This window comes from Nocardioides sp. (assembly GCF_041393715.1).
GTDB lineage: Bacteria > Actinomycetota > Actinomycetes > Propionibacteriales > Nocardioidaceae > Nocardioides.
Genome location: NZ_JAWKJQ010000004.1, coordinates 114881 through 170389, shown reverse-complemented (window position 1 = coordinate 170389; position 55509 = coordinate 114881). Strand labels below are relative to the sequence as shown.

At 72.2% G+C, this 55509-nt stretch carries 58 protein-coding genes and 3 pseudogenes (2 of these 61 only partly in view); 41 read left to right on the top strand and 20 right to left on the bottom strand.

Features of this window, described 5'->3' with window-relative positions; genetic code table 11:
* The 16 genes and pseudogenes from dop to R2740_RS07860 form a co-directional block, all read left to right on the top strand.
* Positions 1-88: the 3' end of a depupylase/deamidase Dop gene (gene dop / locus R2740_RS07935; RefSeq protein WP_371302148.1), read on the top strand. Its footprint begins 1430 nt before the window's first position; only the last 88 of its 1518 coding nucleotides appear in the window; its start codon lies beyond the left edge, outside the window; its stop codon occupies positions 86-88.
* A 10-nt stretch (positions 89-98) separates the two neighbouring features.
* The gene (locus tag R2740_RS07930) at positions 99-296 is read left to right on the top strand and encodes a ubiquitin-like protein Pup (protein WP_371302147.1); all 198 of its coding nucleotides are present in this window, start codon (positions 99-101) and stop codon (positions 294-296) included.
* Between the two features lie 3 nt (positions 297-299).
* Positions 300-1133 carry a proteasome subunit beta gene (prcB, locus tag R2740_RS07925; protein ID WP_371302146.1) on the top strand — a complete coding sequence of 278 codons (834 nt, stop codon included), beginning with the start codon at positions 300-302 and terminating at the stop codon, positions 1131-1133.
* A gap of 16 nt (positions 1134-1149) precedes the next feature.
* Positions 1150-2016, top strand: a complete 867-nt coding sequence (gene prcA, locus R2740_RS07920; protein WP_371302145.1) for a proteasome subunit alpha — start codon at positions 1150-1152, stop codon at positions 2014-2016.
* A 14-nt stretch (positions 2017-2030) separates the two neighbouring features.
* A complete protein-coding gene (locus R2740_RS07915) occupies positions 2031-2558 on the top strand; it encodes an NUDIX hydrolase (RefSeq protein WP_371302144.1) in 528 nt (175 codons plus the stop codon).
* Between the two features lie 302 nt (positions 2559-2860).
* Complete coding sequence (locus R2740_RS07910; protein ID WP_371302143.1) at positions 2861-3679, top strand: hypothetical protein; 819 nt, start codon at positions 2861-2863, stop codon at positions 3677-3679.
* A gap of 95 nt (positions 3680-3774) precedes the next feature.
* Complete coding sequence (gene pafA / locus R2740_RS07905) at positions 3775-5136, top strand: Pup--protein ligase (protein WP_371302142.1); 1362 nt, start codon at positions 3775-3777, stop codon at positions 5134-5136.
* A gap of 99 nt (positions 5137-5235) precedes the next feature.
* Positions 5236-6246 (top strand): FKBP-type peptidyl-prolyl cis-trans isomerase, encoded by a 1011-nt coding sequence (locus R2740_RS07900; RefSeq protein WP_371302141.1) that lies wholly within the window; start codon positions 5236-5238, stop codon positions 6244-6246.
* Between the two features lie 71 nt (positions 6247-6317).
* Positions 6318-7280 carry a helix-turn-helix transcriptional regulator gene (locus tag R2740_RS07895; RefSeq protein ID WP_371302140.1) on the top strand — a complete coding sequence of 321 codons (963 nt, stop codon included), beginning with the start codon at positions 6318-6320 and terminating at the stop codon, positions 7278-7280.
* Positions 7277-8254, top strand: coding sequence for a helix-turn-helix transcriptional regulator (locus R2740_RS07890; RefSeq protein WP_371302139.1), 978 nt, complete (start codon positions 7277-7279; stop codon positions 8252-8254). Before R2740_RS07895 ends, R2740_RS07890 begins: the two co-directional genes overlap by 4 nt.
* 55 nt (positions 8255-8309) lie before the next feature.
* Positions 8310-8573, top strand: a complete 264-nt coding sequence (gene tatA, locus R2740_RS07885; RefSeq protein WP_371302138.1) for a twin-arginine translocase TatA/TatE family subunit — start codon at positions 8310-8312, stop codon at positions 8571-8573.
* 86 nt (positions 8574-8659) lie between these two features.
* Positions 8660-9421, top strand: coding sequence for a twin-arginine translocase subunit TatC (tatC, locus tag R2740_RS07880; RefSeq protein ID WP_371302137.1), 762 nt, complete (start codon positions 8660-8662; stop codon positions 9419-9421).
* Positions 9418-9816, top strand: a complete 399-nt coding sequence (locus R2740_RS07875) for a hypothetical protein (RefSeq protein WP_371302136.1) — start codon at positions 9418-9420, stop codon at positions 9814-9816. Before tatC ends, R2740_RS07875 begins: the two co-directional genes overlap by 4 nt.
* A 9-nt stretch (positions 9817-9825) precedes the next feature.
* A pseudogene (locus R2740_RS07870) lies at positions 9826-10148 on the top strand (diacylglycerol kinase family protein); the annotation flags it as partial.
* 21 nt (positions 10149-10169) lie between these two features.
* On the top strand, positions 10170-10703 hold the full coding sequence (locus R2740_RS07865; RefSeq protein WP_371302316.1) for a hypothetical protein: 534 nt from the start codon (positions 10170-10172) through the stop codon (positions 10701-10703).
* The gene (locus R2740_RS07860) at positions 10700-13507 is read left to right on the top strand and encodes a DEAD/DEAH box helicase (protein WP_371302135.1); all 2808 of its coding nucleotides are present in this window, start codon (positions 10700-10702) and stop codon (positions 13505-13507) included. The genes R2740_RS07865 and R2740_RS07860 overlap by 4 nt, the downstream gene beginning before the upstream one ends.
* Here the strand turns inward: R2740_RS07860 and R2740_RS07855 are convergent.
* Positions 13489-14442: a 5'-3' exonuclease H3TH domain-containing protein gene (locus R2740_RS07855; RefSeq protein ID WP_371302134.1), complete on the bottom strand. Its 954-nt coding sequence runs from the start codon at positions 14440-14442 to the stop codon at positions 13489-13491. The genes R2740_RS07860 and R2740_RS07855 overlap by 19 nt on opposite strands.
* 55 nt (positions 14443-14497) lie before the next feature.
* On the opposite strand from R2740_RS07855, the gene R2740_RS07850 reads away from it, so the two are divergent.
* Entirely contained in the window at positions 14498-14938 is a 441-nt protein-coding gene (locus R2740_RS07850; RefSeq protein WP_371302133.1) for an Lrp/AsnC family transcriptional regulator, read from the top strand.
* On the opposite strand, the gene R2740_RS07845 is transcribed toward R2740_RS07850, so the two are convergent.
* A complete protein-coding gene (locus R2740_RS07845; RefSeq protein ID WP_371302132.1) occupies positions 14928-16109 on the bottom strand; it encodes an MFS transporter in 1182 nt (393 codons plus the stop codon). The genes R2740_RS07850 and R2740_RS07845 overlap by 11 nt on opposite strands.
* 25 nt (positions 16110-16134) lie before the next feature.
* Positions 16135-17649: a KamA family radical SAM protein gene (locus R2740_RS07840; RefSeq protein WP_371302131.1), complete on the bottom strand. Its 1515-nt coding sequence runs from the start codon at positions 17647-17649 to the stop codon at positions 16135-16137.
* A gap of 151 nt (positions 17650-17800) precedes the next feature.
* Here R2740_RS07840 and R2740_RS07835 point away from each other — a divergent pair, with 151 nt between their 5' ends.
* The 7 genes from R2740_RS07835 (at position 17801) to R2740_RS07805 (ending at position 25035) form a co-directional block, all read left to right on the top strand.
* Entirely contained in the window at positions 17801-18895 is a 1095-nt protein-coding gene (locus R2740_RS07835; protein ID WP_371302130.1) for an L-erythro-3,5-diaminohexanoate dehydrogenase, read from the top strand.
* Positions 18892-20478 (top strand): lysine 5,6-aminomutase subunit alpha, encoded by a 1587-nt coding sequence (locus R2740_RS07830; protein WP_371302129.1) that lies wholly within the window; start codon positions 18892-18894, stop codon positions 20476-20478. Before R2740_RS07835 ends, R2740_RS07830 begins: the two co-directional genes overlap by 4 nt.
* Entirely contained in the window at positions 20478-21272 is a 795-nt protein-coding gene (locus R2740_RS07825) for an OAM dimerization domain-containing protein (RefSeq protein ID WP_371302128.1), read from the top strand. The genes R2740_RS07830 and R2740_RS07825 overlap by 1 nt, the downstream gene beginning before the upstream one ends.
* Positions 21272-21661: a hotdog domain-containing protein gene (locus R2740_RS07820; protein WP_371302127.1), complete on the top strand. Its 390-nt coding sequence runs from the start codon at positions 21272-21274 to the stop codon at positions 21659-21661. Before R2740_RS07825 ends, R2740_RS07820 begins: the two co-directional genes overlap by 1 nt.
* A gap of 463 nt (positions 21662-22124) precedes the next feature.
* Positions 22125-23807: an apolipoprotein N-acyltransferase gene (gene lnt, locus R2740_RS07815; RefSeq protein WP_371302126.1), complete on the top strand. Its 1683-nt coding sequence runs from the start codon at positions 22125-22127 to the stop codon at positions 23805-23807.
* On the top strand, positions 23804-24565 hold the full coding sequence (locus R2740_RS07810; RefSeq protein ID WP_371302125.1) for a polyprenol monophosphomannose synthase: 762 nt from the start codon (positions 23804-23806) through the stop codon (positions 24563-24565). The genes lnt and R2740_RS07810 overlap by 4 nt, the downstream gene beginning before the upstream one ends.
* Complete coding sequence (locus R2740_RS07805) at positions 24562-25035, top strand: FxsA family protein (RefSeq protein WP_371302124.1); 474 nt, start codon at positions 24562-24564, stop codon at positions 25033-25035. The genes R2740_RS07810 and R2740_RS07805 overlap by 4 nt, the downstream gene beginning before the upstream one ends.
* Before the next feature lie 45 nt (positions 25036-25080).
* Here R2740_RS07805 and R2740_RS07800 read toward each other — a convergent pair whose 3' ends face one another.
* On the bottom strand, positions 25081-25464 hold the full coding sequence (locus tag R2740_RS07800; protein WP_371302123.1) for an RNA polymerase-binding protein RbpA: 384 nt from the start codon (positions 25462-25464) through the stop codon (positions 25081-25083).
* Between the two features lie 145 nt (positions 25465-25609).
* The gene (locus tag R2740_RS07795; RefSeq protein WP_371302122.1) at positions 25610-27004 is read right to left on the bottom strand and encodes an MFS transporter; all 1395 of its coding nucleotides are present in this window, start codon (positions 27002-27004) and stop codon (positions 25610-25612) included.
* Between the two features lie 211 nt (positions 27005-27215).
* Here R2740_RS07795 and R2740_RS07790 point away from each other — a divergent pair, with 211 nt between their 5' ends.
* A complete protein-coding gene (locus R2740_RS07790; protein WP_371302121.1) occupies positions 27216-27473 on the top strand; it encodes a zf-TFIIB domain-containing protein in 258 nt (85 codons plus the stop codon).
* Positions 27474-27485: 12 nt separating this feature from the next.
* Here the strand turns inward: R2740_RS07790 and R2740_RS07785 are convergent, their stop codons facing one another.
* The 3 genes and pseudogenes from R2740_RS07785 to R2740_RS07775 form a co-directional block, all read right to left on the bottom strand.
* Complete coding sequence (locus tag R2740_RS07785; protein WP_371302120.1) at positions 27486-27941, bottom strand: GNAT family N-acetyltransferase; 456 nt, start codon at positions 27939-27941, stop codon at positions 27486-27488.
* 10 nt (positions 27942-27951) lie between these two features.
* Positions 27952-29477, bottom strand: a pseudogene (locus R2740_RS07780) (helix-turn-helix domain-containing protein).
* 54 nt (positions 29478-29531) lie between these two features.
* Positions 29532-30041, bottom strand: coding sequence for a CAP domain-containing protein (locus tag R2740_RS07775; protein ID WP_371302119.1), 510 nt, complete (start codon positions 30039-30041; stop codon positions 29532-29534).
* A gap of 115 nt (positions 30042-30156) precedes the next feature.
* Between R2740_RS07775 and R2740_RS07770 the strand changes: the two genes are divergently transcribed.
* The 3 genes from R2740_RS07770 to R2740_RS07760 are packed head-to-tail and all read left to right on the top strand — an operon-like array spanning position 30157 to position 31786.
* Positions 30157-30807 (top strand): PadR family transcriptional regulator, encoded by a 651-nt coding sequence (locus tag R2740_RS07770; RefSeq protein ID WP_371302118.1) that lies wholly within the window; start codon positions 30157-30159, stop codon positions 30805-30807.
* Entirely contained in the window at positions 30804-31292 is a 489-nt protein-coding gene (locus R2740_RS07765) for a DUF1707 domain-containing protein (protein WP_371302117.1), read from the top strand. The genes R2740_RS07770 and R2740_RS07765 overlap by 4 nt, the downstream gene beginning before the upstream one ends.
* A 50-nt stretch (positions 31293-31342) precedes the next feature.
* Positions 31343-31786, top strand: a complete 444-nt coding sequence (locus R2740_RS07760) for a hypothetical protein (RefSeq protein ID WP_371302116.1) — start codon at positions 31343-31345, stop codon at positions 31784-31786.
* 31 nt (positions 31787-31817) lie between these two features.
* On the opposite strand, the gene R2740_RS07755 is transcribed toward R2740_RS07760, so the two are convergent.
* On the bottom strand, positions 31818-33437 hold the full coding sequence (locus R2740_RS07755; protein ID WP_371302115.1) for a hypothetical protein: 1620 nt from the start codon (positions 33435-33437) through the stop codon (positions 31818-31820).
* Between the two features lie 233 nt (positions 33438-33670).
* Here R2740_RS07755 and R2740_RS07750 point away from each other — a divergent pair, with 233 nt between their 5' ends.
* The 7 genes and pseudogenes from R2740_RS07750 to R2740_RS07720 all read left to right on the top strand — a co-directional run bounded on the left by R2740_RS07750 (position 33671) and on the right by R2740_RS07720 (position 41933).
* The gene (locus tag R2740_RS07750) at positions 33671-33793 is read left to right on the top strand and encodes a hypothetical protein (protein ID WP_371302114.1); all 123 of its coding nucleotides are present in this window, start codon (positions 33671-33673) and stop codon (positions 33791-33793) included.
* Between the two features lie 119 nt (positions 33794-33912).
* Positions 33913-34713, top strand: a complete 801-nt coding sequence (locus tag R2740_RS07745) for an alpha/beta fold hydrolase (protein WP_371302113.1) — start codon at positions 33913-33915, stop codon at positions 34711-34713.
* Between the two features lie 23 nt (positions 34714-34736).
* A complete protein-coding gene (locus R2740_RS07740; RefSeq protein WP_371302112.1) occupies positions 34737-37514 on the top strand; it encodes a hypothetical protein in 2778 nt (925 codons plus the stop codon).
* Entirely contained in the window at positions 37501-38325 is an 825-nt protein-coding gene (locus R2740_RS07735) for an ABC transporter ATP-binding protein (RefSeq protein WP_371302111.1), read from the top strand. The genes R2740_RS07740 and R2740_RS07735 overlap by 14 nt, the downstream gene beginning before the upstream one ends.
* Positions 38322-38966 carry an ABC transporter ATP-binding protein gene (locus R2740_RS07730; RefSeq protein ID WP_371302110.1) on the top strand — a complete coding sequence of 215 codons (645 nt, stop codon included), beginning with the start codon at positions 38322-38324 and terminating at the stop codon, positions 38964-38966. The genes R2740_RS07735 and R2740_RS07730 overlap by 4 nt, the downstream gene beginning before the upstream one ends.
* A 118-nt stretch (positions 38967-39084) precedes the next feature.
* Positions 39085-41455, top strand: a pseudogene (locus R2740_RS07725) (ATP-binding cassette domain-containing protein).
* Between the two features lie 13 nt (positions 41456-41468).
* Positions 41469-41933, top strand: coding sequence for an adenylyltransferase/cytidyltransferase family protein (locus R2740_RS07720; RefSeq protein ID WP_371302109.1), 465 nt, complete (start codon positions 41469-41471; stop codon positions 41931-41933).
* A 51-nt stretch (positions 41934-41984) separates the two neighbouring features.
* Here R2740_RS07720 and R2740_RS07715 read toward each other — a convergent pair whose 3' ends face one another.
* From R2740_RS07715 to R2740_RS07705, 3 genes are read right to left on the bottom strand one after another with little or no spacing between them, the layout of a single operon-like run.
* Positions 41985-42794, bottom strand: coding sequence for a class I SAM-dependent methyltransferase (locus tag R2740_RS07715; protein ID WP_371302108.1), 810 nt, complete (start codon positions 42792-42794; stop codon positions 41985-41987).
* A gap of 39 nt (positions 42795-42833) precedes the next feature.
* Positions 42834-43775 (bottom strand): SRPBCC domain-containing protein, encoded by a 942-nt coding sequence (locus R2740_RS07710; RefSeq protein ID WP_371302107.1) that lies wholly within the window; start codon positions 43773-43775, stop codon positions 42834-42836.
* The gene (locus R2740_RS07705) at positions 43772-44098 is read right to left on the bottom strand and encodes an ArsR/SmtB family transcription factor (protein WP_371302106.1); all 327 of its coding nucleotides are present in this window, start codon (positions 44096-44098) and stop codon (positions 43772-43774) included. The genes R2740_RS07710 and R2740_RS07705 overlap by 4 nt, the downstream gene beginning before the upstream one ends.
* 116 nt (positions 44099-44214) lie before the next feature.
* On the opposite strand from R2740_RS07705, the gene R2740_RS07700 reads away from it, so the two are divergent.
* Both R2740_RS07700 and R2740_RS07695 read left to right on the top strand, forming a co-directional pair.
* Positions 44215-45348, top strand: a complete 1134-nt coding sequence (locus R2740_RS07700) for a methyltransferase domain-containing protein (RefSeq protein ID WP_371302105.1) — start codon at positions 44215-44217, stop codon at positions 45346-45348.
* Positions 45349-45428: 80 nt separating this feature from the next.
* Positions 45429-46088, top strand: coding sequence for a calcium-binding protein (locus R2740_RS07695; RefSeq protein WP_371302104.1), 660 nt, complete (start codon positions 45429-45431; stop codon positions 46086-46088).
* On the opposite strand, the gene tpx is transcribed toward R2740_RS07695, so the two are convergent.
* Positions 46058-46555, bottom strand: a complete 498-nt coding sequence (gene tpx / locus R2740_RS07690; protein ID WP_371302103.1) for a thiol peroxidase — start codon at positions 46553-46555, stop codon at positions 46058-46060. The two genes, R2740_RS07695 and tpx, sit on opposite strands and share 31 nt — an antisense overlap.
* A 56-nt stretch (positions 46556-46611) precedes the next feature.
* Positions 46612-47445, bottom strand: coding sequence for an alpha/beta fold hydrolase (locus tag R2740_RS07685; protein WP_371302102.1), 834 nt, complete (start codon positions 47443-47445; stop codon positions 46612-46614).
* A 25-nt stretch (positions 47446-47470) separates the two neighbouring features.
* On the opposite strand from R2740_RS07685, the gene R2740_RS07680 reads away from it, so the two are divergent.
* Both R2740_RS07680 and R2740_RS07675 read left to right on the top strand, forming a co-directional pair.
* The gene (locus R2740_RS07680) at positions 47471-48550 is read left to right on the top strand and encodes an alanine racemase (RefSeq protein ID WP_371302101.1); all 1080 of its coding nucleotides are present in this window, start codon (positions 47471-47473) and stop codon (positions 48548-48550) included.
* Positions 48551-48573: 23 nt separating this feature from the next.
* Positions 48574-49233 carry a peptidylprolyl isomerase gene (locus tag R2740_RS07675; protein WP_371302100.1) on the top strand — a complete coding sequence of 220 codons (660 nt, stop codon included), beginning with the start codon at positions 48574-48576 and terminating at the stop codon, positions 49231-49233.
* 31 nt (positions 49234-49264) lie between these two features.
* Here the strand turns inward: R2740_RS07675 and R2740_RS07670 are convergent, their stop codons facing one another.
* The 3 genes from R2740_RS07670 to R2740_RS07660 form a co-directional block, all read right to left on the bottom strand.
* A complete protein-coding gene (locus R2740_RS07670) occupies positions 49265-49711 on the bottom strand; it encodes an OsmC family protein (protein ID WP_371302099.1) in 447 nt (148 codons plus the stop codon).
* Entirely contained in the window at positions 49708-50358 is a 651-nt protein-coding gene (locus R2740_RS07665; protein ID WP_371302098.1) for a pyridoxamine 5'-phosphate oxidase family protein, read from the bottom strand. Before R2740_RS07665 ends, R2740_RS07670 begins: the two co-directional genes overlap by 4 nt.
* Positions 50359-50461: 103 nt before the next feature.
* A complete protein-coding gene (locus R2740_RS07660) occupies positions 50462-52183 on the bottom strand; it encodes a hypothetical protein (RefSeq protein ID WP_371302097.1) in 1722 nt (573 codons plus the stop codon).
* 147 nt (positions 52184-52330) lie between these two features.
* Between R2740_RS07660 and R2740_RS07655 the strand changes: the two genes are divergently transcribed.
* Positions 52331-53860, top strand: a complete 1530-nt coding sequence (locus R2740_RS07655; RefSeq protein WP_371302096.1) for a gamma-glutamyltransferase — start codon at positions 52331-52333, stop codon at positions 53858-53860.
* Here the strand turns inward: R2740_RS07655 and R2740_RS07650 are convergent.
* The 3 genes from R2740_RS07650 to R2740_RS07640 form a co-directional block, all read right to left on the bottom strand.
* On the bottom strand, positions 53857-54402 hold the full coding sequence (locus tag R2740_RS07650) for a hypothetical protein (RefSeq protein ID WP_371302095.1): 546 nt from the start codon (positions 54400-54402) through the stop codon (positions 53857-53859). The two genes, R2740_RS07655 and R2740_RS07650, sit on opposite strands and share 4 nt — an antisense overlap.
* Before the next feature lie 132 nt (positions 54403-54534).
* Positions 54535-54729 (bottom strand): CsbD family protein, encoded by a 195-nt coding sequence (locus tag R2740_RS07645; protein ID WP_371302094.1) that lies wholly within the window; start codon positions 54727-54729, stop codon positions 54535-54537.
* An 11-nt stretch (positions 54730-54740) separates the two neighbouring features.
* Positions 54741-55046: a hypothetical protein gene (locus R2740_RS07640; RefSeq protein WP_371302093.1), complete on the bottom strand. Its 306-nt coding sequence runs from the start codon at positions 55044-55046 to the stop codon at positions 54741-54743.
* Positions 55047-55171: 125 nt separating this feature from the next.
* Between R2740_RS07640 and R2740_RS07635 the strand changes: the two genes are divergently transcribed.
* Positions 55172-55509: the 5' portion of an NAD(P)H-dependent oxidoreductase subunit E gene (locus tag R2740_RS07635; RefSeq protein ID WP_371302092.1), read on the top strand. The gene runs 127 nt beyond the window's last position; only the first 338 of its 465 coding nucleotides appear in the window; it begins with the start codon at positions 55172-55174; its stop codon lies beyond the right edge, outside the window.

Genomic DNA, 55509 nt, shown 5'->3' with positions numbered 1-55509 from the left:
CGGCACCCGGGCCCACGTCGGGTCGCTGCTGGATCGCTGTGACGACGCGGAGGCCCTTTTCACCGCGCTGACCAGGGCGGCCGGATAGGGTCGGAGACATGGCACAGGAGCAGAAGCAGCCCCGCAAGTCGACGGGTGCCGAGGAGAGCGTCGAGGAGGTCGCCGAGACCGACGTCGCCGAGCGCAAGGAGGCGCTGGACGACGACGTGGACGCGATCCTCGACGAGATCGACGAGGTGCTGGAGTCCAACGCGGAGGACTTCGTGAAGTCGTTCATCCAGAAGGGCGGGGAGTAGCCCGTGGCCGAGGGACCCCGGCTCGCGCCGGCGTACCTGCGACCCGGCACGGTCTCGTTCTCCGACTTCCTGTCCGCCGAGGCGCCCGAGCTGCTGCCCTCACGACGGGCGGTGCCCCAGGGCAACGCGGCCGACCTGGCGCCGCACGGCACCACGATCGTGGCGGCGACGTTCCCCGGCGGCGTGGTGATGGCCGGCGACCGGCGCGCCACGATGGGCAACATCATCGCCCAGCGCGACATCCAGAAGGTCTTCCCCGCCGATGAGTTCTCGGCCGTCGGCATCGCGGGCTCCGCGGGGCTGGCCGTCGAGCTGGTCCGGCTGTTCCAGACCGAGCTCGAGCACTACGAGAAGATCGAGGGCACGACGCTCTCGATGGACGGCAAGGCCAACCGTCTCGCCGCGCTGATCCGCGCCAACCTCGGCATGGCCATGCAGGGCCTGGCCGTGGTGCCGCTCTTCGCCGGCTTCGACCTCAGCGCAGACCAGGGCCGGATCTTCTCCTACGACGTGACCGGCGGTCGCTACGAGGAGACCGCCTTCCACTCCGTGGGCTCCGGCTCGCTGTTCGCACGCGGGTCGCTGAAGAAGCTCTACCGCGAGGACCTCAGCGAGGACGAGTGCGTCACCGCCACCGTGCAGGCGCTCTACGACGCCGCCGACGACGACTCCGCCACCGGCGGGCCCGACCTCACGCGGCGGATCTTCCCGGTCGTCCACGTGATCACCGCCCGCGGCGGCCACCGGATGACCGACGACGACGTCGCCGCCATCGCCGACCGGGTGATCGCCGGCCGGATGAACCGTCCCGACGGCCCGGCCGCGGCCCTGACGTGAGCGGGAGGTTCGACCGATGAGCATGCCGTTCTACGTGTCGCCGGAACAGCTGATGAAGGACCGGGCGGACTTCGCCCGCAAGGGCATCGCCCGCGGCCGCTCGGTGGTGGTCGTCCAGTACGCCGACGGCGTGCTGTTCGTGTCCGAGAACCCGTCCCAGGCACTGCACAAGGTGTCGGAGATCTACGACCGCATCGCGTTCGCCGCGGTCGGTCGCTACAACGAGTTCGAGAACCTGCGGATCGCCGGTGTCCGGCTGGCCGACATGCGCGGCTACGCCTACGACCGGCGCGACGTCACCGGTCGCGGCCTGGCCAACGCCTACGCCCAGACCCTCGGCACGATCTTCTCCTCCGGGGGCGAGAAGCCCTACGAGGTGGAGCTGTTCGTGGCCGAGATCGGTGACGCGGCCGCCGACGACCAGGTCTACCGGCTCACCTACGACGGCCAGGTGGCCGACGAGCACGGCTTCGCCGTGATGGGCGGCGCCGCCGACGAGGTGGCCGGCTATCTCCAGGACCGGTTCGAGGACGCGATGACGCTGGAGGCCGCGCTGGCGCTCGCGGTCGCCGCGCTGGGTCACACCGACGGTGCCGACCGGGTGATCCCGGCGGCTCACCTGGAGGTGGCGGTGCTCGACCGCACCCGCACGCAGCCGCGCAAGTTCGCACGCATCGTCGGTGACCGGCTCCGGGTGCTGCTGGGCGACCGGGGCCCGGAGGAGCCGGCCGAGGAGGCCCACGAGGAGTCGGTCCCCGAGGAGTCGGGCGGCGACGGGTCGGGCGGCGACGGGTCGGGGAGCGACGGGTCGGGCGGCGAGGCCGGCGGGCGGACCGGGGGAGACGGCGACGACGAGCCGCCCATCGCCCCACCGCTGGCCTGAGGGCGGCGCGGCCCGTGGACGGCGCCTGGGAGCAGGTCGGCCCGGACCGGACGGCGTACCAGGGCTTCGTGCGGGTCATCCACCGCACCCTGCGGCTGCCCGACGGGCGCGAGGCGGTCTGGGACATGCTCGACGCGCCGGCGACGGCCACCGTGCTGCCGTTGACCGTCGACGGCGACGTGGTGCTGGTCCGGCAGTTCCGCGCCGGCCCGATGGCGCAGGTGCTCAGCCTGCCCGGCGGCCTGGTGGAGGAGGGCGAGCCGCCGGAGGCCGCGGCCGCGCGCGAGCTGCGGGAGGAGACCGGCTACGCCGCCGAGCTGATCGAGCCCGTGGTCGCGATCCACGCGAACTTCCGCACCCGGCCGTCGTACACCCTGGTCGCCCGTGGCTGCCGTGTCGTCGGCGAGCCCGACCTGGACGACTTCGAGGACTGTGAGCCGGTCGTCGTGTCGGTCGCCGAGCTGCGCCGGTTGCTACGCCGAGGCGAGGTCGTCACCGCCGAGCAGGCGTACCTGGCCCTGGACTTCCTGGGGTTGCTGTGAGGGTGCGGTTTGGGCACAAACGTCACCCATCGGCGGCACCGGGCTGCACTTTCCGCACAATCGCGGCCCCGTAGGTCGCAGCTACCCGCCGGACTGAGCCGCTATCCACAACACGCGCCTGAGGTGATTGCAGACTCCAACAACGGGGCACGCTCCCGGCCATGGAACCACGCTCAGAGGCGATCCGTGGAGCAGTGCGATCGCCGGCCTACGAACGAGTGAGTCATGGGCTGTATCTCCCACGCAAGGCCGCTCTTCCGACCCGCGTCGCACTTCTCCGCGGTTTGCAGGCTTACACGCTGGTGCTGCCACCGGACGCCGGTTTCACCCACATCTCTGCGGCGCAGGTTCGTGGTTGGAGCCTGCCGCGCCTGCCGGTCCTGCCGCCCGTCTTCGCGGCTGGCAAGTCACACCATCAGCCGCGCCGCGCCGGGTTGGTCTACTCGCGCCTTCGGGGCCTTGCAGAGCCGGAGCGGGTGGCCGGGGTTCCCCTGGTCAGCAGCGCCGAGGCACTCCTGCGCTCGGCCCGGGACCTGGGCACGCTCGACCTAGTGGTGATGCTCGACTCGGCGCTTCGTTCCGGCGGCTGCGACACTGCGGACCTCGAGTTCATCGCCTCGTCGTCTCGGCCAGGCGCGCGGCGGCTGAGGGTTGCCCTGTCGTGGTCAGACGCGCGCGCCGAGTCACCCTTCGAGACGCTGCTCCGGCTGTTCCACGAGTTTGCGGGCATCGAGGTGGAGCCTCAGTTCCCAGTGCTCGACACGGACGGGAGGCTGCTGGCCCGGGCCGACCTCCGGGTCAAGGGCACCCCGCTGTTGCATGAGTACGACGGGGCAGGACACGCGCAACAGGCACAGCGCGCCTGGGATCTTCGCAGGCAGCGCCGCCTGACCGGCTCCAGCTACGTTCGACAAGGCTTCGTGGCCGAGGATCTCTTGCTCTACCCGCTGGCGACGCTGCAGGAGATCGACCGCGCTGTGGGCAGGACCCACCACCCAGGCCGCATCGCTCGCTGGAAGCGTGAAGTCGAGCTGTCGTCGTACTCGGTCCAGGGCCGGCAGCGACTCCTGAATCGCTGGCTGGCGTACCCGGGCTTCAACGATTGTGCAAAAGCTGCATGACCTGGTCGCGATTTCATGACGTTTGTGCCAAAACGACGGAACCCAACGCCCCACCGCACACCCCCCACCCCACCCCGCCACGTAGGCTCTACCCCGTGGACCGGCGCATCTTCGGGATCGAGAACGAGTACGGCGTGACGTGCACGTTCCGAGGACAGCGCCGGCTGAGCCCCGACGAGGTGGCCCGCTACCTGTTCCGCAAGGTCGTCAGCTGGGGGCGCAGCTCCAACGTGTTCCTGCGCAACGGTGCCCGGCTCTATCTCGACGTCGGGTCCCACCCCGAGTACGCCACGCCCGAGTGCGACGACGTGGCCGAGCTGGTCACCCACGACAAGGCGGGAGAGCGGATCCTCGAGGGGCTGCTCAAGGATGCCGAGCAGCGGCTCCATGACGAGGGCATCGCGGGCGACATCTACCTGTTCAAGAACAACACCGACTCGGCCGGCAACTCCTACGGCTGCCACGAGAACTATCTCGTCGGGCGGCAGGGCGAGTTCGCGCGGCTCGCCGACATCCTGATCCCGTTCCTGGTCACCCGGCAGATCGTGGTGGGCGCCGGCAAGATCACCCAGACCCCCCGCGGTGCGTCGTACGCCGTCTCGCAGCGCGCCGAGCACATCTGGGAAGGGGTCTCCAGCGCCACCACCCGCAGCCGGCCGATCATCAACACCCGCGACGAGCCGCACGCCGACGCCGAGAAGTACCGCCGCCTCCATGTCATCGTCGGCGACTCCAACATGAGTGAGACCACCACGATGCTCAAGGTGGCCTCCTGCGACCTGGTGCTGCGGATGATCGAGGAGGGGGTGGTGATGCGCGATCTCACCCTCGAGAACCCGATCCGCGCCATCCGTGAGATCGCCCACGACGTCAGCGGCCGGCGCAAGGTGCGGCTCGCCAACGGCCGCGAGGCCAGCGCCCTCGACATCCAGCACGAGTACCTCACCCGCGCCCGAGACTTCGTCGACCGTCGTGAGCTGTCCACGCCGGTGATCGCGCGCTCCCTCGACCTCTGGGAGCGGGGTCTCAAGGCGGTGGAGTCGGAGGACCTCGGGCTCGTCGACCGTGAGATCGACTGGGTCATCAAGTGGAAGCTGATCGACCGCTACCGAGCCAAGCACGGCCTGCCGCTGGGGCACCCCCGGATCGCCCAGCTCGACCTGGCCTACCACGACATCCACCGCCAGCGCGGCCTCTACTACCTGCTGGAGAAGAAGGGCGCGGTCGCCCGGGTGACCACCGACCTGAAGATCTTCGAGGCCAAGTCGGTGCCGCCGCAGACCACCCGCGCCCGGCTGCGGGGTGACTTCATCAAGAAGGCCCAGGAGCGGCGGCGCGACTTCACCGTCGACTGGGTGCACCTCAAGCTCAACGACCAGGCCCAGCGCACCGTGCTGTGCAAGGACCCGTTCCGTGCCACCGACGAGCGGGTGCAGCGGCTCATCGACGGCATGTGAGGACTGGTCCGGTCCGGGTCCCGGCCGTGCCGAGAACCTTCAGGTACGCCGGATAGGGTGGCCCAGCCCGCACTGCTCGACTCCTTCGAAGGTTGCCCCATGCCCCGACCCCTCCGCCGTCTTCTCCTGCCTGTCGCCGCGCTGCTCCTGCTCGCGGGACTGGCGGCGTGCGGCGACAGCTCCGACGACCCGAAGGAAGCCTCGGCCGACTCCGCGCCGGCCTCGAGCGGCACGGCGTCCGACGCACCGTCGGCCTCCGCCGAGGACAAGGCCGCCCTCGCGACGCTCAAGGTCACCGGAGACTTCGGCAAGGAGCCCAAGGTCGAGTTCTCCAAGGTGGTGGAGGCCACCGGTCTGGCCAGCACGACCATCACCGAGGGCGACGGCCCGGCGGTGGCCGAGGGCGACAGCGTGTTCGCGCAGTTCTGGGTCGGCAACGGCGCGACCCAGAAGCAGGTCTACAGCAGCTACGACGGCAAGCCGCAGCTGCTGACCCTGTCCGACAGCCTGATCCCGGCGATCCGCGACTCCCTCGTCGGCGTCAAGTTCGGCTCCCGGGTGCTGGTCGTCTCCGCGCCCGCGCAGGCGTTCGGCGACACGGGCAACACCCAGCTCGGGATCGGCAACGCCGACAGCGTGGTCTTCGTCATCGACGTGGTCAGCCAGCTCCCCGACGGCCCGTCCGGCACCGACCGGACGCCGGCGGCCTGGGCGCCGAAGATCGTCTCCACCGACGACGTCCCGACCGCGCTCGACTTCGCCGCGGCCGGCAAGCCGTCGGGCAGGTTCCAGCGCACCACCGTGATCCAGGGCAACGGCCCGGTCACCAAGACCGGCGACCACCTCTACGTCAACTACCTCGGCCAGGTCTATGGCGGCGACAAGCCGTTCGACGACTCCTACTCCCGAGGCACGCCCTTCGACTTCGACCTCGGCGCCGGCCGGGTGGTGGCCGGGTGGGACCAGGGTCTGGTCGGCGTCAAGGTCGGCAGCCGGGTGATCCTCCAGGTGCCGCCGAAGCTGGGCTACGGCGAGTCGGGCTCGCCCGATGCTGGCATCAAGGGGACCGACACGATGTACTTCGTCGTGGACGTGCTCGCCGCCAACTGAGCCGTCCGCCTCGACGCCCGTCCGGATCGGCCGGACGGGCCTCGACCGACCGACGGGAGGGACGCACCGACGTGGCCGCGCCGAAGAGCGAGCGCCTGCTCAACCTGCTCATCATGCTCCTGGTCCAGCGCCGTTTCGTCGCCAAGGAGCGGATCCGCGAGATCCTCTACCCCGGGCAGGGGACCGACGCCTTCGAGAAGATGTTCGAGCGCGACAAGGAGGAGCTGCGCAGCCTCGGGGTGCCCATCGAGGTCGGGCAGATGGATGCCTTCTTCGACGACGAGCCCGGCTACCGCATCCGCCCCGACGAGTTCGCGCTGCCCGAGGTCTCGCTGGAGGCCGACGAGGCCGCGGTGCTCGGCGTCGCGGCGAAGGTCTGGGAGCACACCCGGCTCGCCGACGCCACCTCCGATGCCGTCCGCAAGCTCACCACGGCCGGCGTACCCGTCGACGAGTCGGCGCTCGACCTGGTGCAGCCTCGGCTGCTCGCCGACGAGCCGGCGTTCGACGTCTTCTGGGAGGCGACCCTCGAGCGCAGCCAGGTCGCCTTCGACTACCGCCGGGCCGCCAACCCGGTCGCCACCCGCCATCTGCAGCCGTGGGGGGTCGTCCGCTTCTCCGGCCGCTGGTACGTCGTCGGCTACGACACCGACCGTCGCGACGAGCGCATCTTCCGGCTGTCACGGGTCGAGGGACTGCCCCACAAGGAGGGCGACCCCGGCGCCTTCGAGGTGCCCTCCGGGACCGACGTCCGGGAGATCGCTCGTCGGCTCGCGCCCACACCGCCGGCCGAGCCGGCGTTCGTTCTGGTCCGGCAGGGGGCCGGCCACGGGCTGCGCCGCAAGGCCGTCGCGGTCGAGGAGGGGGTGCCCGGGCCCGACGGCGGCACCGGCTGGGACCGCCTCGAGCTGCGTCGCGGCGCCCTGGCCGACGAGGTGCTGTCCTACGGGCCGGACGCCTTCGTGGAGCGCCCCGAGCACCTGCGCGGCGAGGTGGTCGCCCGGCTCCGCGCGACGGTCGGGGCGTCCGGATGAGCGCCGTGGTCAGCGGGGCCAAGGAGCAGGTGGCCCGGTTGCTCACCCTGGTGCCCTACCTCCACTCCCGAGGCGAGGTGCGCCTCGAGGATGCCGCGCGTGACCTCGGGATGACGCCGGCGCAGCTGCTGCGCGACCTCCGCGTGCTGCTGATGTGCGGCCTGCCCGGCGGCTACCCCGATGACCTGATCGACGTCGACCTCGACGCGCTCGAGGACCCCGAGGGCGATGGCGTGATCCGGGTCTCCAACGCCGACTACCTCGCCCGGCCGCTGCGCCTGACCGCCATCGAGGCGAGCGCGCTGATCGTGGCGCTGCGCGCGCTGCGCAGCGAGTCGGGCGCCGACACCCGTGACGTGGTCGACCGGGTGCTGGCCAAGCTCGAGGCGGCCGCCGCGTCCGGCACCCACGCCGGCAGCATCGACGTCGGTGAGAGCGTCGACGCCTCCGCGCGGCTGCGTGCGACGCTCGGCGACGCGGTGCGCCGCCAGCGGCAGCTGCGGCTGACCTACTACGTGCCCAGCCGCGACGAGGAGTCCGAGCGGGTCGTCGACCCCCGCGGGACCGTGACCGCGGGCGGGGTCGACTATCTCGACGCCTACTGCCACAGCGCCGACGCGCCGCGCCTGTTCCGGCTCGACCGGATCCACCAGGCAGAGGTCCTGGAGACCGAGGTCGCCGACCCCGCGCCGCCGCGCCGGGTGGACGAGGGCTTCCTGCTCGCGGAGCAGGACACGACGCTGGTCCGGCTGCGGCTGGCGCCCGAGGCCCGCTGGGTGCCCGACTACTACTCCCTGGAGTCCGTACGCCGGCGCGCGGGGGGAGTCCTGGAGGTCACCATGCGGGTCGCCGACCCGCGCTGGCTCGAGCGGTTCCTGCTCCGGCTGACGCCCTACGCCACCGTCCTCGATCCCCCCGACCTGGCCACTTCCCACCTCAAGGCCGCACAGGACGCGCTCAGGTGGTACACATGACCCGTCACGTGGTCGTCCGTACCATGGACAGCACACACTTCGAGGTGAGGAAACCATGATCACTCCGCTTGTCACCATGCCCGGTGGATGGGAGCTCATCGTCATCGTCTTGGTGATCGTGCTGCTGTTCGGCGCCAAGAAGCTCCCCGAGCTGGCCCGCGGTAGCGGCCAGGCGCTGCGGATCTTCAAGGACGAGACCAAGGGCCTGCGCACCGACGACGACCAGATCACCCCGGAGGAGCGGGAGATCGAGGCTCGCCGCACCGAGGCCGAGGCCGACCGCGCCCGCGAGCAGCGCCCCGACGACACCACCGCCTGACCCACCCCACGACGGACGTGTTCGGCTCCGGGCTCTTCCGCCTGTTCTCAGGAAAGCCGGCACACCCCGTCGGCGACGACGGTCGGATGGCGCTGTCCGACCACCTCCGCGAGCTGCGCGGCCGGCTGATGCGGGTCGCCCTCGTGATGACGCTCGCGTTCGTCGCGGCGCTCTTCTTCTACGACGCCATCCTCAAGGTGGTCACCGGTCCCTACCTGCACGCGCAGGAGGCGCTCGGCAGCGGCGTGACCGAGGCGGTGATCTCCGGGGCCGGGGGACCGTTCCTGCTCTACTTCAAGCTCTGCGGGCTCGCCGCCGTGGTGCTGACCAGCCCCTACTGGCTCTACCAGGTCTGGGCCTTCATCCTGCCCGGGCTGCACGCCCACGAGCGCCGCTGGTCGATGGTGTTCGTCTCGATCGCCGGCCCGCTGTTCATGATCGGCGTCGTCACCGGCTACCTCACGCTGCCCAAGGGGCTCGAGGTGCTGATCGGGTTCACCCCCGACAACTTCACCAACCTGGTGGAGTTCCAGGAGTACCTCTCCTTCTTCTCCCGCACCCTGTTGGTGTTCGGACTCGCCTTCGAGATCCCCGTCTTCATCGTGCTGCTCAACCTGGCGGGCGTGGTGACCGGGAAGTGGCTGGGTGAGCACCGGTCGTGGATCATCCTGGGCGTCTTCATCTTCGCCGCGATCGTGACGCCGTCCACGGACCCGTTCACGATGTGCTTCATGGCGGTCCCGATGGTGCTGCTCTTCTTCATCAGCGAGGTCATCGCCCGCGGCAACGACCGCCGGCGGGCGCGCGCCCGCGAGGACTTCCTCGAGGGCGGTGCCAGCCGCACGTGAGCACGATCCTCGATCTCGACCCGTTCGACCTGCCCGGCTGGCTGGGGGAGGGCGAGGTGGTCTGGGAGCCCGAGACGAGCATTGCCGGGGGCTCGCTGGTCCGGGGCCGGCTCACCGACGGCGACCGCTCGGTGCCCTGCGACCTGCTGGCCGTCGACGAGGCCTACCCCTCGCCCGTCGCCGGAGACGGCGTACGCCGGCAGAGCCACCAGGCCTGGCGGCACGGCCAGGTCCACCTGGTCGAGCACGACGGCCGGCCGACCCTCGCCGTGCCCGGGAGAGACTTCACCGCCGACGCCGTGCTGGAGGCCGTCGGACGACTGGCCAAGGCGGTCGGCGCGGAGACCGAGCGCTACTCCGTGCTGCTCCGCCTCGGGGAGTCCCGCGGCGGCTAGTCTCGCCTCGTGTCGTCCTCGCGCGAGATCGCGCTGCTCACCAACCCGACCGCCGGCAAGGGCCGCGCGGTCGGGGCGCGTGAGGCCGCCCTGCCCCGCCTGCGCGCCGCCGGTTTCAGCGTGCGCAACCTCACCGGCCGCGACGCCGCAGAGGCGCTCGACCTCGCGCACCGGTGCGTGGCCGACGGCGTGGAGGCGCTGGTGGTCGTCGGAGGCGACGGCATGTGCCATCTCGGGGTGCAGGCCGTGGCGGGCACCGCCACGCGGCTGGGGTCATCCCCGCCGGCACCGGCAACGACGTCGCCCGCTACCTCGACATCCCGCGCCGTGACCCGGCTGCGGCCGCCGACCGGGTGATCGCCGGCCACGCCCGCACCATCGACCTGGCCCGCTCGGGCGACCGCTACTTCGTCACCGTGCTGGCCGCCGGCTTCGACGCCATCGTCAACGAGCGCGCCAACCGGATGACCTGGCCCAAAGGTCAGATGCGCTACAACCTGGCCACCCTCGCCGAGCTGCGCACCTTCCGCCCCTTGGCCTACACCCTGGACCTCGACGGCGAGACCCGCCACCTCGACGCGATGCTGGTCGCCGTCGGCAACGGGCCGTCGTTCGGCGGTGGGCTGCGGATCACCGAGGGCGCCGTGCTCGACGACGGGCTGCTCGACGTCGTGGTGATCAAGCCGATGAGCAAGGCCGGGCTGGTGACGACCTATCCCAAGCTGTTCAAGGGCACCCATGTGACGCACCCGCAGTACGAACACCACCGCGTCCGGCGGATCACGCTGGCCGCCGCCGGCATCGTGTCCTACGCCGATGGTGAGCGGTTCGGTGCGCTCCCTCTCACGGTGGAGTGCGTGCCCGGCGCGCTCACGGTCCTCGCATGAGCGACCACACCCAGCAGCCGGCCTCCCCGGCCGAGGGCTATGCCCGGATGCGGGCCGCCCAGGCCCATCCCGTGCTGCACGAGTTCACCGGCCGCTACACCTTCCCCCTCGACGACTTCCAGCTGCGCGCGTGCCGGGAGATCGAGGAGGGGCGCGGCGTGCTGGTCGCCGCCCCCACCGGGTCGGGCAAGACCGTCGTCGGGGAGTTCGCGGTGCACCTGGCGCTCGCGACCGGTCGCAAGTGCTTCTACACCACGCCGATCAAGGCACTGTCGAACCAGAAGTACCACGACCTGGTCGCGGCCTACGGCGCCGACAGGGTCGGCCTGCTCACCGGCGACAACACCGTCAACGGCGAGGCGCCGGTGGTCGTGATGACCACCGAGGTGCTGCGCAACATGCTCTACGCCGGGTCGCGCACGCTGCTGGGGCTCGGTTTCGTGGTGATGGACGAGGTGCACTACCTCGCCGACCGGATGCGTGGCGCGGTGTGGGAGGAGGTGATCATCCACCTCCCCGAGTCCGTGAGCGTGATCTCCCTGTCCGCCACGGTCAGCAACGCCGAGGAGTTCGGCGAGTGGCTGGAGACGGTGCGCGGTGAGACGACCACCATCGTCGAGGAGCGCCGGCCGGTCCCGCTGTTCCAGCACGTGATGGTGGGCCGCCGGATCTACGACCTGTTCGCCTCCTCCGACGTGGACGCCTCGGCCGGCTTCGTGCGCGAGGGGGCGCCCGTCAACGACCAGCTGCTGCGGGTGGCTCGCGACGACTGGGCCAGCAGCCGGCTGATGCGCGACCGGCGGTCGCCGCGCAAGGGCCGGCCGGGCTCGTCGAAGAACCCCCGCAACGTCGGCAACGGCCGGCGGGTCTGGATCCCGAGCCGGGTCGACGTGCTGGAGCGACTCGAACGCGAGGGCCTGCTGCCGGCGATCGTCTTCATCTTCAGCCGCGCCGGCTGCGACGCGGCGGTCAAGCAGTGTCTCGACGCCCACGTCCGGCTCACCACCCCGGCCGAACGCGACGAGATCTTCGCCTTCGGCGAGAGCGAGTGTCGCCACCTCGGCGACGAGGACCTCGGCGTGCTCGGCTATCACGACTTCCTCGACGGCCTCACCCGAGGTGTGGCGGCCCATCACGCCGGGCTGCTGCCGGCCTTCAAGCAGGTGGTCGAGCAGCTGTTCGTGCGCGGCCTCGTCAAGGTCGTCTTCGCCACCGAGACCCTGGCGCTCGGCATCAACATGCCCGCGCGGACGGTCGTGCTGGAGAAGCTCACCAAGTTCAACGGCGAGACCCACGCCGACATCACGGCGGGGGAGTACACCCAGCTGACCGGCCGGGCCGGTCGACGCGGGCTGGACGTCGAGGGCCACGCGGTGGTGCTCTGGCAGCCGGGCATGGACCCGCGCGAGCTGGCCGGGCTGGCCTCGACCCGCACCTACCCGCTCCGCTCGTCGTTCCGGCCGTCGTACAACATGGCGGTCAACCTGGTCCACCAGTTCGGTCGGGCGCGCGCCCGCGAGCTGCTGGAGATGTCCTTCGCGCAGTTCCAGGCCGACAAGGCCGTGGTCGGGCTGGCCCGCCAGCTGCGCAAGGCGCAGGAGGCTCTGGACGGCTACGCCGACGCCGCCGCGTGCGACCGCGGCGACTTCATGGAGTACGCCGGCCTGCGCCGACGGATCTCCGAGGTCGAGAAGGGCGCCGCCAAGGCCCGCAGGGCCGACGTGCGCGACGAGGTGCGCGCGTCGCTGGAGGCACTGCGCCCCGGCGATGTGATCCATGTCCCGTCGGGTCGGTTCGCGGGCTGGGCGGTGGTGATCGACCCGGGCCTCGCCGGCCACGAGCCCCGCCCCTACCTGCTGACCGAGGAGCGACAGGCCCGTCGGCTGGCACTTCCGGACTTCAGCCAGCCGGTCCGGTCCCAGGTCAGGATCAGGATCCCCAAGAGCTTCAACGGTCGCAACCCGCAGGCGCGCCGCGACCTGGCCTCGGCGCTGCGGGAACGGACCCGCCACCTCGACCCTCCCGAGGTCGGGCGGCGGCGCCGCGGCGGGTCTCGGCCCGAGGGCGAGGTCGAGCGTCAGGTCGCTGAGCTGCGGGCCGCCCTGAAGGCGCACCCCTGCCACGACTGTCCCGACCGCGAGGACCACGCGCGCTGGGCCGACCGGTGGTTCAAGCTGTCCCGTGACGCCGCCACGCTCGAGCGGCGCGTCGAGCAGCGGACCAACACGGTGGCTCGGACCTTCGACCGGGTGTGTCAGGTGCTCCAGGGACTGGGCTACCTCACCGACGACGGTGAGCGGGTGACCGACCGTGGCCGCCACCTGATGCGGATCTACTCCGACATGGACCTGGTGGCGGCGGAGTCGATCCGCCACGACCTGTGGCAGGGGCTCGACCCCGCCGAGCTGGCCGCCGTGCTGTCCGTGCTGGTCTTCGAGGCGCGGCGCACCGACGACGCCAGTCCCCGCTGGCCCGGCGGCCGTGCGAGGCCGGTGACCGAGCAGATGGTGCGACTGTGGCGGGACCTTGCGGACGTCGAGCGCGAGCACCGGCTCGACTTCCTCCGCGAGCCCGACGCCGGGTTCGCGTGGGCGGCCTGGCGCTGGGCCCTGGGCGACGACCTCGACGACGTGCTGGTCGGCACCGACCTGGCTGCCGGTGACTTCGTCCGCTGGGTCAAGCAGCTCGTCGACCTCGCCGGTCAGGTCGCCGACGCCGCCGGTGACACCCCGCTGCGACGCACCGCGCGAGACACCGTCGCCGCGCTGCGCCGGGGCGTGGTGGCCTACTCCTCGCTGGACTGACGCTCGGCCATCGCGGTCACCACACGGGCCAGCGGCGAGTCGAGTCCCCAGCGGGCGCTCAGCTCGACGATCCGGGCGTGGTCGGGCGGCGACAGCGGCAGGCTGGCGTCGAACGTGCCGAGGTCGAGGTCACGCGCGACGGCGACCACCTCGGGCGCCACCGCGAGGTAGTCACGAGCGGCCTTGATCTTGCCTCGCGGACCGGGCCCGAGGTCGGAGTCGGGGTCGTCGACGGCGGCCAGGATGCCGTCGAGGTCGTCGAAGCGCTGGAGCAGGGTGGCCGCGGTCTTCTCGCCCACGCCCGCGACCCCCGGCAGCCCGTCGGAGGCGTCACCGCGCAGCGTCGCGAAGTCGGCGTACTGGCGCGGCTCGACGGCGTACTTCTCCCGCACGACGGCCTCGGTGACCCGCTCGTGCCGCCCGACGCCGCGGGCGATGTAGAGCACCCGCACGCCCGCGGCGTCGTCGACCAGCTGGAACAGGTCCCGGTCGCCGGTGACCACGTCGACCGGCATGGACGCGCCGGTGGCCAGGGTGCCGATCACGTCGTCGGCCTCGTAGCCGTCGGCGCCGACCACGGCGATGTCGAGCGCGTCGAGCACCTCGAGGATGATCGGGATCTGCGTCTCCAGCGGGTCGGGCACCTCCTCGATGTCCGGCGCCCCGGCTCCGGTGACGGCCTCGACCCGATGCGCCTTGTACGACGGCACCAGGTCGACCCGCCACTGCGGACGCCAGTCGTTGTCCCAGGCACAGACCAGATGGGTCGGCTGGTACTCCCCGACGAGCCGGGCGATGAAGTCGACCAGACCGCGCACCGCGTTGACCGGGGTGCCGTCGGGTGCACGGAAGCTGTCAGGGACGCCGTAGAAGGCCCGGAAGTACATCGAGGCGGTGTCGAGCACCATCAGCCGCTGCGAGGTCACGCCGGTCATCCTCGCACGATGAAACATCCTGTCCGTGACGGCGGTCACGCACTAGGGTGCAGTCGTGGAAGAGACCGACCGCAAGATCCTCACGCTGCTCGCGGCCGACGGGCGGATGTCCTTCACCGACCTCGGCAAGGCCACCGGCCTGTCCACGTCGGCCGTCCACCAGCGGGTCAAGCGGCTCGAGAAGCGCGGCCTGATCAAGGGCTACGGCGCCACGATCGACCACGACCAGATCGGCCTGCCGTTGACGGCGTTCGTGTCGATCACCCCGATCGACCCGTCCGAGCCCGACGACTACCCCCAGCGGCTGGCCGACATCGTCGAGATCGAGTCGTGCTGGTCGGTGGCGGGGGAGGAGTCCTACATCCTCAAGGTGCGGGTCGCGACCCCGGCGTCGCTGGAGGACCTGCTCGCTCGCATCCGTTCGGTCGCCAACGTCTCGACGCGGACCACCATCGTGCTGTCGACGCCCTACGAGAGTCGCCCCGTCACCGGCTGAGCGTCTCGCGCGCGACCAGCCACGGCGGCATCGCCAGCAGCGTCACCGCACCGGTGACGACGAAGGCCAGCGGATAGGACCCGTGGTCGACCAGGAGCCCGGCCAGCACCGGACCGACGATGGCTCCGGCATCCTGCGCCATGGAGTACGCCGCCAGGGCGGGGCCGCCCGAGCGCTCCCGCCCCACGACGTCGGCCATCGCCGCCTGCTGGGCGGGGTTGAGCGTGCCGGCCCCGGCGCCCGCCACCACCGAGAGCGCCAGCAGCACCCCCAGCCCCGACGCCCACCCGGTGAGCGCCGTGGCCACCCCGCTCACTGCCAGACCGAGGAGCACGAAGGGACGCCGGCCCCATCGGTCCGTCAGCCGTCCGGCGGCGGTCAGTCCGGTCGCGTTGCCCGCGGCGAAGACGGCCAGCGCCGTGCCGGCCACCCAGGGCTCGTCGCTGACCACGGAGGCGGCGAACAGGGGGAGGATCGCGTTGCGGACGCCGAAGTTCGACCAGCCGTTGGCGAAGGCGGACGCGAGCCCCGCCCGATAGGCGCTGTCGTGCAGCGCCTCCCGCGCCGTGAGCGGCGGCAGCACGGACCCGTCGTCGGCGTCCGGTCGGCCGGCCGCCGGGATGAAGGTCGCCACCACGACGGCGGCGAGCAGGAGCATGGCGGCGTAGACCAGGAACGGCACCCGGAGGCCGAAGCCGCCCAGCAGACCGCCCAGCACCGGCCCGAGGATCGCCCCGACCAGGAACGTGGACGCCCACGCCGCCGACACCCGGCCGCGGATCGCCGGCGGTGCGAGTCGCACGATCATCGCCAGCGCCGACACGGTGAACATCGTCGAGCCGACCCCGCCGAGGCCGCGGAAGACCAGCAGCTGGGTGTAGCTCTGGGCGAACCCGGTCGCGGCGGTCGACCCCGAGACCAGCAGCAGGCCGGTCAGATAGACCGGCCGCTCGCCCAGCCGGGCCACCAGCCGACCGCCTGCCGGTGCCGCAACCAGCCGGAAGAACGCGAACGCGCTGACCACGACGGACGCCGCCGTGGCGCCCACGCCGAAGCTCCGCGCGAACTGCGGCAGCACCGGCACGATCAGCCCGAACCCGACCGCGACCAGGAAGCTGGACGCGATCAGGATCCAGATGTCGCGCGGGATCCGCTCACGGGGCGTGCTCATCGCCCCGCAGTCTGCCGGGTGATCCTCAGTGCGCCTGGAGGGCGGCCATCCGGCGGGACGCCTCGGCGACCTCGGCGGCCTTCAGCGCGGACTCGTCCAGCCGCCCGTGCTGCTCCCACCACGCCTGGCCCTCGGCGGGCAGCGTGTGGATCGGGTCGTAGTACTCGTAGGCCCGGGTGAGCGCCTCGGGGTCCTCGGACTCGATCGAGGTGCGGTAGTTCTTGGTCCAGTAGGAGATGCCGCGCTCGGTGTCGTAGGCCGTCAGCTGGTGCACCCAGCGCTTGCCGACGAACGGCACGTCGCAGACGATCCGAGGGGTCGCGAACCCGGGCAGGTAGCCCATGATCTGGTGCTGCAGCCGCTGCGCCTCGGCGACCGAGACCCGCCAGTGCTCCGAGAACGGGATCATGTCGCACATGTAGAAGTAATAGGGCATGATCTGCGCGCCGTCGAGGAGCGCGAAGCACAGGTCGAGCAGGTCGTGCTCGTCGGCGTTGACGCCGTCCATCAGCACGCCCTGGTTGCGCACGTCGCGGACGCCGGCTTCGAGCATCGCCCGGGTCGCGTCGGCGACAAGGGGGGTCACGGAGTTGGCGTGGTTGACGTGGGTGTGGATCGCCAGCGAGACGCCGCGGGATCGGGCCAGCGTGGCGACCCGGCCCATGCCCTCGACGACGTCGTCCTGCAGCCAGTGCTGCGGGAGCGCCATCAGCGCCTTGGTGGCGAGGCGCACGTCGCGGATGTTCTCGATCTCCAGCAGCTCGGTGAGGAACGCCTCCAGGCGCGCCCACGGCATGTTGGCCACATCTCCGCCGGAGACCACGACGTCGCGGACCTGGGGGGTACGACGCAGGTAGTCGAGCATGTCGCCGAGCCGGTCGTTCGGCTTCCCGACGAACTTGAGCTTGTCGATGACCGCGGTGGAGTTGCCGACCAGGTCCATCCGCGTGCAGTGCCCGCAGTACTGCGGGCAGGTGGGCAGCAGCTCCGCGAGCACCTTGGTGGGGTAGCGGTGGGTGAGCCCCTCGGCGACCCACATGTCGTGCTCGTGCAGCGAGTCACGGGTGGCGTGCGGGTGGCTGGGCCAGTCGGTGCGTCGGTCGGAGAACACCGGGATCATGTAGCGCCGCACCGGGTCGGCGTAGAACGCCTCGGTCAGCGAGCCGGTACCCGCGGGGTCCACGGCCGGCGCCATGGTTTTCATCATCTGGGGCGGCACCAGCATCGACATGGTGGCCCGCTCGGCCTGGTCCTTCTCGAGGTCGGCATAGAACCGGTCGTCGAGGAGGTCGCCCATCAGCTCGCGCAGCTGCTTGACGTTCTTCACGCAGTGGGACCGCTGCCACTGCGCCGAGGCCCACTCCTCGGCCGTGACGTCGCGCCAGCCCGGGAATCGGGTCCAGTCGGGCTCGACGAGCTCCACGCGGTGGTAGGCGTAGGGCTGCCCGTCGGGAGCCTCGGTGCCGGCCGCGGACAGGGTCAGACCGGGGGTCGCTCGGGGGCTCTCGGGGGCGCTCTCAGCGGCGACGTCGACGCTCATCGGACCTCCTGGTCGCGTGGGGGCTGGCGGGCAGGGTCGTTCGGTTGTGTCCGAACGACCCTGCATGACAGAGTAGGCGTAGAACATCCGGCAAGTCCAATACATCGGGAAAGGATTTGCTGTGGATAGCCGTGATCAAGGGAGGATGGGTGTGACGCAGACCACGGGAGACCCGACCGGGCTGCACCGGGTCCTGGACCGACCGCTGGTGCTGCCGCAGGCCGCCCAGCGACTCGACACCCGTCGTGACCTCTGGCCCGACGAGGTTCGGATCCGGGTGGAGAAGCTCAACCTCGACGCCGCGTCGTACCGCCAGCTCGAGGGCACCCACACCGCGGCCGACGGCTCCGTCGACGGAGCCGCGGTGCGCCGTGCCGTGCTCGACATCGTGGCCGGTCGCGGCAAGATGCAGAACCCGGTCACCGGGTCCGGCGGCATGCTCATCGGCACCGTCGAGGAGGTCGGCCCGGCCTCGCCCCTGGGTCTCGCCGTCGGCGACCGGGTGGCCACGCTGGTCTCGCTCACGCTCACTCCGCTGGTCATCGAGGACGGCCTCGAGCAGTGGGACGGGATGGGGGAGCAGGTCCCCTGCGACGGGTACGCCGTCCTCTTCGGGCGGTCGATCGCCGCGGTGCTGCCCGACGACCTCGACCCCGACCTCGCGCTGTCCGTCATGGACGTGTGCGGCGCCCCGGCGCTCACGGCGCGCGTGGTGTCGCGCTACGCGGCCGAGCATCCCGGTGACGTCACCGTCGCGGTGGTCGGTGGCGCCGGCAAGTCCGGCTCGCTGAGCCTGGCCGCCGCCCGTGCGGCCGGCGCCACCCGGACCATCGGGGTCGTCCCGCACGGGGACGAGGCCACGCTGCTGACCGACGCGGGGCTCGCGGACACCGTGGTGGTGGCCGACGCGCGCGACCCGATCGCGCTCCGCGACGCGGTGCTCGACGCGGGCGGACCGGCCGACCTGACGGTGGTGTGCGTCGACGTGCCCGGCTGCGAGGGGGGCGCGATCCTCGCGACCGCCGAGGGGGGCACCGTCATCTTCTTCTCGATGGCCACCTCGTTCGCCGGTGCCGCGCTGGGGGCGGAGGGGCTGGCCGCCGACGTCACGATGCTCGTGGGCAACGGCTATGTCCCCGGACACGCGGCCTACGCACTCGACCTGCTGCGCACCACGCCCGGCGTACGCTCGCTGTTCGAACGGCGGCTGGCCGCGGCCGCCGGGGCGGCCGAGGAGGCACGATGAGCAAGTCCCGCGGTCGTCTCGACCTCGACCCGGCCCAGATCCGGCTCGCCCGGCAGCTCGCTCGCAAGGTGGGCAAGCCCATCGTCAAGGTCGCCAAGCAGCACACCACCGTCTCCGTCGAGCGTGCCACGCTGCGGCTGGCCGGGCTGTCCGGCGCCGACGTCGACGGCATCCCGTGGGTCAACCGGCTCGCCGACTGCGTGCGCGCCGACGTCGGCCTCGAGCACGGCGTCGCCCTGCCCGTCTGGGATGCCCTCAGGCGCGGTGAGGCGGCCACGCTCCACGAGCTCGCCCAGAAGGCGGCCGCCGGGTCGGTCCGCTTCGAGCGGCCCGCGGGGCGCGAGGAGCCCCGCGCCCGCTCGGCGGCACGGCGCGCCGGGCACGCCGGGATCAAGCGGGTCGACGTCCGGCGCCGCGAGCGCGAGCGGATGATCGCCCGGGTCGGCGACGCCCCGCGCAAGCCCTGGATCTACCTCATCGTGGCCACCGGCGACATCCACGAGGACATCCCCCAGGCCCAGGCGGCGGCCCGCGAGGGCGCCGACGTGATCGCGGTGATCCGCTCGACCGGGCAGTCGCTCCTCGACTACGTCCCCGAGGGTGCGACCCGCGAGGGGTTCGCGGGCACCTACGCCACCCAGGAGAACTTCCGGTTGATGCGGGCCGCCCTCGACGAGACCTCCAGGGAGCTCGGGCGCTACGTCCGGCTGACCAACTACGCCTCGGGGCTCTGCATGCCCGAGATGGCCGTGATGGCGGGCCTGGAGCGTCTCGACATGATGCTCAACGACTCCATGTACGGCATCCTCTTCCGCGACATCAACCCGATCCGCACGTTCGTCGACCAGCGCTTCAGCCGCCAGGTCCACGCCCGCGCCGGGATCATCATCAACACCGGTGAGGACAACTACCTCACCACCGCCGATGCGGTCGAGGCCGCGCACACGGTGACCACCAGCCAGCTCCTCAACGAGTACTTCGCCAAGGAGGCCGGCCTGGAGGACTGGCAGCTGGGCCTCGGGCATGCGTTCGAGATCGACCCCGACGTGCCCGACTCGTTCCGGCTCGAGCTCGCCCACGCGATGCTGGCGCGCGACCTCTTCCCGAAGGCCCCGCTCAAGTGGATGCCGCCCACGCGGCACATGACCGGCGACGTGTTCCGGGGCTACCTCCTCGACGGGTTCTTCAACCTGGTGGGTGCGCTGACCGGACAGGGGATCCTGCTGGTCGGGATGATGACCGAGGCCGTGGTGACCCCGTGGCTGTCCGACCGCGACCTGGCGCTGCAGAACGTCCGCTACGTCATGAACGCCGCCGGCAACCTCCACGAGGACTTCCGCCCGGCCAAGGACGGCTTCATCGAGCGGCGTGCCCGCGAGGTGCTCGGGGAGACGATCGAGCTGCTCGAGGACATCGCCCTCGACTCCGACGACGCCGGCCACGCGCCGCTGCTCGCGGCCATCGCCGACGGCACCTTCGGCCTGATGAAGCGCCCGGCCGATGCCGGCAAGGGGCTCGACGGGGTGGCCGCCAAGTCGCCGGCGTACTACAACCCGGCCACCGAGATCCTCGAGGGGGAGTGATGGCTGCCGAGCAGAAGACCGCCAAGGGCACCGGCCACCTGGTCCGGCCCTACGGCGACACGACCGGCGACGGCATGGTGCAGCTGTCGTTCACCCTCCCGATCGCGCACTCCAAGGCCGCCGAGGGCGCGGCCGCGCAGCTGGCCCACAAGATGGGCATGGACCCGGCCCTGGTCGTGCACAGCAAGCCGATGGGCGACGGGTTCACCTTCTTCGTCGTCTACGGACGGGTCAACCACCTGGTCGACCTGTCCCAGGTCGAGGTCGTCGAGCGCGACTACCCGCTGCTGACGCCCAAGGAGGTCAACGCCGCGGTGCGGCGGTCGCTGCGCCGCCGCCTGGTCGTGGTGGGCGGCTGCATCGGCACCGACGCCCACACCGTCGGCATCGACGCGATCCTCAACATCAAGGGGTTCGCGGGGGAGAAGGGCCTGGAGTACTACCGCGAGCTCAAGGTGGTCAACCTCGGCGCCCAGGTGTCGGTGCCCGACCTCGTCGCCCGGGCACAGGCGGAGGGTGCCGACGCGGTGCTGGTCTCGCAGGTCGTCACCCAGCGCGACGCCCACCTCCTCAACACCCGGGAGATGTCGGCGGCCTTCCGCGAGGCCTACCCTGCCGACCGTCGGCCGGTGCTGATCGTCGGCGGACCGCGTTTCGACGAGACGATGGCCGACGAGCTGGGCGTCGACCGCGTCTTCAGCCGCGGTACGACGCCCGCCGAGGTCGCCAGCTATCTCGTGCACCGGCTGGCCCCGGGCCCGGGGTCCAGCAAGCCCGTGGGAAGGATCGCCTGATGACCGCCACCGTCGGGACGCGCGTCGTCCACCGTCGCTACGTGCCCTACTCCCACGCCCACTACGCCGGCAACCTGGTCGACGGTGCCTACTCGCTGGGTCTCTTCGGCGACGTGGCCACGGAGATGTGCATCCTCACCGACGGTGACGAGGGCCTGTTCGCGTCGTACTCCGACGTGCAGTTCCGCGAGCCGGTGCGCGCGGGTGACGTCCTCGAGATCACCTGCGAGGTGACCCGGGTGGGCAGCCGGTCGAGGGAGCTCTCCTTCACCGTCTCGGTCGTCGCCCGCGGCGCGGCCACCGCCGACCGGCCCGGTGCCGCCTCCATGCTCACCGAGCCGCTGCTGGCCACCACCGCCGTCGGCACCGTCGTGGTGCCGCCGGCCTGACCCGTCTGCGACGCCTCACACCACCGTCTGCGACGCGTCGGCGCCCCGTCTGCGACGCCTCACCGGCGTGTCGTCGGCGACACGCCGTCCGGTGGGCGAACGGAGCGGAAATGCAGGGTGTCCGGTCGACCCCTCTGACCTGCGCGTTCTCGCGTTGCCGCTGGTCAGGGGCCGGTTGACAGCGGGGCGCGCGGGAGTAAAGGTAGCCCGGATTCGTCCATGCAGTGCGCGGTGGTGGCGCGGCGACGCGGTGGGTCGGAGTGGGGCAGGCGGCCAGTCGTCCTCGGTTCCGTCCACCCGCCAGACGCGCGCCCGCGAGGACGGTGGTGGAGGGAGCCTCGGCGCCGTAGACAACAGCCTCGGCGGCGGCAGCCGGTCGGTGCCGGGTTGGTCCGAAGTGCCCGGGTTCCCTCCGCCCCTGCGATCTCGGCGGGGCGCTGGCGGCGTTGGGTATTTTGGGCCGGTGACCGTCCCCGACCTGCTCGCGCCTCCGGTCGTCCACGACGACCGGTCCGCGCCGCCGGCCAGCCGGCGACGGAGGGTGGTCGGCCTCTCCGTGCGATCGGCGTTCGCCGCGGCGGCAGGCGCCGCCACGTCGCTGGCCTTCGAGCCCACCGCCTGGGTGTGGGTCGCTCCCCTCGGCGTCGCCGGCTTCGTGCTGGCCGTGCGCGGGGTGTCGCCACGGGCGGCGTGGCTGCCCGGTCTCGCGTTCGGGCTGGGCTACGAACTGCTGCTGCTCGGCTGGATGCGAGCCGTCGGACCCGACGCCTGGCTGGCGCTGGCCGGGCTGGAGGCGCTGTTCTTCGGCGTGCTGGGCTGGGCCACCGCGGTCCTCACCCGAGCCCGGCTCTGGCCGGTCTGGGTGGCCCTGGCCTGGGTGACCGCGGAGGTCTGGCGCGGCCAGTGGCCGTTCAGCGGGATGCCGTGGGGACGGCTCGCCTTCGCCACCGTGGACACCCCCATGGCCCAGGCGCTGCCCTGGGTGGGCGCCAACGGCGTCAGCCTGCTGCTGGCGCTGATCGGCACCGGCCTGGCCTGGCTGCTGACCGGCGGTTGGCGGCGACCGGTGCTGGCCGCCTCCGCGGCGGGTCTGGCCGTCGCCGCCGTCTGGCTGCCCGGCCTGGCGACCCCCAGCCTGCCCGGCGACGGGACGGCCACCGTGGCCGCCGTCCAGGGCAACGTGCCCGGCGACGGCTCCGACATCCTGCTCGACCACCGGCAGGTCACCCGCAACCACGTGGACGCCACGCTCGAGCTGGCCGAGGACGTCGCCGCCGGTCGCCGCCCGGCACCCGACTTCGTGGTCTGGCCGGAGAACTCCACGGCGGTCGACCCGTTCCGCGACGCGGAGATCAACCGAGAGCTCGACGAGGCCGCCGCCGCCATCGGCGTACCCGTGCTGGTCGGGGTGATCGCCGACGCGCCGCGCCCCGGTGACGTGCTCAACCAGGGCATCGTGTGGGACCCGCTGTCCGGGCCCGGCGACCGCTACACCAAGAAGCACCCGGTGCCGTTCGGCGAGTACATCCCCTGGCGCGACAAGGTGTTCAAGAGCAACTTCGGCCAGCTGGCGCTGGTCCAGCGCGACATGCTCTCGGGCACCCGCACCGATCCGTTGACCATCGCCGACGTGCCGATCGCCGACTCGATCTGCTTCGACGTCGCCTACGACGACGGCATCCGGGTCCAGCTGGAGAACGGTGCCCGCCTGCTCGTCGTGCAGACCAGCAACGCGACGTTCATCCACACCCACCAGATCGCCCAGCAATTCGCGATCACCCGGCTGCGAGCGATCGAGACGCAGCACAGCGTCGTGGTGGCCGCCACCAACGGCGTCACCGGGGTCATCGACGCGCAGGGTCGGGTCGTCGACAGTGCGGAGCCCCGCACGCAGGCGGTCCTCGTCGACACCGTCGACCTCGTGTCCGGGGTGACGCCCGGTGTCCGGTTCGGGCCCTGGGTCGGCCGCGGCGCCGTGGCCGCCACCCTGCTGGCCCTGATGCTCGTGCTGGCGCGGCCGAGGCGCTCCCAGGACCCGCAGGCGCCGCAGGCTCGTCTCGGCGGCGCGGCCCCCCAGGCGCCCCTCGTGAGTGGCGCGACCCAGCCCTTCGGACAGCAGGCCCCTCCGCCGGGGGGTGCCGGATGAGCGAGCCACACGACCTGGGCCGCATCGTCATGGTGGTCCCGACCTACAACGAGGCGGAGAACCTCGACTGGATCGTCGCGCGGCTTCGCGCCGCCCAGCCGGCCGTGGACGTGCTCGTCGTCGACGACGGCTCGCCCGACGGCACCGGGCAGATCGCCGACCGGCTGGCCGCGGCCGACTCCCACGTCTCGGTCGTGCATCGCACCGAGAAGGCCGGCCTCGGAGCGGCCTACCTGCACGGCTTCGGCGTCGCGCTCGACCGTGGCTACGACGTCGTCGGGGAGATGGACGCCGACGGCTCCCACCAGCCCGAGCAGCTGCACCTGCTGCTCGACGCCCTGCACGACGCCGACCTGGTGATCGGCTCGCGCTGGGTGCCCGGCGGCTCGGTGGTCAACTGGCCCCGGTCGCGCGAGCTGCTGAGCCGCGGCGGCAACCTCTACGTCCGGCTGCTCCTGGGCCTGCCCGTCCGCGACGCCACGGCCGGTTTCCGGGTCTTCCGTCGGACGGCGCTGGAAGCGGTCGACCTCGGGTCGGTGCGATCGGCCGGCTATGTCTTCCAGACCGACCTGACCCACCGGGTGCTGAGCGCCGGCCTGCGGGTGCGCGAGGTTCCGATCGAGTTCGTCGAGCGCGAGCGCGGCGACTCCAAGATGAGCCGTGCCGTCGCGACCGAGTCGCTGCGGCGGATCACCGCGTGGGGTCTGCGTGAGCGGCGCCGTCAGCTGTCCCGGATCTGGGGGAGGAACGACCGATGACCCGACGTCGCCGGCTGTCGCTGTGGCTGCTCTTCGTCGCCTTCGTGGTGCTGCCGCTGGTCGAGATCTACGTGCTCATCCAGGTGGGGCAGGTGATCGGGGCGTGGCCGACCGTCCTGGTGCTGGTCGCCGACAGCATGCTCGGCGCCTGGATCGTGCGCCATGAGGGGCGGCGCGCCTGGCAGGCCCTCAACGAGGCGCTCGCGAGCGGCAGGATGCCGGCCTCGGAGATCGCTGACGGGGCGCTCATCCTGGTCGGTGGGGCGCTGATGCTGACCCCCGGCTTCGTCACCGACATCCTGGGCGCCCTGGCCGTGCTGCCGTTCACCCGCCCGATCGCCCGCCGGCTGCTGGCGCAGGTCGTGTCGCGGAGGCTGCTGGTCGTCGGGATGACGTCGTACGACGCACGTCGCCCCGGACCTCCGGCGCCCGGTGAGGGGCCGGTGGTCCGGGGCGACGTGGTCGACTGACGACCCGTCCGCTTCGCGGGTACGTCGGCGGTCAGCCGGTGACGGTCAGGAGACCTTGCGCTTCTTGGCGTTGGCGCGGTGCAGGTGCGCCGGGCCGATCTCGCCGCCGCGCAGCAGCTCGAGGCGCTCCTTGAGGATGTCCTCGAGCTCCTTGACGCTGCGCCGCTCCAGGAGCATGTCCCAGTGCGTGCGGGCCGGCTTCTCGGCCTTGAACTCCGGCTTGATGCCGGTGGTGCTGAGGGCCTCGGCACCGCAGCGCGGGCACTCCCACACCGCCGGGACCTCCGCCTCCAGCGACATCGTGATCTCGAAGCCGTGCCCCTGGGGGCACTTGTAGCCGACCTGCTGGCGAGCCGCGAACTCGATGCCGCGCTCGTCCTCGAAGCTCTGGCCGCCAAGCCGGGCGCCGCGCAGTGTGCGCTCCGCCATGAGCCACCTCCCGTTGGTATTGATCCCCCGCTAACGGTGATGTGACGCTCGGGGTCGTCGTCCATGACGCGAAAAACGTCTAGACCTTTCAGATTTCTTCAACGGTCTCACACCGCCAAAGATTCCCGGGCCCGCGGACGGTGACTCAGACCACCTGGGGGAGCGGGTTGCCCGCCTCCTCGATGCCCTGACGCACGTTCACCCGGCTCAGGAAGGCCAGGCCGAGGACGAAGAGCAGCAGCAGGGCGAGCAGGGCCGGGCGGTAGGACCCGGTCACCTGGTGCACCACACCGAAGATCAGCGTGCCCACCCAGCTGGTCCCGCGCTCGGCGGCCTGGTAGAGCGAGAAGTACTCCGCCTCGCGACCCCGCGGGATGAGCTGGCTGAAGAACGACCGCGACAGGGCCTGGGTGCCGCCCAGCACGAAGCCGATGCCGACGGCCAGGGCCAGGAACAGCGGGAAGTTCCCCGCCGGGGTGAAGTAGCCCGCGATGACGACCAGGATCCAGATCATCAGACCGATCATGATGATCCGGTGGGCGCCCGTGCGCCGCGCGATCCGTCCGAAGACCAGCGCGCCCCCGATGCCGACGAACTGCACCACCAGGAACGCCGACAGCACCGTGGACTTCTCGAACCCGAGCTGGAACTCGCCGTAGACGGAGGCGGCGTAGATGACCGTCTGGATGCCGTCGTTGTAGAACAGGTAGCCCACCAGGAAGAGCATCGTCATCCGGTAGCCGCGCAGGTCCTTGAGCGTGGTCCAGAGCTGGCCGAAGGACTCGCGGACCAGGCCACCTGACTCGGGGACGACGTTGACCGGTGGCCGGTTCTTGACCCCCAGGTAGGGGATGAAGGTGAAGACCGCCCACCACACCCCCGCGGACAGCAGCGAGATGCGCACGGCGAGCTCGGTGTTGTCGCTCATCACCGTCAGCAGACCGAAGTTCGCGGCGAGCAGCAGGCCACCACCGAGGTAGCCCAGCGCCCAGCCGCGCGACGACACCGCATCGCGCTCGTCGGGCAGGGCGATCTCGCACAGGATCGCGTCGTAGATCACGAGGCTGGCACCCAGGAACAGGGTGGCGACCACCAGCAGCAGCGCGCCGAGCTGCCAGTTGGTGCCGGCCACGAAGAACATCGCCATCGCCGCGACCGCACCCGACCAGGCCGACCGCGACATCAGGGTGACCTTCCGCGGGCTGCGGTCGGCCGCCGCACCGACGACCGGCAGGATCAGCGCCGAGAGGATCGTCGAGAGCGTGACCAGGTAGAACACCAAGGACCCGGCCGAGACGGAGATCCCGAGCACGTGCAGGGGGGTCTCGCACTTGCGGTCGTCACTGCTCGAGAAGCCGCAGGCCGCGTTCTCGGCCACCGACGTCAGGTAGGGGCTGAACAGCACCGCGGCCGTCGTGGTCACGAAGGCCGAGTTGGCCCAGTCGTACCAGTACCACGCCTTCTGCTCCTTCTTCCGAGACTCCCAGAGCGGCTGGAGGTTGGCGATGCCGTCCGACGCTGGCTCCTCGGGTGGCTGCATCTGCGTCCCTTTCTGGGCGGTGGTGGCCGAGTGGCCCACCGGGGCGAAACGAGCCTCATCGGCGCGGAGGCGTGCTCAGTATGGCCGCCCCGGAGGCCGACGGCCATGGAGCGGCGTACCTGGTCGCGGGCGTGTCGCGTACCCGTCGTCGCGGCCCCACATGCGGCGCGTTGGGTCCGGCAGCCACGCGTCGGGGGAGTAGCGTCGAGCCATGGACTCCTTGACGTGCCCTCGCTGCGGAGCCGAGATGACCGAGCGGACCCTCGGGGACGCCCGGGTCAGCCGCTGCCCCGACGGCCACGGCGTCTTCCTCGAGCGGGCCGACCTCGGAGCCCTGGTGGAGGCCGAGACCGACTGGCACGAGCGGTCGGTGCACGACACCGCGCGGCTGCCGCGCATCACCAGCGACATGACGGCACCGCCGCTGCCGCCCAAGCCCCGCGGCTGGGTCGAGACGCTGTTCGACTGAGTCCGCCGGCCGTCAGCCGGTCAGCGTCATGAAGACGCTGTTCGGGTCGGGCAGGTAGTCGCCGAAGGGTCCGCACTCGACGAACCCGTGCCGGGCGTAGAGCCGGCGCGCCGGAGCGAAGAAGTCCTGGCTGCCGGTCTCCAGGCTGACCCGCGCATAGCCACGCCGGCGGCACTCCGCCACGACGTGGGCGAGGAGGGCTGCGGCCACCCCACGTCCGCGGGCCGCGGTGGCGGTCCGCATCGACTTGATCTCCCCATGCGTCGGTGAGAGCTCCCTGAGTGCTCCGCAGCCCACCAGCTGGCCGTGCTCCCGCGCCGTCCAGAAACTCACCCCCGCCGCGGCCAGCGCCCCCGCGTCGAGGGCATGGACGCTCTCCGGGGGGCTGGTCGCGCGCATCTCGGTCAGGTGCTCGTGCAGCAGGGCCAGGACGTCGGCCCGCCGCGGGTCGTCGAGACCGATCTCCACCGAGGGTGCCTCAGATGTCGCGGAAGGGCTCGATCTGGGCGCCGAGGAGGTTGAGGCGCTCCGCGAGGTCCTCGTAGCCGCGGTGGATGACGTAGGTCGAGCGCAGCACCGAGGTGCCCTTGGAGACCAGCATGGCCAGCAGGATGACCACGGCCGGCCGCAGCGCGGGCGGGCAGACGATCTCGGCACCCGACCAGTGGGTCGGCCCCTCGATCATCACCCGGTGGGGGTCGAGCAGCTTGACCTGGGCGCCGAGCTTGGTGAGCTCGGTGAGGTAGATGGCCCGGTTCTCGTAGACCCAGTCGTGCAGCAGCGTCTGCCCGTCGGCCACGGCGGCAATGACCGCGAAGAACGGCAGGTTGTCGATGTTGAGCCCCGGGAACGGCATCGGGTGGATCTTGTCGAGGGGGGCGTGCAGCTCCGAGGGGCGGGTCGTGAGGTCGACCAGCCGGGTCTGCCCGTTGCGGGCGAGGTACTCCTCGGAACGGGTGTACTCGAAGCCCATCTCCTCCAGCAGCGCCAGCTCGATCTCCAGGAACTCGATCGGCACCCGCGCGATGGTGATCGCCGACTTGGTCACGATCGCCGCGGCCAGCAGGGACATCGCCTCGATCGGGTCCTCGCTCGGGGCGTAGTCGACGTCGACGTCGATCGTCTCGAGGCCGGTCACGGTCAGCGTGGTGGTGCCGACGCCCTCGACCGCCACGCCGAGCTTCTGCAGGAAGAAGCACAGGTCCTGGACCATGTAGTTGGAGGAGGCGTTGCGGATCACCGTGGTGCCCGGGTGCAGCGCGGCCGCCATCAGGGCGTTCTCGGTGACGGTGTCACCGCGCTCGGTGAGCACGATGGGGCGGCTGGGCTCGATCGCCCGGTTGACGCTGGCGTGGTAGTTGCCCTCGGAGGCCTTGACCTCGAGACCGAAGGGACGCAGCGCCGCCATGTGCGGCTCGACGGTGCGGGTGCCGAGGTTGCACCCCCGGCGTAGGGCAGCTCGAAGGTGTCGGCGCGGTGCATCAGCGGGCCGAGGAACATGATCACCGAGCGGGTGCGCCGCGCCGCCTGCTCGTCGATGTGGTCGAGGTCGAGCTCGGGCGGCGGGACGATCTCCAGGTCGTTGTCGTCGTTGAGCCACCGCGTCTGGACGCCCAGCGACCCGAGCACCTCCAGCAGGCGGTTGACCTCCTCGATCCTGGCGACCTTGCGCAGCGTGGTCCGGCCCCGGTTGAGCAGCGAGGCGCACAGCAGCGCGACGCCGGCGTTCTTCGAGGTCTTCACATCGATGCTGCCGGAGAGCCGCGTCGGACCGGTGACCCGCAGGTGGGTCGGCCCGGCACCGAGCGCGACGATCTCGGAGTCGAGGGCCGCGCCGATCCGCGCCAGCATCTCGAGCGAGAGGTTCTGGTGGCCCTTCTCGATCCGGTTGATGGCGCTCTGGCTGGTGGCGAGGAGCTCGGCCAGCTGGGCCTGGGTCAGGCCCCGGTGCTTCCGGGCGTCGCGGATCAGGTTGCCGATCCGGTTCTTGTAGTCCTCCGTCATGCCGTCCACGGTATCTCAGATATGAGATAGCGCCCAGGCGCCGCCCGGATCCGGTCAGCGGCCGAAGTCCTGCACCCAGTACGGCGTCCCGTCGGCGTCGCGGGCCAGGCCGAGGCCGATCTTGCGGAACTTCCGGTTCAGGATGTTCTTGCGGTGTCCGGGGGAGTTCATCCAGGCCTTCATCACGGCCTTGGCCGTGGGCTGCCCGGCCGCGATGTTCTCTCCGACGGCGGTCAGCGACGGGCAGGTCTCCCAGACCTTGGTCAGGTCCTGATGGGCGAAGCTGCCGGTGGAGGCCATGTGCTTCGCCCACGGCTGGGCGACCTTCTTGGTCAGGCACACGGTGGCGCGCAGCGGCTTGCGACCGTGGGCCTTGCGCACCTTGTTGACGCGGCTGAGCAGGTTCTGGAGGGCCGGCTTGAGGGTGACCGTGCGGCTGGTGACCGAGGCCTGCCGCGGCGCCGGGGGAGCGGCGTCGGCGGGACCGGTGAGGACGCTCACCGGGAGCACCAGGGTCAGGGTGAGCGTGGCGACGAGCAGCGACAGCGAACGGGCCGAGAGCATGCCGCCAGGGTAGGCGGTCGTCGCGGGTCCCGTGGCCCGATCGCGGCAGCCTTGACTGTCGTGACTGTCGGTGTAGTATCGCGATATATCGCCAACCGATCGTCAGGAGAACACCATGGGGGGACCCTTCGGCTTCGGCCCACAGCACCACGACCAGGGCAACCCGTGGCGACACCACCCCCGCCCGGGGGACCGCGGCCCCTGGGGCCAGGGAGGGCGCGGCGCGCGCGGCACCGGCGGCCCGCCGCCGTGGGTGGCCGGGCTGTTCGGGCTCGCCCAGGGGATGCAGCAGCGGGGCCCCAAGGTCCGTCGCGGCGATGTCCGCGCCGCGGTCCTCGACGTGCTGCGCGAGGGGCCGCGCAACGGCTACCAGGTCATCCAGCAGATCGAGGAGCGCAGCGGAGGAGCGTGGCGCCCCAGCCCGGGGTCGGTCTATCCCACGGTCTCCCAGCTCGAGGACGAGGGCCTGGTCGCCGCCGACGCGGCCGAGGGCCGGCGTACCCTCCGGCTGACGGCCGACGGCGAGGCCTACGTGGCGGAGCACCCCGACGAGCTGGAGGCGGTGTGGACGCCGTTCGACACCCCCGAGGACGCCGACGACCCGGGCGACTACGCCAACCTGAAGCCGGAGATCGGCGCCCTGATGAACGCCGTGTGGCAGATCGTCAGCACCGGCACCGACCAGCAGCGACGCGAGGCGGTCCAGCTGCTCACCGAGACCCGCAGGCGCCTCTACGGCCTGCTGGCGGAGGGAGAGGCCGAATGACCGGGCAGCCCCGCCCCGACCAGCCCCGCCCCGACCAGACCCGGTTGCGTCTCAGCGACGCCGAGCGCGAGGAGGCCGCGCGGTTGCTCGGCGAGCACTTCGCGGCCGGCCGTCTCACGGCCGACGAGCACGCCGAGCGACTCGACGCTGCCTATGCCGCCCGGACCCGCGGCGAGCTGCCCGTGCTGTTCGCCGACCTGCCCGGCGGGTCGCCGTGGACCCCGCCCGCGCCGAGCGTGGCCTGGGCCGGGTCGGGCTCCCGACCGTGGCCCCAGCCGGGCGGCTGGACGCCGTCCCGGTCGCGTGCGGGGGGCGCCGGGGTCCCGACGGTCCTCAGGCTGCTCGCCGGCCTGCTGCTCCTGGTGCTGGTGCTGACACACCTGCCCTGGATCCTGCTGGGGCTGGCGGTCTTCCTGGTGGCGAGTCGGGCCATGGGCCGGCGCCGCGTCGCCTGTCGCGGGGCGACGCCCGCCTGGCACCGCTGAGCAGGGTCGACCCGCAGGACCCGCGGGTGTCCCTGCGCTAGGTTCCTGCGATGGCCCTCGACCTGCCGCCCGACTTCGTGGTCCCGCTGCCACCCCCTCATCCCGCGTTCCGGTTCGAGGTGCTCGGTCCCGAGCACAACGAGAGCGACCTGGCGGCCTGGTCGGCGTCGATCGAGCACATCCACGCGACCCAGGGGTTCCGGGCCGACGGCTGGCCGGAGCGGGTCTACACGCTCGAGGAGAACCTCGCCGACCTGGTCCGGCACCGTGAGCACCACGAGCGCGGCGAGGACTTCGCCTGGACGGTGCTGGACCCGGCCGACGGCGTCACGGTGGTCGGCTGCGCCTATCTCAAGCCTGACCCGACGGGGGAGGCCGACGGCACGGCCCACTGCTGGGTCCGAGCCGACCTGGCCGCGTCGGACGAGCCGCTGCGCAGCCACCTGCGCGCGTGGTACGCCGCGGCGTGGCCGATCAGCGTCCGTTGGCCGTGACCCGGCGGGCCGCGCCGCGGTGCGACCGCCGTCAGCGACAGCCTTCGGCCACCGTCCGGACCCGGGCCTGCACGGCCGGGTCGTCGGCCCCGAACGTGGGGTCCAGCAGCGCCGTCGTGGGGTAGATCCGCACCAGCCGGTCGGCCACGCACGCCGCCACCGCCGGTCGCGCTCCGGAGCGGACCAGGCCGACGCCCAGCGCGGACCTCGTCACCGCCAGCTCGAGTGCCTTGCCCGAGGAGTCCGACCCGACCTTCGCGTCACTGCCGGGGTCGCACGAGCGCAGCACCACCAGGTCACCCTCGTGACGCACCTTGGCGGGTGATCCGGGGGCGGCCCCGACCCAGTCGCGCAGCGCCCGCAGCATCGCCCTGCTGTCACCGGCGGTCCGGCCGGCATAGGCCGCCTTGACGCACGAGGTGCCGTCGGCGTCGGCGTAGGACACGTAGGAGTCGCCGTGCCAGCCGTCGACGACCGAGAGCGCGCGCGTCGCGGGCATCCGCTCGGAGAGCATGAGGTACCACGTCAGCGCGCCCAGCTCGCCGGTGTCGTGGACCGTGTCGTCCTTGGCGGTGGGCGGCGTCTCGACGTCGGCCACCCCCCGCGCACCCTTGAGAGCGGCGAACGGCTGCAGCAGGGCGATGTCGTGCTGGGGAGGGTCGCGGAGCAGGGCGTCGACGGCGTCGTTGCCTCCCTCGGCGGCGGCCGCGCCGACCAGCGCCGAGCCGAGCAGGTAGGGGGAGCTCATCATCGTGACCAGGACGGTGGGCACGTCGTCGAGCCGCTTGTCCGCGGTCTTGCCCTGCTGGTCCTGACCGCGGTCGAGCGCCTTGCGCTGCTTGGCGGAGAGCGAGTCACGGTACTTCGCCTCGATCCGCTCCGCGTCGCCCTCGGCGATCGCGCGCAGCACGGAGAGCGCGGTGGAGTCCGACGCGGCCTCGTCCTCCTGGAGGCGGGCGTACTTCGCGCCCAGCGAGAAGTTCTGGTCCTGCAGCACGTGGGTCAGCTCGTGGACCAGCGTGGACCGCACCTCGGGCCGCACCTTGGTGCCTCGGACGGTGATCGTCTCGTCCTCGAGGGAGTAGTAGGCCAGCACCCCGCCGCTCTGGGCGTCGTTCATGGCAGCGGTGAGGTCGACGTCGCCGGTCAGCAGGCCGAGGGCCCGCATCTCGCCGGTCATCCGCTCCACCTCGGCACGGTCCTCGTCGGTGAGCTCGGCGTCGTCGGTGGTGACGGTCTTCTCGAACTCCTTCGCGGGCAGGAAGTAGACCTGCACGGGGTGCTGGAACTTCAGGCCTCGCTGCTTCTCCGCGATCTTGACGTAGGGCGCGATGCGCGGGTCCCAGCTCGAGGGGTAGGTCCGCGCGTCGGAGCCGCCTCGGGGGAGCACGAAGTAGACCGTCGCCGCGCCGAGGGCGAGGACCAGCACGAACATCGCCACCAGGGCCCAGATCGGGACCCCGCTGTCGTCGGGCCGGGGAGGCTGGGGGGCACCGGGCATGCCGTAGCCGGGCGGCGGTGGGTACGCCGTCACGGTAGGCGGGGGCGCCGCTGCGCCGGGTGGCGGCAGCGGGACCGGGTCGCCCTGGGGCTCGGGCGCCGGGCCGGTCGGAACCCGTCCGAACTCGGCGAGTCCCCCGATGTCAGTCATGCCGCCGAGGGTAAAGGCCGGTCCGGGGCCGCCGTGGCGGAACGGGTGAATCGTGACCGACCGGTGAGGTGGTGCCGGCTGACCCGTTCGGGTCATCTTCGCCGGTTGCGGCCCTGGGTCCGCAGGACGGACGTCTACTGGTGGCTCCCTCGAAGCAACCGATCGGGCGTGCCGGGCGTCGTATCAGGAGACGGCCCCGGCGGTCCTCCCAGGAACAGAGAGGAGTGGTGACGATGTGCGAGTCCAGGCTCAACGGCGGCGTGCTCACCTGCCAGCGTCCGGCCGGTCACGACGGCGGCCACGTCTACCACTGCGACCACGGCTCGTGGGTCGCCGACCGCCACGACCGCGACTGACCCGGCCGTCCTCGGGCGGGGTGCTGGCCACCCCGGCCCGACCCAGGTCTTCTAGTCTCCTGTCCTATGGAGCCGGACTTCGTCGCCGCGCGGTCACAGTCCGTCGGGGGAGACCCCGGATGAGCCTGCACGTCCTCGAGGTGGGCGAGGCCGGGCCGCGGGTGGTGTTCCTGCACGGACTGTTCGGTCAGGGCCGCAACTTCCTGCAGGTCGCGAAGGCACTGACTCCGGACCTGCGCTCGGCGCTGGTCGACCTGCCCGACCACGGCCGGTCGCCTTGGAGCGACGAGGTCCCCTATCCGGCGATGGCCGACGCCGTGGCCGAGACGCTGCGTGAGCGCTATCCCGGCGAGCCGCCGATGCACGTCGTGGGCCACTCGATGGGCGGCAAGGTGGCGATGCTGCTGGCGCTGCAGCACCCCGAGCTGGTGGACCGACTCGTGGTGGTGGACATCTCCCCGGCCGAGAGCGAGGGCGCGGGCGAGTTCGTGCACCTCCTCGACAGCCTCGCCGGCCTCGACCTGGCCGCCCTGTCCCGACGGTCCGAGGCCGACGCGGCCCTGGCCGGGGCGATCCCCGACGACCGGGTCCGTGCCTTCCTGCTGCAGAACCTGCGTTCCAGCACCGAGGGCTTCTCCTGGCAGGCCAACCTGTCCCTGCTCCGCCGCGACCTGGCCACGATCGGCGGGTTCCCGGCCCTGGAGGGGAGGTTCGACCACCCGGTGCTGTGGATCGCCGGCGAGCGGTCGGCGTACGTCCAGGAGGAGCACGCCGCCGACATGAGGCGGCTCTTCCCGCGCACCACGTCGGTCACGATCAAGGGGGCCGGCCACTGGGTGCACTCCGAGCAGCCCGAGGCGTTCGTCTCCGCTCTGCGTGTGTTCCTGGCGTCGGACCGGCGTGGTAGAACCGAGCACTGACCCTGCGGAGGAAGGTGCGGACGATGTCTCGCGGGTCCGGGAGGCGCCCCCATCCGCTGCTACGGCGCGCGCCTATCCGGCTCGCCTACGCACCCAGCTGGTCGCTGGTCCTGGTCGGGGTCTCGGCCCTCCTGGTGGCCGCACTCGTGGCTCCCGGATGGTTCCTTCACGCAGCGGAGGACGCCGCACTGGGCGCCAAGCGCGGCGCGGCCGACTCCAACGCGTTCGGCACCGACTCGGCCAACGTCCGGGTGACCTGGACCGGCCGCATCCCGAAGGACGTGGAGGCCGACTACCACCAGGCCCTGCGTGACCTTCCCGGGTACGCCGACCCGGTGACCACCGGGTCGGGTGCCGGCGAGACCGCGTTCGCGCGGCCGCTGGTCAGCGCCCACGGTCGGTCCGTCGTCGCGGTCCTCTGGACCCACGACGGCGCGGTCGACACCCTGGCCGGGAGCGGCGCGGCCCCGCCGGGCCTGTGGCTGCCGAGGAGCCTCGGGGAGGAGCTCGGGGTCCACGCCGGCGACCCGGTGCAGCTCAGCATCACGGCGTACTCCACGCCCGGCCTCGGCGACCACGTCGTCTCCGTCCCCCTGGCCGGCCTCTACGACCCCGTCGAGGGCTCGACGCTGCCCGCCGCACTGCAGTCGCTCGGGCTCGACCCGCTCGCCTACCCGTGGCGCCCCGACAGCGGAGCGGGCACCGCTCTGGCGGTGACCGACGCCGAGTCCTTCCGGAGCTGGTGCCGCCAGCTGCGCGACGCCCCCCGCTACACCGCCGACCTGCGACTCGAGGGCGACCCGACACCGGCCCGGTTCGCGACGGCGGTCGCGGCGGTCGAGAGGTTCGAGAAGCGGCTCTACGAGCCCGGCGACGTGCTGCGCACCGGTCTCGACACCGCCAAGCCGGAGCCCATCACGCCCCAGGTGGTGACGGCGGCGCCGGCCATCCTCAGGGGCGCGCGGATCGCCGCGGACCAGTCGCGCGTCCAGGTCACCCCCTTCGTCCGGGCCACGGTCCTGCTGGCGGTGGGGCTGCTCCTGGTCGCGCTGGTGCTGCTCGCGTCGCGACGCTCCCTCGAGCACGAGTCGATGACGGCGTCGGGCATGTCTCTCCTCCAGCGCGGGCTGGTGGCCACGCTGGAGCTGGTGCCGGTGGCCGTCCTCGCCGCGCCGATGGGGCTGCTCCTCGCGTGGGCCGACGTACGGTTCTTCGGCCCTCCCGGACGCCCGGGCATGGCGGAGAGCCGGGTCGAGGCGGCGCTGCTCACCGCCGGCGGCCTGGCCGTGGTCCTGGTGGCCGGCGCCGCTGTCGCAGTGGTCACCGCCCTGCGTCAGGAGCGCCTGCCAGGGCGACGGCACACGTCGGCCCTCGGGCGTGCCTCGGTCTGGCGCGCCGGGGTCCTGGTGCTCGGCGTCGTGGTTGCGGTGGCCGCGGTGTCGAGCGAGCCGGCGGGCCGGGCCGCCGGCCCGCTGACCCTGCTCTTCCCGCTCGCGACGGCCGGGGCCGTGGCCGTCACCGCCACCTGGCTGTGGCAGCTGCTGCGGCCGCGGCTGCCCCGATGGCCCTGCCGGCCCGGCTCGGGGGCCTGGCTGGCCCGGCACCGCTCCTCGCTGGCCACGCTGGTGCCGGTGACGCTCGCCCTGGTGGTGGGCCTGTCGGTGCTCGGCTACGGCCTGGCCGTACGCCGCGGGGTCCAGGACTCCGTGGCCGACAAGACCGCCGGCCTGGCCGGCGCACGCACCACCGTCGACCTCGGACAACAGCTCCAGGGCGTCGCTTTCCGGCGACTGCCCGACCTGGCCGGTCCGGACTCGACGGTGATCCACACCCGACCCGCCACCCTGCCACCCGCGTTCGGCTCGCATCCGCTGTGGGTCGTCGAGCCCGCGGAGCTGGACCGGGTGGCCGACTGGGGAGCAACGCTGGGCGGCGAGGCGCGACGCGCCCTGCACCTCCTCGCGGTCGCCAGCGAGCGCGCCAAGGCGGACACCCTGGCGTCGCCCGACGACGCGGGCCTGGCTCCGGTCCCGGTGATCCTGGTCGGCCCGACGGACCAGGATGTCGGCGACCTCGGGACGATGGCGCTGGCACCCGGCCCGTTGGTCCCGATCACGGTGGTCGCGGTGCTCGACACGTTCCCCGGCACCACGGCCGCGTCCCCCGACGTGACGGTGGTCGCCGCCCGCTCGGGCCTGTTCGCACGTCGCCTGACCGGCATCGACCCGCGGATCAAGAGCGAGAGCACCCTGGCCGGTGAGTTCTCGGCGCAGGTCTGGTCGGGCCGCTCGACGCACGACCTGCGCGCCGCCCTGGAGGGAGAGGGCCTCGTGGGGGAGCACGAGCAGACGATCCAGCAGGTCGGCAGCCGGCCGGAGCTGCTGGCGTCGGGATGGGCCGTCGGCTATCTGGGCCCCCTCGAGGTGGGGGCCGCACTCCTGGTGGTGGCCGCCGTCGTGCTCCTCGCCCGGAGGCTGGTCGAACGAGATGTCGTCACCGACCTGCTGCTGCAGCGGATGGGATGGACCCGCCGGGAGCTCGCGGCCTCGCGCGCTCGCGAGCTGGTGGCGGCGCTCGTGGTGGCGTGGCTCGCGGCAGCGCTGACCATCTGGCTGCTCGTCCGGGCGCCGACGACGATCGAGACCGTGCCCCAGCTCCCACCACTGACGCGACCACACCTCGACACGCGCGAGCTGGTGACCTGGCTCGGAGGCGTCGTCGGGGTGCTGGTCGCGGGCCTCCTGGTCCTCGCCCGCGGAAGCCGCACCCCACCCGAGGAGGTGCTCCGTGGCAACAGATGACCGGGTCGCGGTGGCCTGCCGCTCCGTCGTCCGCGTCTACGGCAGGGCGACGGAGGAGACGCAGGCCCTCAAGGGCATCGACGCCGAGATCCACCGCGGCCAGCTCACGGTGGTCACCGGCCCCTCGGGCAGCGGCAAGAGCAGCCTGCTGTCGCTGGTCGCCGCCCGCGACGAGCCCAGCGCCGGCTGGGTGGAGGTCCTCGGTGTGGACGTCGGCGGCGCCTCCCCGCGCCAGCTGCGGAGCCTGCGCCGCACCCGCGTCTCGTGGGTCCCGCAGCGCGCCTCGGCCGCGTTGTTCCCGCATCTGACCGTGCTCGACCACCTCTCGCAGGCGGCCTCCTGGCGGAGTGCCCGGGTGGACCCTCGCGAGCTCGTCGCCCGGCTGGGGCTGACCGGCTGCGGCGACCGGCGGCCCGCGGCGCACTCGGGCGGTGAGCAGCAGCGTGTCGCGGTGGCCATGGCCGCCGTGGGCAGGCCCGAGGTGCTGGTGGCCGACGAGCCCACGGCGGAGCTGGACGCCGAGCATGCCGAGGCGGTCCTGATGCTGCTCGCCGACGTGGCGGCGCGCGGCGGCGCCGTGGTGGTGAGCAGCCACGATCCGCGCGTGGTCCGCCACGCCGATCGGGTGCTGCACCTGCGGCACGGCGTGCTGGCCGAGGAGCGTGGCTCGGGAGGCTCGGTGACGTTCATCGACTCCTCGGGCCGCGTGCAGCTGCCGCCGGAGGCCCTGGAGGCGTTCCCCGACCAGCGGGCGGTGGTGCGCATCGACGACGACGGGGTGCACCTCACGCGCCCGGATGACCCGTCGTGAGCGCGCCGGTGGTCGTGGTGCGCGGTCTCAGCTGGGGCTATGGCGCCGGTCGGGCCCGGGTCGAGGTGCTGCACCAGGTGGACCTCGAGGTCGCCGCCGGCGAGCTGGTCGCCCTGGTGGGTCCGTCCGGGTCCGGCAAGTCGACCTTGTGCCACCTGGTGAGCGGGCTGGAGCCGATGCCCCGCGGTGAGAGCGCGGTCCAGGTCGGGGGTCGGCCACCGGCGCGGAACGGCGACTGGGCGGTGGTGGCCGTCGTGCCCCAGCAGCACGGGCTGGTCCCGGGGCTCGACGTGCGCGACAACGTGGCGCTGCCGGCGCTGCGTGCCGGCGGGGACGGGTCGGCGGTCGACCGGATGCTGGAGATGCTCGACCTGCGTCATCTCGAGCATCACGACGCCGTCGAGACCTCCCTCGGCGAGCGGCAGCGCACCGCCCTCGCCCGGGCGCTGGTGCTGCGCCCGCAGGTGCTGGTCCTCGACAGGCCCAGCGGGCACCAGGACGCCGACCACGTGGACCTCCTCGTCCGGGCCATCCGCGACGCCACCGACGCCGGCAGCGCGGTGCTGATGGCCACCCATGACGAGGACCTGATCACCGCGGCGGACCGGGTGGTTCGGCTCTCCGACGGCCGGGTGGTCTGAGCGCCCGCGCGGTGTCCGGTCACGTTCCGCGGCCGGCGTACGTCAGGGGAGGGCCGGGCCATCGGGTCCTGGCTAGGCTGAGCGCTCGGCGGTCGCCGCCGGGGGAGGGGAGGGGCCGATGCCCAGCAAGGAGACCGCCACGCAGCATCCCGCCGACGCACACGACCTGATCCGGGTCCACGGCGCCCGGGTCAACAACCTCAAGGACGTCAGCCTGGAGATCCCCAAGCGCCGGCTGACGGCGTTCACGGGCGTGTCCGGGTCCGGCAAGAGCTCCCTGGTCTTCAGCACGATCGCCGCGGAGTCGCAGCGGATGATCAACGAGACCTACAGCGCCTTCGTGCAGGGCTTCATGCCGACCCTCGCCCGGCCCGATGTCGACGTGCTGGAGGGGCTGACCACGGCCATCATCGTCGACCAGGAGCGGCTGGGCGCCGACCCGCGCTCCACCGTCGGCACCGCCACCGATGCCAACGCGCTGCTGCGGATCCTGTTCAGCCGGCTGGGGGAGCCGCACCTCGGCCCGCCGAGCGCCTACGCCTTCAACGTCGCCTCGGTGTCGGCCACCGGCGCGATCCAGGTCGAGAAGGCCAACCAGCGGCGTGAGCGGGTCAGCTTCACCCGCACCGGAGGGATGTGCCCGCGCTGCGACGGCCGCGGGTCCGTCAGCGACTTCGACCACACCCAGCTCTACGACGCCACCAAGTCGCTCGACGAGGGCGCGATCACGGTGCCGGGCTACAGCATGGACGGCTGGTACGGCCGGATCTTCAAGGGCTCGGGCTACTTCGACCCCGCCAAGCCGCTGGGCAAGTACACCAAGAAGGAGCTGCACGACCTGCTCCACAAGGAGCCCACCAAGATCAAGGTCGACGGCATCAACCTGACCTACGAGGGGCTGATCCCCAAGATCACCAAGTCGATGCTGTCCAAGGACCGCGAGGCGATGCAGCCCCACATCCGGGCCTTCGTCGACCGGGTGGTGACATTCACGATCTGTCCCGAGTGCGACGGCACCCGCCTCAACGAGGGCGCTCGCTCCTCTCGCATCGACGGGCTCAACATCGCCGACGTCTGTGCGATGCAGATCAGCGACCTCGCCGCCTGGGTGACCGCCCTCGACGAGCCCAGCGTCGCCCCGCTGCTCGAGACGCTGCGCGACACGCTCGACTCGTTCGTGCAGATCGGCCTGGGCTACCTCTCCCTGGACCGGCCGGCCGGCACGCTGTCGGGCGGCGAGGCGCAGCGGACCAAGATGATCCGCCACCTCGGGTCGGCGCTGACCGACGTGACCTACGTCTTCGACGAGCCGACCATCGGCATGCACCCCCACGACATCCAGCGGATGAACGACCTGCTCCGCCAGCTGCGCGACAAGGGCAACACGGTGCTCGTCGTCGAGCACAAGCCCGAGGCCATCGAGATCGCCGACCACGTGGTCGACCTGGGGCCCGGCGCGGGGTCGGCACGGCGAGGTGGTCTTCGAGGGGACGATCGCGGGGCTCCGCAACAGCGGCACCCTCACCGGTCAGCACCTCGATGACCGGGCCTCGGTGAAGGACACCGTGCGGACGGCCACCGAGCATCTGGAGATCCGTGGTGCGGACACCCACAACCTGCGTGACGTCGACGTGGACCTGCCGCTGGGTGTGCTGTGCGTCCTCACCGGCGTGGCCGGCTCGGGCAAGAGCTCGCTGATCCAGGGGTCGGTCGCCGGCCGCGACGGCGTCGTCCTGGTCGACCAGGCGCCGATCCGCGGCTCCCGGCGCAGCAACCCGGCGACGTACACGGGGCTGTTGGACCCGGTCCGCAAGGCGTTCGCCAAGGCGAACGGCGTCAAGCCGGCGTTGTTCAGCGCCAACTCCGAGGGCGCCTGCCCGACCTGCAACGGGATCGGCGTCGTCTACACCGAGCTGGGGTTCCTCGAGACCATGGCGGCCACCTGTGAGGAGTGCGAGGGGAGGCGCTTCCAGGCCAGCGTCCTCGACTACACCCTGGGGGGCAAGAACATCGCCGAGGTGCTGGCCATGTCGGTGGCCGAAGCCGAGGAGCACTTCGCCGACGGCGAGGCGGCCACGCCGGCGGCGCACAGGGTGCTGCGTCATCTGGTTGACGTCGGTCTTGGTTATGTCAGCCTGGGGCAGCCGTTGACGACCCTCTCCGGAGGAGAGCGGCAACGCCTCAAGCTGGCCACGCATCTCGGTCAGAAGGGCGGCGTGCTGGTCCTGGACGAGCCGACCACCGGCCTGCACCTGGCCGACGTCGAACACCTGTTGGCACTGCTGGACCGGCTGGTCGACGCGGGCAAGTCGGTGATCGTCATCGAGCACCACCAAGCCGTGATGGCGCACGCCGACTGGATCGTCGACCTGGGTCCCGGCGCCGGTCACGACGGCGGCCGGGTGGTCTTCGAGGGGACGCCCGCCGACCTGGTCGCCGGGCGTGCGACGCTCACGGGCGAGCATCTCGCGGCGTACGTCGGAGCCTGAGGAGCGGCGACCGATGGCGATCGACGCGCGAGCCTCACGGGTGTACGTCGACATGGTCGGCGACCTCTTCCACGGCGGTCACGTCGAGCTGCTGCGGGCGGCCCGTGAGCACGGTGACACGGTCGTCGTCGGCGTGCTCGGCGACGAGACGGCCGAGGCCTACAAGCGGCGGCCGATCATGACTCTCGAGGAGCGCGTCACGGTGATCGCCGCCTGCCGCTTCGTCGACGAGGTGGTCGTCGACGCCCCGCTACGGGTCACCGCGGAGTTCCTGGCCGCGCACGACATCGACCTCGTCGTCCACGGTGACGACCTGGCGCCCGACGTCGCCGCGGACGTCTACGGCGAGGCCGTCGCCGCCGACCTACTGCGTCTGGTGCCGCGGACGTCCACGCTGTCGACCACGGCGGTGATCCGGAGGGTCCTGGATCGCGGCCAACCACCCCACTCCACCCCTGGGGATATCGCCGATAACTGACATTATGTCAGGAAGCGGAGGCGAGTAGTCCCCCAGACCGACGCAGCCGGTCTATCCCCCGGGCAGCGGCCGCAGCGTGAACATCAGGATGCCGAGGTACTTGTTCATCACTGCCTGCTTGTGGGGGTAGCGCTCGGCGGCCTCGGCGGGCAGCTGCGGCTCCACGGCGGTCTCGATCCAGAGGCCGGCGGCGCTGAACGTGTTCAACAGGTCCGACATCGTGTAGGGACGCTTGGTGAGGGTGACCTGGTCGTTCCACCCGCGATGCCGGTAGGAGAACGACTCGGTGGCGAAGTACTCCTCGCCGAGCGTGGTCCCGTTCTCCTCGGCTCGCTCGAGGGCGTAGCGGACCGGCTGCGTCCGGGTGAGCAGGATGAAGCCGTCGTCGGTCAGCATGTCCCGCGCGGTGCGCAGGGCGGCGACGCCGTCGGCGGCGTAGCCGAACGACTGCAGGAACAGGATCCGGTCGAACCGCCGGCCAGCGAGTCCCGGCACCGACGCCAGGTCGGAGAGGTCGCCCTCGACCAGCTCGACGCCCGGCGGCGGCGTGACGAAGTCGCCGTTGACGTCCACGCCGACCGACCCGACGGCTCCCTCGCGGGCCAGCTGGGCCAGTTTGGCCCCGTTGCCGCAGCCGGCGTCCAGGATCGTCAGCCCGGTCACGTCACCGAGGAGCGAGCGCTGTGCCGGCCACTCGACGAGTCGGTCCAGCGAGTCCTCACGGGAGCGAGCCTGCTCGTACCCCGAGGCAAGGGTCTGCCAGGGCCGGCTGGCGTCGCCGCCGACCACGCCGCTGACCACACCGCCGCCCACGCTGCCGCCCACGCCGTCGGTGTCCGGTGCCGGGGTCCCCTCGACCATGGTCGAACAGCGTACGTGCGGTCCCCGCGGCGGGGTGACTCAGCCCCGGAGCTTGGCCAGCTGCTCCACGTGGGCGGGCAGGTGGCGGGACGCCTGGAGGTGCACGGCGATCTGGACCCACGGCATCGGCTGGTCCAGGACCACCTCGCCGTCGTGGTGCAGCGTGCAGTGCACCAGCGCGTCGAGCTGGTCCTCGTCGAGGCGGCTCACGGCGGCGATGGCCACGTCGGCCGCCCGGCGGCCCATCCCGATCAGCGCCTCGAGGCTCCCGGCACGGTCGATCTCGGCGGCCATCACCTCGCGGTCCTGGCAGACGAGGTTGCCCAGGCGCAGGTCGGTGCGCCGGTGCACCAGGGCATGCGCGATCGCGGTCATCGCCAGGTCGTTGAGCGCCACGTGGGCCAGCACCTGCGCGGCGTCCCACTCCCCTGGCTCCGGCTCACCGAAACCACCGCGGGCGGCCTCCGCGAAGAAGGCGTCGTACGCCGACCGCAGCGCGCCCAGGTCCACGGCGGGGTCGACCCGGTCCTCCGCGACATCGGCGAAGTGCTCCAGCACGGCGCCCCAGGCACCCGGGCCGACATAACGTCGCCGCTTGAGCATCGCGCTGTCACCGAACCGCTCCCAGCCGCGGTGCTCCAGCACCACGCGCGTCCCGTCGCCCTCGGCGGCGAAGGTCACCTCGACCTCGCTGGCCTGGTCGGGCTCCCCGCCGGGGTGCCAGCTGACCACGAGCCGGTCGGGAGGCTCCCAGGCGAGCACCGAGCCCCAGACGGACTCCTCCCCCGCCACGGAGCGCTCGACCAGCCGGCCGCCCTCGAACGCGGCACCGCCGGCCCGGTCGCCGTAGATGCCGTGGGTCGGCAGCGGCCACCAGGCGCCGATCTGGTCGGTGAACGCCTCGAACGCGCGCGTCGGCGCGCAGCGCACCCAGGTCGCCCGCACCACCGGCGGAGCCGTCTCGATCATCGCCTCGGTCATCGCGTCTCTCCTTGGTCGTCGTGGTCGCGGTCGACGAACGCCGCGAACTCCGAGAGTGCCTCGTCCCAGAACCGGTCCACCCACACCCGCAGCTCCGCGAAGCCGTCGGGGTCGATCCGGTAGAGCCGTCGCGCGCCGCTCGGCCGGCTCCGCACCAGTCCCGCGTCCGCCAGCACCTTCAGGTGCTGGGAGACCGCCGGCTGGGACACCTCGACGGCATCGGTGAGCTCCCGCACGGTGTGCTCTCCCCCCTGCAGGAGCTCCAGCACGGCCCGCCGGGTGGGCACCCCCAGCGCGTCGAGCACCACCATCGCATCGGTCACCACTTATGATAAGCACACACTTATTAGCGGCGTCAAGGGGTCGACCGGTTCGCCCTGCCGGACCGTCCCGCACCACCACCGATCCAGCCCGTTCGCGCGGCCCCTAGCCTGGTCCGGTGCGCTGCGACTACTACGACGCCGGTCAGTGCCGCTCCTGCGAGCTGATGGGCGTTGCGGCGACCGACCAGCTCACCGCCATGCAACGCGACCTCGAGGTCGCGCTCGCCGGTGTCGTGCCGGCCGACGTCTGGCGACCTCCCGCACACGGACCCGAGGAGGGGTTCCGCAACAAGGCGAAGCTGGCGGTCGGTGGTGTCCGCGGTGCCCCGACGCTGGGCATCCTCGACGGCGAGCGGCGAGGTGTCGACCTGCGCGACTGCGGGCTCTACGAGCCAGGTCTGCACGAGGCCGTCGTCGCGTTGGCCGCTCTGGTCGCCGACCTCGACCTCACGCCGTACGACGTCCCGGAGCGCCGCGGGGAGCTCAAGCACGTGCTCGTCACCCACTCCCCCGACGGCGAGCTGATGATCCGCTTCGTGCTGCGCTCGCGTGCCCAGCTCGGCAAGCTGAAGGCGGGACTGCCGGAGCTGCGGCGCCGGCTCCCGCACGCCCGCGTGGTCACGGCCAACCTCCTTCCGCGCCATGAGGCGCTGCTCGAGGGAGCGGAGGAGATCTGGTTGACCCGCGACCGCCAGCTGCCGATGCGGGTGGCGGACCTGACGCTCCACCTGCGACCACGCAGCTTCTTCCAGACCAACACCGTGGTGGCCACCCACCTCTACGCCCAGGCGGCGACCTGGGTGGGCGGGCTGGAGGTCGCCACGGCCTGGGACCTCTACTGCGGCGTCGGTGGGTTCGCCCTCACCGCGGCGACAGCGCTCCCCCGGGCGACGGTCACCGGTGTCGAGGTGGCCGCGGAGGCGGTGCGCAGCGCGCAACAGGCAGCAACCGAGAGCGGGCTCGACGGGCGGGTGGGGTTCGTCGCCGCCGACGCCACGTCGTACGCCGAGGCGCACGACGCCCCCGACCTGGTGATCGTCAACCCGCCCCGACGTGGACTGGGCGCCGAGCTCACGGACCGGCTGGAACGCTCCCCCACGACCCATCTGCTCTACTCCAGCTGCGACGCCGGCACCCTGGCCGCCGACCTGCGGGCGATGCCGTCGCTCCGGGTCGTCCACGCCCGCGGGTTCGCGATGTTCCCCCAGACCCGGCACGCCGAGGTGCTGGTGCTGGCCCGGCGGGGTTGATGGCCCACCAGACGACGAGAGGGTGTCCGAGTCGACGGTCAGGTGGCAGTATCCCGCTGAACCCACCCAGGAGGTGCCCCATGACCCGACGCGGTGTCGCCACCCTCGCGGCCGTCACGGTGACAACCCTGCTCGTCGTCGCCGCCCCCGCCGAGGCAGGGACGTTCCGCGGCAACGCCAGGGCCAACACGATCCACGCCACCTCACATGGCGACTCGGTGTGGAGCTACGGCGGAGCCGACAAGGTCTACGCGCGTGGCGGCTCCGACAGCGTCTGGTCCGGTTCCGGAGCCGACAAGGTCTACGGCGCGGCGGGCCAGGACCGGATCTGGGGCGAGGGCGGCAGCGATCGGCTCTTCGGGCAGGCCGGCGGCGACTCGATCTGGGGTGGTGGGGGCGGCGACCTCCTCGACGGCGGCGCCGGTCGCGACTCGCTGTGGGGTGGCGCTGGCAACGACAAGATCCGCTCGGGCGGGGACACCGTGAAGGACACGATCCACGGCGGATCCGGCGGCGACACCATCGTCATCGACGGCTACGACCAGGTCTGGGGAGAGGGCGGCAACGACACGATCACGCTGCGCGGGGCACCGCAAGGGTCCCTCAGCATCGACTGCGGGCCAGGCGACGACACCGTGGTGCTCGACGTGGCGATCAAGGTCCTGGTCACCGACTGCGAGCACGTGGTCTACCCGCCCGCCGCGCTTCCTCAGCTCAGCGCCGCCACCGCGGCGTCGTAGTCGGGCTCCTGGCCGATGGCCGGCACGAGCTGGGTGTGGAGCACCGTGCCGTCGGTGTCGAGCACCACGACGGCGCGGGCGAGCAGGCCGCGCCAGGGCCCGTCGGCCATCGCCACGCCGTAGTCGTCGCCGATGCTGCTGCGGAACGCCGAGGTCGTGAGCACCCGGTCGATGCCCTCGGCGCCACAGAATGCCTTGAGGGCGAACGGCAGGTCCTTGCTCACGCAGATCACCGTGGTGTTCTCGAGTGAGGCGGCCAGCTGGTTGAAGGTCCGCACGCTCTGCGAGCAGACACCGGTCCCGACGCTGGGGAAGATGTTCAGCACGACGCGCTGCCCGGCGTAGTCGGTGGACTCGACGTCCCGGACGTCGGCGTCGACGACGGTGAACGCCGGCGCCGAGGAGCCCACCTCGGGCAGCTCTGCGACGGTCTGGACGGTGGTGTCTCCGAAAGTGGTGGAAGCCATGAGGGGTGTCTAGCACAGCCGGGCAACGGCCGGTCCCGGCGGTCCGTCGGGGCGGGTCAGGGCCGGGTCAGGAAGTCGCCCACCAGCCGGTTGAACGTGGCGGCGTGCTCGATCTGGGTCCAGTGGCCGCACTCGCCGAAGAGGTGGCACTGCGCATGCGGCACCAGCTCGAGCAGCCGCAGCGCGTTGCTCATCGGGATCACCCGGTCCTCGCGACCGTGCAGCACCAGGGTCGGGTGCGGTAGGGCCCGGATCGCCTCGTCGGGCACCGTCATCGCATCCACCCAGCGCTGTCGGGGTTCTGGGAACATCGCCGCGAAGGACTCCTGGAAGCCGGGGCGCACCGAGGCGGCGTACCGCAGCTCCGCGAGCTCGTCGGTGACCAGGGATCGGTCGTGGGCGAACAGGTCGAGCAGCCCGCGCATCGCCTCCAGTGACGGCTGGTAGCCCCACACGGCGTCCAGCCCGGGCGTCAGCTCGAACGGCACGCCCACGGAGCCCATCAGCACCAGGCGGTGGACCCGCTCCGGCATCGTCGTCGCGATCGACAGCGCCAGCGCGCCCCCGAAGCTGTTGCCCACCAGACTGAAGCGCTCCAGGCCGAGCGCGTCCGCGAACTCGACCAGGTGCGTGCGCCACCGGTCCAGCCCGTAGGCCGCATCGGCGGGGCGCTCGGTGAAGCCGAACCCCACCAGGTCCGGCGCGAACACCTCCAGACGCTCCCCCAGCGCCGGCAGGTTGAGCCGCCAGTTGGCCCACGCCGACACGCCGGGTCCCGACCCGTGCAGCAGCAGTGCGGGCGGCACCGCGGACGGCTCGCCGGCGCGGTGGTAGTTGGTCTCGAGGCCGGCCGCCTGCACGCTCGCGCCGATCTCGGGGTTCTGCTCCACGCCGCCATCCTGCAACAGTGGGCCCATGCGGCCACCCACCCCGTTCCTCTCTGTGGACCGGTCGCGCGTCGAGGCCAACGTACGCCGGGTCGCCGGGTGGGCCGCCGACCGCGGGCTGGCGCTCCGGCCGCATGCCAAGACACACAAGTCCCCCGACCTCGCCGCGATGCAGCTCGCGCACGGCGCCGTTGGCCTGACGGTGGCCACGGTGGGCGAGGCGGAGGTGTTCGCCGACCACGGAGCCACCGACCTGTTCGTGGCCTACCCGCTTTGGGTCGACGCCGAGCGCGCCGGGCGGCTGGGCGACCTCGCGGGTCGGGTGCGGATCGCGATCGGCGTCGAGTCGCCCGAGGCCGCGGCCCAGGCGGGCCGGGCGCTCGCCGGCCGCCCCGTGGACGTGCTGGTCGAGGTCGACACCGGGCACCACCGCACCGGTGTCGCTGCCGCCGAGGCGGGCCGGGTCGCCGAGGCGGCTCTCCGCGCCGGGCTGTCGGTGCGGGGCGTGTTCAGCTTCCCCGGCCACAGCTACGCCCCACAGGGACGCGCCGCCGCTGCTCGCGACGAGGCCGTGGCCCTGGCCGAGGCCGCGGCGGGGGTCCGAGCGCTCGGTCTCGACCCGGTGGTCAGTGGGGGCTCGACGCCCAGCCTGGCGCACAGTGACGCCTCGGCACTCACCGAGGTCCGGCCCGGCGTCTACGTCTTCGGTGACGCGCAGCAGTGGGAGCTCGGCGCGTGCACCGCGGACGAGATCGCGCTCACCTGCCGGGCCACGGTGGTCAGCCGCGGTCCTGGGCGGTTCGTCGTCGACGCCGGGAGCAAGGCGCTCGGCGCCGACCGGGCTCCGTGGGCCACCGGTTTCGGCCGCCTGCTCGACGATCCCGAGGCTCGCGTCGTGCAGCTCTCCGAGCATCACGCGGTCGTCGAGTGCTCGTCCCCTCCCCCGCTGGGCAGCACCGTCCGACTGGTGCCCAACCACGTCTGCAACGCCGTCAACCTCGCCGACCGCCTCTGGGTCACCGAGCACGACCGGGCCGAGGACCCACGCGCCGCTCAGGACCAGCAGTGGGTGTCCTGGGCTGTCGCGGCCCGCGGCCGGAAAGCCTAGGTGGTCGCCGTACCATCGGCGCCATGCGTCGACCTCGTGTGCACCCGGCCGTCGTGGCCGCCGTCCTGTTGCTCCCGGTGAGCGCGCTGGCCGCCTGCGGCGACGACGCACCCGAGTCCAGCCCGGCGCCGGCCGCGCCGTCGTGCGCGTTCACGCCCGCCGGCGACGCCGCCAAGAAGGTCGACCTGCCGCCGAGCCAGGCCACCGCCACCGGGCCGGTCGAGGTGACCATCTCGACGACGCAGGGCGACCTGCACGCCACGCTCGACGGCGCGCACGCGCCCTGCACGGTGACCTCGTTCCTGTCGCTCGCCGACCAGGGCTACTTCGACTCCACGCCGTGCCACCGGCTCACCACCGAGGGCATCTACGTGCTCCAGTGCGGCGACCCGACCGGCACCGGCTACGGCGGCCCCGGCTACACCATCCCCGATGAGTACGACGACTCCGAGAGCTACCCAGCCGGCACCCTGGCGATGGCCAACGCCGGCCCCGGCACCGGCGGCTCGCAGTTCTTCATCGTCTACGAGGACACTCAGCTCGACCCGTTCTACACCGTCTTCGGGACCCTCGACGGCGAGAGCACCTCGCTGGTGCGCACCATCGCGGCGGGCGGTTCGACCCCGAAGGGCGACGGCAAGCCCAACACGGCCGTCGACCTCACCGGCGTCACCCTCGACTGACCGTGCGCTCCCACCCGTCAGGGCGCGTCGCTCAGTCCGCGTCGCCGGCCGCGAGCTCGCCCAGCCGGTAGTCCGCGGCCTCGCCGGCCGCGACCGTGCGCCCCACCGTGCAGAGCCGCTCGCGGGACTGCGCCAGCGCCCGCGGCAGGATCGCCCGGGCCGCGTCGCCGGCCTCGTCGTCGGGGAACCGCAGGTCGAACACCAGGCGCAGGTCGCTGAGCCGGTTGCCGCCGTCGTCGCGGACCTTCTCGCCGCTGGCCTCCGCCTCGAACACCACCGCCGTGGCCCGCTTGCGGGTGATGAAGTCGAGGTCGATCGAGGTACACCCCACCAGGGCGGCCAGCAGCAGCTCGGACGGGGTGAAGTCGGGGTCGGCCCCCGACCCGATCGGCAGCACGCCGCCGCGCGCGTTGGTGGCGAGGTAGCGGCCCTCGCCGATCTTGTGCAGCCGGACGGAGCGGTGGTTGTCCTGGGTCATGGGGCCAGCCTGCCACCGCGAGCCGCGGCACGGCGGGCCGACGCCGGCACCGCCACCCCGTCCGGCACGTCGGGCGCCGGCTCGGGCCGTCCGGCCGCGAGCCACAGCGGGACAATGCCCGCCCAGACGTCGCGTGGCTCGTCGTCCTCGGGGTCGTGGGCGTCGCTGCGGCCGATCTTCACGCTCCAGCGCTCCAACGGCACCCGCAGCACCAGCGTGGCGGCCAGCTCCTTGCGGGTGCTGGTGCGCAGCTCGCCGGACCGCCCGGGCAGCAGGTGGTCGGACAGCACCTCCAGGGCCCGCTCCTTGCGCTCCCCTTCCAGCACCTCGGCGACGCCGAGGACGACGGCGCTGCGGTAGTGCACGGAGCTCTCGAAGAGCGAGCGCGCGAACACCAGTCCGTCGAGGTGGGTGACGGTCACGCAGACCTCCGCGTCGACGCCCCGGCGCAGCACGCCCGCGCCGGTCGAGCCGTGCAGCAGGAGGCCGTCGCCGTCGCGGGCGCACGCGAACGGCAGCACGACCGGCCGCCCGTCGCGCACCACCCCCAGGTGCGCGACCAGTGCGTCGTCGAGGATCGCGTCGAGGTCGGCCCGGTCGCTCGACTGGTACTCCGGGAGGCGGCGTACCCGCAGCTCGTCGTCCACGCGGGGACGATAGCCCGCCCGCCGGGTCGGCACGAGCGCGGACGGCAGACGTCCCCGGCACCACGGGGTGCCGGGGACGTCGTTGCCCGAGTGGTCCGAGCGGTCAGTACACGACGATCGAGAACCGCTTGCGTCCCTCGACCACGTGCGACTGCGGGGCGGAGGTCTCCTGCGTCGACACCCGGTTCTTGCCGTAGGTGTCGATCATGGCCACCACCTCGTCGTTGCGGACGTGACCTGCGACGACCTTCTGCATCGCCGCGACGGTCTTGGCGCCCCAGAAGTCGTCGTAGACCCTGGTGCCGCCCATCACGCTGATCGTGCCGTCGGTGCCCTTGGCCTTGGCCGGGATGGCGACCGAGACCGGCACCGTGTGCGTGGCGCCCGTGCTGTCAGCCAGCGTGGCACGCAGCTTGAGCGTCTTGCCCGCCTTGGCCAGCACCGCGGACTTGGACCCGGTCAGCTTGACCCACTTGGTGCCCGACTTGTACTCGACGGCCGTCACCTTGAAGGTGCTGTTGTCGTCGGAGATGTCGCTGGTCATCGACACGTCGTCGAGCGTGACGCCCTTCATCCGGCCGAGCACGTAGACCATGTCGGGGATGTTCCAGACCGCGGAGAAGGTGATGTCGTAGTCCGACGCGTAGCGGTCGCTGACCTGGAGGCTGAACGGCGTGCCGTTCGGCTTCTTACCGTTGATGGTCCACGAGGTCTCCTCGGAGCCCGGCCCGTAGCCGTCCATCACCCGATCGTGGTTGGCCACGAACTCGTAGAACGTGACGTCCGGGTTGTAGTCCTGCATCGCGACGTGACTGGAGCCGGTCCGCGACCGGGTGCCATAGGTGACCGCCGAGGTGACGTCGAAGGTGTCGGGGACCGCGCCGAAGTTGCCGGTGATGCCGGTCAGGTGGTCGTCGGTGATGGTGCCGACGGGCTCGGCGATGTTGGCGACCTTGAACGGGTAGAGCGTCGGGTCCTCCTGGATGTAGACCGCATCGGCCGGGCTGAGGCCCGCGGTGATCTTGCCGCGGAAGGTCGCCGGGTGGCCGAAGCCGACCACGGTGTCATCGCAGACCGACGTGGCCGTGCCGACGCCGCCGATCGTGATGTCGCCGTAGGACATGGTCAGGGCCAGGTTGCCACCGGCCACGACGGTGTCGACACCGACCGCGGCGGCCGACGTGGTGCCGGCCGTGCCCGCGGCGCGGTCCAGGTAGGGCCGGTTGCGGGTCTTGCTGAGCCGCTCGGCGCGGATGCCGGCCACACCGGTCGGCACCGGCAGCTGCTCGAAGCCCTGAGACGCCTGGGCCTTGGTGACCTCGCTCCCGGCGGCGATCTTGGCGGCCGCTCCTGGCGAGATCTTGAGGGTGACGGGCGCGGGGGGCAGGTAGTCGTTCATGTCCTCGAAGGGCGTCACGCCGGCCACCGGCGAGGGACCGAAGGCGAGCCCGTAGGCGACCGCACCGATCAGCTGGCCGTTCTCGGCGTAGACGGGCGAGCCGGACATCCCGGCCCAGATGCCGCCGACCCGGTCGATCTCCGGGTTGCTCAGCCGCACCATGATCATGTCCAGGCCCGGCGCGATGCCGTCCTTCAGGACGCCGAGCACGGTGCCGGTGAAGGCATCGGGCGTCGTGCCCTTGCTGACCGTGAGGCCGTGCACGGCCTGGTCGGCGACCAGGTCGGCCACCGGGAAGGGCGTGGCGCAGTCTCCGACCACCACCGACTGAGCCGGTGTCGGGGCCGAGACGATCCCCACCAACGCAGTGGCCGCGGCTGCGGCCAGCACGAGGAGGGACCGGGTCCCCCGCTTGCTTGTTGCCATGTGAACTCACTCTCCGATCCAACGGTCCACGGCGGCTTGTTCCCCCGTTGCCGGGTAGGACGCTAGACCAACTGAAATGGTTGCCGCCTGAGTAGGAGAACTCGACTCGCCGATGGATACCCCGGACCGCTGCGCGATGATGTTCCGGTGACCCCCACCCGCGTCGCCGTGGCCGCCACCGGTGAGCAGGCGCTGCGGGCCGGACTGGCGGTGGCCGCCGAGGGGGGCAACGCGGTCGATGCCGCGCTCGCCGCCTCGTTCGTTGCGCTGGCGACCGAGCCCGGGATGGTCAGCCTGGGCGGCGGCGGCTTCGTCGCGGTCTGGCCGGCCGACGGCGAGCCGGTCGTGGTCGACGGCAATGTGGCCATGCCCGGCAGCGAGGCGCCCGCCGAGCGGTTCGGGACCGGGCTGCGCGAGGTGGTGACGACCTACGGCGGCGGCGTGACGATGTACGCCGGCCACGGCTCGGTGGCGACGCCGGGGGCGCTGCCCGCACTCGCGCAGGCACACGAGCGCTTCGCCCGGCTTCCCTGGCCTCGGCTGCTGGCGCCCGCCACCACGGCCGCCCGCGATGGCTACCCGATGAGCCCGGCCGCCTCGCGCTACCTCGGCTTCGTCGCGGAGTCGCTGTTCGGCCGCGACGCGGAGGCGCACGCGCTGGTGACCCGCCGCGACGGAGGGCTGCTCGAGGGCGGCGAGACCACGAGCAACCCGCTGCTGGCCGAGGTCCTCGACCAGCTGGCCGTCGACGGCGCCGAGCTGTTCCGCACCGGTGCCGTGGGACGCGCACTGGTGAGCGACATGGAGGCACACGGCGGCCTCGTCGGGGCGGCCGACCTGACGTCGTACCGTCCCGAGGTGCGGCCGGCCCACGTGCTCGACGTGGGTGACTGGCGGATCGCCACCAACCCTCCCCCGTCGGTCGGGGGGCCGATGCTGGCTGTGATGCTGGGCGAGCTCGCGCGGCGCGGCGACTGGACCTGGAACGACGCGATCGAGATCCAGCACGCGGTGCTGGGCTACCGCCGCGACGTGCACGACGCCGCGGCCGACCTCGAGGCGGAGGGGCGGGCGCTGCTCGACCGGGTGACCGCCGGTGGCCTCGGTGCCCTGCGCGGGTCGTCGTCGACGGCCCACATCTCTGCGGTCGACGCCGACGGCAACGCGTGCGCGGTGACGATGAGCAGTGGCTACGGGGCCGGGATGTGCATCCCCGGCACCGGGATCCTGCTCAACAACACCCTGGGCGAGGTGGAGCTCAACGGCCGCGGCCTGCACGCCGCTCCCCCGGGCACCCGGCTGGCCTCCAACATGGCGCCGACCACCGGGCGGACGGCCGACGGCCGGGTGCTCGCGATCGGCTCGCCGGGCGCCGACCGGATCACCACGGCCCTGATGCTGGTGCTCGGCCAGGGCTGTCTGCACGGCGCGGACCTGCGGCACGCGATCGCGGCCCCGAGGCTGCACGTGCGGGTGGGTGGCGAGCGGGTCCGCGTCGAGTTCGAGCGAGACCCCGGGCTCGCCGCTGCCGTCGCGGCGGCCGGCCTGGCGGCCGAGGAGTACGCCGAGCCGCACATGTACTTCGGCGGTGTCGGCGCGGCGTACCTCCGTCGCAGCGGCGCGGTCGAGGCGGCCGGCGACGCCCGCCGCGAGGCCGCCGTCGGCGTCAGCCCCTAGACCGCGGGCCCCTGGGCGCGCAGGTCGTCGACCTGGCTCATCGCCTCGCGCAGCTGGGTGAGCCAGTCCTCGGTGTGCTCGCCGACCAACCGGACGGCCCAGGCGAGCGCGTCGGACCGCGACCGGGCGACGCCGGCGTCGACGAGCGTGTCGAGGACCCGGCGCTCGGGCTGACGCAGCCGGGTCATCACCGGCACCGCCAGGTGGGTGAACAGCGCGGTCACCTCCCCGTGTGTGACGCCCCAGGCGACCTTGCGCTGGTAGCGCGCCTCGGCCTCCTGGGCGATCTCGATCCGTTGCTCTCGGGTCTCGGCGCGGAACCGGGAGATCCGCCCCTCGGCTGCGGCGTCGTCGTCGGGCGGGTCCCCGGCCAGCGTGCCGACCACCGTGATCTCCTCGCGGTCGACGGTGACCTCGAGGTCACCGAACCAGCCGTCGGGCAACCGGCCCTCGAACCACGACCCTGCGTCGTCGGCCGGCGGCAGGTCGGCGGTCTGCCAGCCGCCGCGGCGGCCGTGCCGGCCGCTGTGATGGTGCTTCATGGTGTTCCTCCTGAGTGCTTACTTGATTACAGTGTTGCACGCAGGACAAGCGCTCCCCGGACACACGACCGGCGCCGCCTCGGTGAGCGAGTGCGGCGCCGGTCGGATGGTCGCCCGAGAGCGACGTGGTGGTCAGCTCCGGAACGCGTCCTTGACGTCCTCCGCTGCGTCCTTGACCTTGTCGCCGGCGCTCTTGACGTTGGCCTCGGCCTGGTCGGCGCGGCCCTCGGCCTCGAGCTCCTCGTTTCCGGTCACCCGCCCCGTGGTCTCCTTCGCCTTGCCGCCGAGCTCCTCGGCCTCGTGCCTGATCTTGTCGTCCATGCCCATGGGGGCTCCTCTCATCGGGGGGTCTGAGTGGTCTGCGCCCACCCGACCCCGGACTCGTCGGCGGTGTCGTCCGACCCGCCGGTGACCTTGTCGCGCGCCGCGGCCGCGGCGGCCTGGGCCTTGTCGACGGCGGCCGCGGTGGCGACCGTCGCGGTCTCCTTCGCGAGGTCGGCGGCCTGGTGCGACTTCTCCTGCACCCGCGGGTCGTCCTTGACCCTCAGGAACCCGCGCTTGATCTGCTCGTAGCGCCCACGACCGGCGCGCGAACCGAGCACGTAGCCCACCGCCACGGCGGCGAGCAGCAACAGCTTCTTCACGTCGTCCTCCCTCGACAGGTTCGTTGTCGAAGGGAGTACCCCCTCGCGCGCGTTCCACTCGCCTTCGGGGCGGATGCCGGGCATAGACTGCGAGCGAGGTCACAGTCCCCGTTCCGGCAGGAGCCATGTCCACGCCCACCTCTTCCCCGGCGACCGCCGAGCGCGCCGCGCTGGTCCGCGCCGTCGCCGAGCAGCACCGCGAGGTCCGCGGTCCTCTGCTCCCCGTCCTGCACGAGCTGATCTCGGAGTTCGGCTACGTCGACCCGGCCGACGTACCCGTGGTCGCCGACGTCCTCAACCTGTCCGCCGCCGAGGTCCACGGCGTGGTCAGCTTCTACCACGACTTCCGCACCACCCCGCCCCCACCGCACGTCGTCGCGCTGTGCCGGGGAGAGGCGTGCCAGGCGGTCGGCGCGCAGGCGCTCTACGACGACGCGCGAGCCTCCGACCGGCTGGGCGAGGC

What these genes read in the sequence shown, in the direction of transcription:
- prcA (WP_371302145.1), top strand. Translation starts at nt 1,150, where the DNA reads ATGAGCATGCCGTTCTACGTGTCGCCGGAACAGCTGATGAAGGACCGG.
- R2740_RS07680 (WP_371302101.1), top strand. Translation starts at nt 47,471, where the DNA reads ATGCGGCCACCCACCCCGTTCCTCTCTGTGGACCGGTCGCGCGTCGAG.
- R2740_RS07670 (WP_371302099.1), bottom strand. Translation starts at nt 49,711, where the DNA reads ATGACCCAGGACAACCACCGCTCCGTCCGGCTGCACAAGATCGGCGAG.
- R2740_RS07770 (WP_371302118.1), top strand. Translation starts at nt 30,157, where the DNA reads ATGGGGGGACCCTTCGGCTTCGGCCCACAGCACCACGACCAGGGCAAC.
- R2740_RS07900 (WP_371302141.1), top strand. Translation starts at nt 5,236, where the DNA reads ATGCCCCGACCCCTCCGCCGTCTTCTCCTGCCTGTCGCCGCGCTGCTC.
- R2740_RS07675 (WP_371302100.1), top strand. Translation starts at nt 48,574, where the DNA reads ATGCGTCGACCTCGTGTGCACCCGGCCGTCGTGGCCGCCGTCCTGTTG.
- R2740_RS07890 (WP_371302139.1), top strand. Translation starts at nt 7,277, where the DNA reads ATGAGCGCCGTGGTCAGCGGGGCCAAGGAGCAGGTGGCCCGGTTGCTC.
- R2740_RS07810 (WP_371302125.1), top strand. Translation starts at nt 23,804, where the DNA reads ATGAGCGAGCCACACGACCTGGGCCGCATCGTCATGGTGGTCCCGACC.
- R2740_RS07860 (WP_371302135.1), top strand. Translation starts at nt 10,700, where the DNA reads ATGAGCGACCACACCCAGCAGCCGGCCTCCCCGGCCGAGGGCTATGCC.
- R2740_RS07710 (WP_371302107.1), bottom strand. Translation starts at nt 43,775, where the DNA reads ATGACCGAGGCGATGATCGAGACGGCTCCGCCGGTGGTGCGGGCGACC.
- R2740_RS07820 (WP_371302127.1), top strand. Translation starts at nt 21,272, where the DNA reads ATGACCGCCACCGTCGGGACGCGCGTCGTCCACCGTCGCTACGTGCCC.
- tatA (WP_371302138.1), top strand. Translation starts at nt 8,310, where the DNA reads ATGATCACTCCGCTTGTCACCATGCCCGGTGGATGGGAGCTCATCGTC.
- R2740_RS07745 (WP_371302113.1), top strand. Translation starts at nt 33,913, where the DNA reads ATGAGCCTGCACGTCCTCGAGGTGGGCGAGGCCGGGCCGCGGGTGGTG.
- R2740_RS07760 (WP_371302116.1), top strand. Translation starts at nt 31,343, where the DNA reads ATGGCCCTCGACCTGCCGCCCGACTTCGTGGTCCCGCTGCCACCCCCT.
- R2740_RS07775 (WP_371302119.1), bottom strand. Translation starts at nt 30,041, where the DNA reads ATGCTCTCGGCCCGTTCGCTGTCGCTGCTCGTCGCCACGCTCACCCTG.
- R2740_RS07715 (WP_371302108.1), bottom strand. Translation starts at nt 42,794, where the DNA reads ATGGTCGAGGGGACCCCGGCACCGGACACCGACGGCGTGGGCGGCAGC.
- R2740_RS07840 (WP_371302131.1), bottom strand. Translation starts at nt 17,649, where the DNA reads ATGAGCGTCGACGTCGCCGCTGAGAGCGCCCCCGAGAGCCCCCGAGCG.
- R2740_RS07790 (WP_371302121.1), top strand. Translation starts at nt 27,216, where the DNA reads ATGGACTCCTTGACGTGCCCTCGCTGCGGAGCCGAGATGACCGAGCGG.
- R2740_RS07800 (WP_371302123.1), bottom strand. Translation starts at nt 25,464, where the DNA reads ATGGCGGAGCGCACACTGCGCGGCGCCCGGCTTGGCGGCCAGAGCTTC.
- R2740_RS07750 (WP_371302114.1), top strand. Translation starts at nt 33,671, where the DNA reads ATGTGCGAGTCCAGGCTCAACGGCGGCGTGCTCACCTGCCAGCGTCCG.
- R2740_RS07930 (WP_371302147.1), top strand. Translation starts at nt 99, where the DNA reads ATGGCACAGGAGCAGAAGCAGCCCCGCAAGTCGACGGGTGCCGAGGAG.
- R2740_RS07830 (WP_371302129.1), top strand. Translation starts at nt 18,892, where the DNA reads ATGAGCAAGTCCCGCGGTCGTCTCGACCTCGACCCGGCCCAGATCCGG.
- R2740_RS07660 (WP_371302097.1), bottom strand. Translation starts at nt 52,183, where the DNA reads ATGGCAACAAGCAAGCGGGGGACCCGGTCCCTCCTCGTGCTGGCCGCA.
- R2740_RS07720 (WP_371302109.1), top strand. Translation starts at nt 41,469, where the DNA reads ATGGCGATCGACGCGCGAGCCTCACGGGTGTACGTCGACATGGTCGGC.
- R2740_RS07795 (WP_371302122.1), bottom strand. Translation starts at nt 27,004, where the DNA reads ATGCAGCCACCCGAGGAGCCAGCGTCGGACGGCATCGCCAACCTCCAG.
- R2740_RS07805 (WP_371302124.1), top strand. Translation starts at nt 24,562, where the DNA reads ATGACCCGACGTCGCCGGCTGTCGCTGTGGCTGCTCTTCGTCGCCTTC.
- R2740_RS07755 (WP_371302115.1), bottom strand. Translation starts at nt 33,437, where the DNA reads ATGACTGACATCGGGGGACTCGCCGAGTTCGGACGGGTTCCGACCGGC.
- R2740_RS07845 (WP_371302132.1), bottom strand. Translation starts at nt 16,109, where the DNA reads ATGAGCACGCCCCGTGAGCGGATCCCGCGCGACATCTGGATCCTGATC.
- tpx (WP_371302103.1), bottom strand. Translation starts at nt 46,555, where the DNA reads ATGGCTTCCACCACTTTCGGAGACACCACCGTCCAGACCGTCGCAGAG.
- R2740_RS07765 (WP_371302117.1), top strand. Translation starts at nt 30,804, where the DNA reads ATGACCGGGCAGCCCCGCCCCGACCAGCCCCGCCCCGACCAGACCCGG.
- R2740_RS07825 (WP_371302128.1), top strand. Translation starts at nt 20,478, where the DNA reads ATGGCTGCCGAGCAGAAGACCGCCAAGGGCACCGGCCACCTGGTCCGG.
- R2740_RS07695 (WP_371302104.1), top strand. Translation starts at nt 45,429, where the DNA reads ATGACCCGACGCGGTGTCGCCACCCTCGCGGCCGTCACGGTGACAACC.
- R2740_RS07740 (WP_371302112.1), top strand. Translation starts at nt 34,737, where the DNA reads ATGTCTCGCGGGTCCGGGAGGCGCCCCCATCCGCTGCTACGGCGCGCG.
- R2740_RS07645 (WP_371302094.1), bottom strand. Translation starts at nt 54,729, where the DNA reads ATGGGCATGGACGACAAGATCAGGCACGAGGCCGAGGAGCTCGGCGGC.
- R2740_RS07855 (WP_371302134.1), bottom strand. Translation starts at nt 14,442, where the DNA reads ATGACCGGCGTGACCTCGCAGCGGCTGATGGTGCTCGACACCGCCTCG.
- R2740_RS07650 (WP_371302095.1), bottom strand. Translation starts at nt 54,402, where the DNA reads ATGAAGCACCATCACAGCGGCCGGCACGGCCGCCGCGGCGGCTGGCAG.
- tatC (WP_371302137.1), top strand. Translation starts at nt 8,660, where the DNA reads ATGGCGCTGTCCGACCACCTCCGCGAGCTGCGCGGCCGGCTGATGCGG.